Annotated in this window: 53 protein-coding genes and 2 pseudogenes (1 of these 55 cut by a window edge); 25 read left to right on the forward strand and 30 right to left on the reverse strand. The window is 71.3% G+C overall.

Going from position 1 to position 55,702, the window contains the following annotated elements; genetic code table 11:
• The coding region (locus ABZ896_RS24330; protein WP_360932769.1) for a helix-turn-helix transcriptional regulator at window positions 1-202 on the forward strand (202 nt) is incomplete at its 5' end.
• A 71-nt stretch (window positions 203-273) separates the two neighbouring features.
• Here ABZ896_RS24330 and ABZ896_RS24335 read toward each other — a convergent pair.
• The 9 genes and pseudogenes from ABZ896_RS24335 to ABZ896_RS24375 all read right to left on the reverse strand — a co-directional run.
• Window positions 274-891 (reverse strand): TetR/AcrR family transcriptional regulator, encoded by a 618-nt coding sequence (locus tag ABZ896_RS24335; protein WP_360932772.1) that lies wholly within the window; start codon window positions 889-891, stop codon window positions 274-276.
• Window positions 892-956: 65 nt separating this feature from the next.
• The gene (locus tag ABZ896_RS24340; RefSeq protein WP_360932775.1) at window positions 957-2,363 is read right to left on the reverse strand and encodes an MDR family MFS transporter; all 1,407 of its coding nucleotides are present in this window, start codon (window positions 2,361-2,363) and stop codon (window positions 957-959) included.
• Between the two features lie 83 nt (window positions 2,364-2,446).
• A complete protein-coding gene (locus ABZ896_RS24345) occupies window positions 2,447-2,995 on the reverse strand; it encodes a GNAT family N-acetyltransferase (RefSeq protein WP_360932778.1) in 549 nt (182 codons plus the stop codon).
• A gap of 40 nt (window positions 2,996-3,035) precedes the next feature.
• The gene (locus ABZ896_RS24350; RefSeq protein ID WP_360932781.1) at window positions 3,036-4,064 is read right to left on the reverse strand and encodes a hypothetical protein; all 1,029 of its coding nucleotides are present in this window, start codon (window positions 4,062-4,064) and stop codon (window positions 3,036-3,038) included.
• Window positions 4,061-5,074 (reverse strand): GTP-binding protein, encoded by a 1,014-nt coding sequence (locus ABZ896_RS24355; protein ID WP_360932784.1) that lies wholly within the window; start codon window positions 5,072-5,074, stop codon window positions 4,061-4,063. The genes ABZ896_RS24350 and ABZ896_RS24355 overlap by 4 nt, the downstream gene beginning before the upstream one ends.
• A complete protein-coding gene (locus tag ABZ896_RS24360) occupies window positions 5,071-5,352 on the reverse strand; it encodes a hypothetical protein (protein ID WP_360932787.1) in 282 nt (93 codons plus the stop codon). The genes ABZ896_RS24355 and ABZ896_RS24360 overlap by 4 nt, the downstream gene beginning before the upstream one ends.
• Window positions 5,353-5,360: 8 nt before the next feature.
• Window positions 5,361-5,768, reverse strand: coding sequence for a Fur family transcriptional regulator (locus tag ABZ896_RS24365; RefSeq protein WP_360932790.1), 408 nt, complete (start codon window positions 5,766-5,768; stop codon window positions 5,361-5,363).
• 94 nt (window positions 5,769-5,862) lie between these two features.
• On the reverse strand, window positions 5,863-6,156 hold the full coding sequence (locus tag ABZ896_RS24370; protein WP_360932793.1) for a hypothetical protein: 294 nt from the start codon (window positions 6,154-6,156) through the stop codon (window positions 5,863-5,865).
• 470 nt (window positions 6,157-6,626) lie between these two features.
• Window positions 6,627-6,764 (reverse strand): annotated as a pseudogene (locus ABZ896_RS24375) (ATP-binding cassette domain-containing protein); the annotation flags it as partial.
• A 224-nt stretch (window positions 6,765-6,988) separates the two neighbouring features.
• On the opposite strand from ABZ896_RS24375, the gene ABZ896_RS24380 reads away from it, so the two are divergent.
• The 3 genes from ABZ896_RS24380 to ABZ896_RS24390 all read left to right on the forward strand — a co-directional run bounded on the left by ABZ896_RS24380 (window position 6,989) and on the right by ABZ896_RS24390 (window position 10,057).
• Complete coding sequence (locus ABZ896_RS24380; protein WP_360932796.1) at window positions 6,989-8,281, forward strand: histidine kinase; 1,293 nt, start codon at window positions 6,989-6,991, stop codon at window positions 8,279-8,281.
• Window positions 8,278-8,973, forward strand: a complete 696-nt coding sequence (locus ABZ896_RS24385; protein WP_360932799.1) for a response regulator transcription factor — start codon at window positions 8,278-8,280, stop codon at window positions 8,971-8,973. The genes ABZ896_RS24380 and ABZ896_RS24385 overlap by 4 nt, the downstream gene beginning before the upstream one ends.
• 148 nt (window positions 8,974-9,121) lie before the next feature.
• On the forward strand, window positions 9,122-10,057 hold the full coding sequence (locus tag ABZ896_RS24390; RefSeq protein ID WP_360932802.1) for an ion transporter: 936 nt from the start codon (window positions 9,122-9,124) through the stop codon (window positions 10,055-10,057).
• 64 nt (window positions 10,058-10,121) lie between these two features.
• Here ABZ896_RS24390 and ABZ896_RS24395 read toward each other — a convergent pair whose 3' ends face one another.
• Complete coding sequence (locus ABZ896_RS24395) at window positions 10,122-11,051, reverse strand: M48 family metalloprotease (protein WP_360932805.1); 930 nt, start codon at window positions 11,049-11,051, stop codon at window positions 10,122-10,124.
• Complete coding sequence (locus ABZ896_RS24400; protein WP_360932808.1) at window positions 11,048-11,419, reverse strand: BlaI/MecI/CopY family transcriptional regulator; 372 nt, start codon at window positions 11,417-11,419, stop codon at window positions 11,048-11,050. Before ABZ896_RS24400 ends, ABZ896_RS24395 begins: the two co-directional genes overlap by 4 nt.
• 126 nt (window positions 11,420-11,545) lie before the next feature.
• On the opposite strand from ABZ896_RS24400, the gene ABZ896_RS24405 reads away from it, so the two are divergent.
• The 6 genes from ABZ896_RS24405 to ABZ896_RS24430 all read left to right on the forward strand — a co-directional run bounded on the left by ABZ896_RS24405 (window position 11,546) and on the right by ABZ896_RS24430 (window position 16,844).
• Complete coding sequence (locus tag ABZ896_RS24405) at window positions 11,546-12,214, forward strand: DedA family protein (RefSeq protein ID WP_360932811.1); 669 nt, start codon at window positions 11,546-11,548, stop codon at window positions 12,212-12,214.
• Window positions 12,211-12,816 carry a phosphatase PAP2 family protein gene (locus tag ABZ896_RS24410; RefSeq protein WP_360932813.1) on the forward strand — a complete coding sequence of 202 codons (606 nt, stop codon included), beginning with the start codon at window positions 12,211-12,213 and terminating at the stop codon, window positions 12,814-12,816. Before ABZ896_RS24405 ends, ABZ896_RS24410 begins: the two co-directional genes overlap by 4 nt.
• Window positions 12,813-13,538 carry a phosphatase PAP2 family protein gene (locus tag ABZ896_RS24415; protein ID WP_360932816.1) on the forward strand — a complete coding sequence of 242 codons (726 nt, stop codon included), beginning with the start codon at window positions 12,813-12,815 and terminating at the stop codon, window positions 13,536-13,538. Before ABZ896_RS24410 ends, ABZ896_RS24415 begins: the two co-directional genes overlap by 4 nt.
• On the forward strand, window positions 13,492-14,154 hold the full coding sequence (locus tag ABZ896_RS24420; RefSeq protein WP_360932819.1) for a response regulator transcription factor: 663 nt from the start codon (window positions 13,492-13,494) through the stop codon (window positions 14,152-14,154). Before ABZ896_RS24415 ends, ABZ896_RS24420 begins: the two co-directional genes overlap by 47 nt.
• Window positions 14,151-15,521 carry a HAMP domain-containing sensor histidine kinase gene (locus ABZ896_RS24425; protein WP_360932822.1) on the forward strand — a complete coding sequence of 457 codons (1,371 nt, stop codon included), beginning with the start codon at window positions 14,151-14,153 and terminating at the stop codon, window positions 15,519-15,521. Before ABZ896_RS24420 ends, ABZ896_RS24425 begins: the two co-directional genes overlap by 4 nt.
• 261 nt (window positions 15,522-15,782) lie before the next feature.
• Window positions 15,783-16,844 carry a sodium-dependent transporter gene (locus ABZ896_RS24430; protein WP_360932825.1) on the forward strand — a complete coding sequence of 354 codons (1,062 nt, stop codon included), beginning with the start codon at window positions 15,783-15,785 and terminating at the stop codon, window positions 16,842-16,844.
• Here the strand turns inward: ABZ896_RS24430 and ABZ896_RS24435 are convergent.
• Window positions 16,815-17,600: a hypothetical protein gene (locus tag ABZ896_RS24435; protein WP_360932828.1), complete on the reverse strand. Its 786-nt coding sequence runs from the start codon at window positions 17,598-17,600 to the stop codon at window positions 16,815-16,817. The two genes, ABZ896_RS24430 and ABZ896_RS24435, sit on opposite strands and share 30 nt — an antisense overlap.
• A 123-nt stretch (window positions 17,601-17,723) precedes the next feature.
• Between ABZ896_RS24435 and ABZ896_RS24440 the strand changes: the two genes are divergently transcribed.
• From ABZ896_RS24440 to ABZ896_RS24465, 6 genes are all read left to right on the forward strand, one after another.
• Window positions 17,724-18,107 carry a nuclear transport factor 2 family protein gene (locus tag ABZ896_RS24440; protein ID WP_360932831.1) on the forward strand — a complete coding sequence of 128 codons (384 nt, stop codon included), beginning with the start codon at window positions 17,724-17,726 and terminating at the stop codon, window positions 18,105-18,107.
• Between the two features lie 93 nt (window positions 18,108-18,200).
• Window positions 18,201-18,962, forward strand: coding sequence for a maleylpyruvate isomerase family mycothiol-dependent enzyme (locus tag ABZ896_RS24445; RefSeq protein WP_360932834.1), 762 nt, complete (start codon window positions 18,201-18,203; stop codon window positions 18,960-18,962).
• Window positions 18,963-19,176: 214 nt separating this feature from the next.
• Complete coding sequence (locus tag ABZ896_RS24450; protein ID WP_360932837.1) at window positions 19,177-20,361, forward strand: hypothetical protein; 1,185 nt, start codon at window positions 19,177-19,179, stop codon at window positions 20,359-20,361.
• Window positions 20,362-20,609: 248 nt separating this feature from the next.
• Window positions 20,610-21,011 (forward strand): peptidase, encoded by a 402-nt coding sequence (locus ABZ896_RS24455; RefSeq protein ID WP_360932840.1) that lies wholly within the window; start codon window positions 20,610-20,612, stop codon window positions 21,009-21,011.
• A gap of 177 nt (window positions 21,012-21,188) precedes the next feature.
• Window positions 21,189-21,923, forward strand: coding sequence for a response regulator transcription factor (locus tag ABZ896_RS24460; protein WP_360932843.1), 735 nt, complete (start codon window positions 21,189-21,191; stop codon window positions 21,921-21,923).
• Window positions 21,920-23,332, forward strand: a complete 1,413-nt coding sequence (locus ABZ896_RS24465) for a HAMP domain-containing sensor histidine kinase (protein ID WP_360932846.1) — start codon at window positions 21,920-21,922, stop codon at window positions 23,330-23,332. Before ABZ896_RS24460 ends, ABZ896_RS24465 begins: the two co-directional genes overlap by 4 nt.
• 52 nt (window positions 23,333-23,384) lie before the next feature.
• Here the strand turns inward: ABZ896_RS24465 and ABZ896_RS24470 are convergent, their stop codons facing one another.
• The 3 genes from ABZ896_RS24470 to ABZ896_RS24480 are packed head-to-tail and all read right to left on the reverse strand — an operon-like array spanning window position 23,385 to window position 24,826.
• On the reverse strand, window positions 23,385-23,876 hold the full coding sequence (locus tag ABZ896_RS24470; protein ID WP_360932848.1) for a DUF4188 domain-containing protein: 492 nt from the start codon (window positions 23,874-23,876) through the stop codon (window positions 23,385-23,387).
• A gap of 33 nt (window positions 23,877-23,909) precedes the next feature.
• Window positions 23,910-24,107 (reverse strand): 2TM domain-containing protein, encoded by a 198-nt coding sequence (locus ABZ896_RS24475; protein ID WP_360932851.1) that lies wholly within the window; start codon window positions 24,105-24,107, stop codon window positions 23,910-23,912.
• A complete protein-coding gene (locus ABZ896_RS24480; RefSeq protein ID WP_360932852.1) occupies window positions 24,107-24,826 on the reverse strand; it encodes an alpha/beta hydrolase in 720 nt (239 codons plus the stop codon). The genes ABZ896_RS24475 and ABZ896_RS24480 overlap by 1 nt, the downstream gene beginning before the upstream one ends.
• Before the next feature lie 194 nt (window positions 24,827-25,020).
• On the opposite strand from ABZ896_RS24480, the gene ABZ896_RS24485 reads away from it, so the two are divergent.
• From ABZ896_RS24485 to ABZ896_RS24500, 4 genes are all read left to right on the forward strand, one after another.
• Window positions 25,021-27,582, forward strand: coding sequence for an FAD-dependent oxidoreductase (locus ABZ896_RS24485; protein ID WP_360932855.1), 2,562 nt, complete (start codon window positions 25,021-25,023; stop codon window positions 27,580-27,582).
• 415 nt (window positions 27,583-27,997) lie between these two features.
• Window positions 27,998-31,171 (forward strand): BTAD domain-containing putative transcriptional regulator, encoded by a 3,174-nt coding sequence (locus ABZ896_RS24490; RefSeq protein WP_360932858.1) that lies wholly within the window; start codon window positions 27,998-28,000, stop codon window positions 31,169-31,171.
• Entirely contained in the window at window positions 31,155-32,369 is a 1,215-nt protein-coding gene (locus tag ABZ896_RS24495) for a PLP-dependent aminotransferase family protein (RefSeq protein WP_360932861.1), read from the forward strand. The genes ABZ896_RS24490 and ABZ896_RS24495 overlap by 17 nt, the downstream gene beginning before the upstream one ends.
• A 47-nt stretch (window positions 32,370-32,416) precedes the next feature.
• Window positions 32,417-33,772 carry an MFS transporter gene (locus tag ABZ896_RS24500; RefSeq protein ID WP_360932864.1) on the forward strand — a complete coding sequence of 452 codons (1,356 nt, stop codon included), beginning with the start codon at window positions 32,417-32,419 and terminating at the stop codon, window positions 33,770-33,772.
• A 113-nt stretch (window positions 33,773-33,885) separates the two neighbouring features.
• On the opposite strand, the gene ABZ896_RS24505 is transcribed toward ABZ896_RS24500, so the two are convergent.
• The 3 genes from ABZ896_RS24505 to ABZ896_RS24515 form a co-directional block, all read right to left on the reverse strand.
• Window positions 33,886-34,413, reverse strand: coding sequence for a hypothetical protein (locus tag ABZ896_RS24505; RefSeq protein ID WP_360932866.1), 528 nt, complete (start codon window positions 34,411-34,413; stop codon window positions 33,886-33,888).
• Window positions 34,414-34,516: 103 nt separating this feature from the next.
• The gene (locus ABZ896_RS24510) at window positions 34,517-35,206 is read right to left on the reverse strand and encodes a type 1 glutamine amidotransferase domain-containing protein (protein ID WP_360932870.1); all 690 of its coding nucleotides are present in this window, start codon (window positions 35,204-35,206) and stop codon (window positions 34,517-34,519) included.
• 95 nt (window positions 35,207-35,301) lie between these two features.
• A complete protein-coding gene (locus ABZ896_RS24515; RefSeq protein ID WP_360932873.1) occupies window positions 35,302-35,895 on the reverse strand; it encodes a TetR/AcrR family transcriptional regulator in 594 nt (197 codons plus the stop codon).
• A gap of 201 nt (window positions 35,896-36,096) precedes the next feature.
• Here ABZ896_RS24515 and ABZ896_RS24520 point away from each other — a divergent pair, with 201 nt between their 5' ends.
• Window positions 36,097-36,894 (forward strand): alpha/beta hydrolase, encoded by a 798-nt coding sequence (locus tag ABZ896_RS24520; RefSeq protein ID WP_360932876.1) that lies wholly within the window; start codon window positions 36,097-36,099, stop codon window positions 36,892-36,894.
• A 338-nt stretch (window positions 36,895-37,232) separates the two neighbouring features.
• Window positions 37,233-38,504: an MFS transporter gene (locus tag ABZ896_RS24525; RefSeq protein WP_360932879.1), complete on the forward strand. Its 1,272-nt coding sequence runs from the start codon at window positions 37,233-37,235 to the stop codon at window positions 38,502-38,504.
• On the opposite strand, the gene ABZ896_RS24530 is transcribed toward ABZ896_RS24525, so the two are convergent.
• The 4 genes from ABZ896_RS24530 to ABZ896_RS24545 all read right to left on the reverse strand — a co-directional run bounded on the left by ABZ896_RS24530 (window position 38,475) and on the right by ABZ896_RS24545 (window position 44,624).
• Window positions 38,475-39,023, reverse strand: coding sequence for an N-acetyltransferase (locus tag ABZ896_RS24530; RefSeq protein ID WP_360932882.1), 549 nt, complete (start codon window positions 39,021-39,023; stop codon window positions 38,475-38,477). The genes ABZ896_RS24525 and ABZ896_RS24530 overlap by 30 nt on opposite strands.
• A 132-nt stretch (window positions 39,024-39,155) precedes the next feature.
• Entirely contained in the window at window positions 39,156-39,371 is a 216-nt protein-coding gene (locus ABZ896_RS24535) for a DUF4177 domain-containing protein (protein ID WP_360932885.1), read from the reverse strand.
• Window positions 39,372-39,473: 102 nt separating this feature from the next.
• Window positions 39,474-41,054, reverse strand: a complete 1,581-nt coding sequence (locus ABZ896_RS24540; RefSeq protein WP_360932888.1) for a metallophosphoesterase family protein — start codon at window positions 41,052-41,054, stop codon at window positions 39,474-39,476.
• Window positions 41,055-41,291: 237 nt separating this feature from the next.
• On the reverse strand, window positions 41,292-44,624 hold the full coding sequence (locus ABZ896_RS24545) for a BTAD domain-containing putative transcriptional regulator (RefSeq protein WP_360932891.1): 3,333 nt from the start codon (window positions 44,622-44,624) through the stop codon (window positions 41,292-41,294).
• A gap of 157 nt (window positions 44,625-44,781) precedes the next feature.
• On the opposite strand from ABZ896_RS24545, the gene ABZ896_RS24550 reads away from it, so the two are divergent.
• From ABZ896_RS24550 to ABZ896_RS24560, 3 genes are all read left to right on the forward strand, one after another.
• Complete coding sequence (locus ABZ896_RS24550; protein WP_360932894.1) at window positions 44,782-45,480, forward strand: hemerythrin domain-containing protein; 699 nt, start codon at window positions 44,782-44,784, stop codon at window positions 45,478-45,480.
• Complete coding sequence (locus ABZ896_RS24555; protein WP_360932897.1) at window positions 45,477-46,412, forward strand: pyridoxamine 5'-phosphate oxidase family protein; 936 nt, start codon at window positions 45,477-45,479, stop codon at window positions 46,410-46,412. The genes ABZ896_RS24550 and ABZ896_RS24555 overlap by 4 nt, the downstream gene beginning before the upstream one ends.
• Before the next feature lie 82 nt (window positions 46,413-46,494).
• Window positions 46,495-46,674: a hypothetical protein gene (locus ABZ896_RS24560; protein ID WP_360932900.1), complete on the forward strand. Its 180-nt coding sequence runs from the start codon at window positions 46,495-46,497 to the stop codon at window positions 46,672-46,674.
• A 34-nt stretch (window positions 46,675-46,708) separates the two neighbouring features.
• On the opposite strand, the gene ABZ896_RS24565 is transcribed toward ABZ896_RS24560, so the two are convergent.
• The 8 genes and pseudogenes from ABZ896_RS24565 to ABZ896_RS24600 form a co-directional block, all read right to left on the reverse strand.
• Complete coding sequence (locus ABZ896_RS24565) at window positions 46,709-47,134, reverse strand: hypothetical protein (RefSeq protein ID WP_360932903.1); 426 nt, start codon at window positions 47,132-47,134, stop codon at window positions 46,709-46,711.
• 254 nt (window positions 47,135-47,388) lie between these two features.
• Window positions 47,389-49,134, reverse strand: a complete 1,746-nt coding sequence (locus ABZ896_RS24570; protein ID WP_360932906.1) for an esterase — start codon at window positions 49,132-49,134, stop codon at window positions 47,389-47,391.
• A 194-nt stretch (window positions 49,135-49,328) separates the two neighbouring features.
• Window positions 49,329-50,693 (reverse strand): hypothetical protein, encoded by a 1,365-nt coding sequence (locus ABZ896_RS24575; protein WP_360932909.1) that lies wholly within the window; start codon window positions 50,691-50,693, stop codon window positions 49,329-49,331.
• Window positions 50,694-50,731: 38 nt separating this feature from the next.
• Complete coding sequence (locus tag ABZ896_RS24580) at window positions 50,732-52,003, reverse strand: MFS transporter (RefSeq protein WP_360932912.1); 1,272 nt, start codon at window positions 52,001-52,003, stop codon at window positions 50,732-50,734.
• Window positions 52,000-52,947, reverse strand: coding sequence for a sulfotransferase (locus ABZ896_RS24585; protein ID WP_360932915.1), 948 nt, complete (start codon window positions 52,945-52,947; stop codon window positions 52,000-52,002). The genes ABZ896_RS24580 and ABZ896_RS24585 overlap by 4 nt, the downstream gene beginning before the upstream one ends.
• Before the next feature lie 29 nt (window positions 52,948-52,976).
• Window positions 52,977-54,287, reverse strand: coding sequence for an aminotransferase class III-fold pyridoxal phosphate-dependent enzyme (locus ABZ896_RS24590; RefSeq protein ID WP_360932918.1), 1,311 nt, complete (start codon window positions 54,285-54,287; stop codon window positions 52,977-52,979).
• Between the two features lie 31 nt (window positions 54,288-54,318).
• Window positions 54,319-54,990 carry a GMC family oxidoreductase gene (locus ABZ896_RS24595; RefSeq protein ID WP_360932921.1) on the reverse strand — a complete coding sequence of 224 codons (672 nt, stop codon included), beginning with the start codon at window positions 54,988-54,990 and terminating at the stop codon, window positions 54,319-54,321.
• Window positions 54,991-55,023: 33 nt separating this feature from the next.
• Window positions 55,024-55,702: pseudogene (locus ABZ896_RS24600) on the reverse strand (GMC family oxidoreductase N-terminal domain-containing protein) (its annotated part continues 128 nt past the right edge of the window); the annotation flags it as partial.

A 55,702-nucleotide genomic window follows, 5' to 3' on the forward strand; every position in this document is an offset into this window, starting at 1 on the left:
GTCAGCTCGAAGCCCTCGCGGCGCATCTGCTGCCCGGGGTCTGACGAACCGTGAGATCGGGGAAAAACTGTTCCTCTCACCGCGCACGGTCGGCTCCCACCTCTACCGGGTCTTCCCCAAGCTGGGCATCACCGCCCGCTCGCAACTCCGCGACGTACTCGAAGGCACCCTGTCAGATCCCTACACCACCCCCCAGCCCTGAGAGCATCACAGCCCGCAGAAAAGGAATGAGCGGCATCGTGATCACGTAGCAGCTCATTCCGTCGGTGCTCCTCAGCGGTGCAGGAGTGGCAGGAATACGTCGTCGACGATCTGCGCCAGCGTCTCCTCGGGTACGGCGGCCTGCGTGCGGAGGAGTTCGTGGCGGACCAGGTCGACCGGGAGCGAGGCGATGCGGGGTGTGACGCGGTCGAGCCGCACCTCGCCGCGCTCCTCGGCGCGCTCGAGGACGGACATCATGGTCTCGGCGCCGAAGAACTGGCCCCGCAGATGGTCCGCCACCTCGGGGCTGCGGAAATACTCGGCGAGCAGACCCAGGACGATCTCGCGCTCGGCGCCCTCGAACCGCCCCGACATGTGACGCAGGAGCACCAGGACGTCCTCGCGCAGCGACCCGGTGTCGGGGGCCTCGTCGGTGAAGGAGCCCTCCTCGCGGATGGCGGCGACGACGAGGGCCACCCGGTTCGGCCACCGCCGGTAGAGCACGGCCTTGCTGGTGCCCGCCCGGTCCGCGATACCCTCCATGGTCAGCCCCGCCATGCCGACGGCGTTCACCTCGTCCCAGGCCGCCTTGAGGATCGCCGCCTCCAGCGCCGCGCCGCGTCGCCGGGAGGTCTTCGGCCGGCCGGTGGGGGAGGGCGTGCTGTCGGCGTCCGCGTTCGGCGTGGCCATGGGTGCTCCTTCTGCGACCTCGCTGTCCGTTGGACCGTACGGTATCCAGATGCCGCTCGGGCGGGTCACCTCGCGTCGCCGGGGACCCGCTCGCGGGATGGCAGCAGGAGTGCCGGGAGCAGTGCCAGGACGCTGAAACCCGTCACCCACCAGAACGTCGTGGCGAACCCTGCCGCGCGGTCGGCGAGTCCGCTGCCCTTCGTCGCGTGTTCCAGGATCACCACAAGCGCGGCCGTACCGAACGAGCCGCCGAGCTGCTGCATGATGCGGATCATCGTGGTCGCGTTCGGGACGTCGGCCTGAGTGAGGTCGGCGTAGGCGCCGGTCACGATGGCCACGGTCGCCGCGCCGAGCCCGGCGCCCCGTACGACCAGGGCCGCACCCAGGTACCACTGGCCGGTGCCGGTCCCGACCCGGGTGCAGGCGACGGTGCCCGCCAGGGCGAGCAGCAGGCCGGACAGGATGATCGGCTTGGCTCCGATCCGGTCGGTGAGGCTGCCCGCCCAACGGGTCAGCAGCGCGCCGAGCCCTTGGGGAGCGAGCAGCAGACCGGCCGTCAACGCCGAGTCTCCGCGCACCTGTTGGTAGTAGAGCGGGAGCAGCAGGATCGCGCCGTAGAGGGAGAAGCCGGCGAGGAACAGCAGGATCGCGCTCATCGAGAACGAGCGGACTCGGAACAGGCGCAGGTCCAGGACGGCGTTCTGCCTGCGTGCGCCGTAGAGCAGGAAGACGGTCAGGAGGACCAGTCCGGCGACGAGCGGCGCGGTGGCTCGGGTCGTGCCGAAGCCGCCGTAGCGGCCCACTTCGGTGAGGCCGTAGACGATGCCGGCAAGTGCGGGGGAGAGCAGGACGATCCCCGTGACGTCCAGCCGCTTGGTGGTGCGTGGTTCCTGGGCGGGCAGGTGGCGCCAGGCGAGGAGCAGCGCGATCAGGCAGAGGGGGACGTTGACGTAGAAGATCCAGCGCCAGCTGGTGTTGCTGAGGATGAGGCCGCCGATCACCGGGCCGAGGATCGGCGCGATCACGGCGGCGAGGGTGACCAGGGTCAGGACGCGGCCGAGACGGCGAGGCCCGGCGGCGCGGACGAGCATGGTCTGGAGCACGGGTTGCATGAACCCGCCCGCGATGCCCTGGATCACGCGGAGGGCGATGAGGCTCTGGATGTTCCAGGCCGCCCCGGCCGCGGCCGAGGTGAGCAGGAACAGGGTCAGCGACCACGTCCAGACCCGCTTGGCGCCGAACCGGTCCGCCGCCCATCCGGTCGCCGGGACCGACATGGCGAAGGCGAGCAGGTAGCCGGTGCTGACCCATTGCACGGTGGTGACCGTGGTGTGGAGCTGCCGGCTCAGGCCGTCGAGGGCGACGTTGACGATTGTGGTGTCGAGCAGGGGTGCCAGGCCGCCGATCACGAGCACGCCGGCCAGTTTGAGGAGTGCGGGATCGAGACGGTCCCCGGGGCGGGTACGGAGCATGGGCCGATTCCCCCTGAGATAGGAAACGCTGAGTCTCTAAATTAGAGACTCAGCGTATCTATCGTCGGGGGTCGTGTCTCCGGTTACGGCACCGGGTTGTCCGAAGGGCGCGGAGAGCGCAGGCCGAGCCACTGTTCGCTGTCCCAGGCCTCGAACCGTTCCACCTCGGTGAACCCCAGCTTCGCCGCGAGCCGCATCGAGCCGGCGTTGGCGGTCTGGGTGGTGAGGACCACCGGCTCGCCGGGAAGCGCGTCGGCGAGCCAGCCGAGTGCCGCGGTACACGCCTCGAAGGCGTACCCGCATCCCCATGCCTGCGGAAGGAACAGGTACCCGAGATCGGCCTTCCCCGCGGCGGCCGGGCGGCTGTGGCCCGTCGCCCTCCTGAGCAGGATGTGACCGATCATCGCCCCGTCGAGGTCGACGACGAAGCTTCCGGGCCACTGCTCGGGCACGGTGGGCGTCTCGCGCTCGAGCTCGTCGCGTGCACGGGGGCCGCCGAGATAGGTGTGTACCTCCGGCGACGCGAGCAACTCGATGAACGCCTCACGGTCACGGGCCTCGGAGCCACGGAGCACGAGCCGCTCGGTGCGTATCGGCGGCGGAGGCCAGGTCACGGATCCCAGATCTTCCATCCGCGCACGCTAACAGTGCTGCTCTGGCCGAACGTTCCGTTCACAACGCTGTCCGTGACGGCAGGCCGTAGGCGCGGACGCGTCCGTCGCGGTGCGCGGTGATCAGGAGGTGCGGTCCGGCCCAGGCCAACGCGGCGACGGGCGAGGTCACTTCGTCCAGTACACGGACCGGCCGCAGCCGGTTGCCGGGCTGTCCGGCGGTGGCGTACCAGAGTGCGACCGTGCCGTCGTGGCCGCCACTGGCCAGGTGCCCGGCGGGCCCGGGCCGCCAGGCGAGCGCGGTGATCCTTTCGTGGCACCGCAGTTGGCGTGGCGCCGTCCCTGCCGGGCCCTGGCCGGAGAAGTCCCACACCGTCACGTCGGCCGCGCCGTCGGCGGCGAGCCAGCGGCCGGTGTCGTCGAAGGCGAGGCGGGAGACCTTCTCCGGGTAGCCGGACATGGTCAGTTCACTGCCGTCCCGGGTACGCCAGATGTGGATGGAGGCGTCCTGGTTGCCGCTGCAGATCCACTTGCCGGTCGAGGCGACGGCGAGAGCGAGGTGCGATCCGACGTAGGGGTACGTCACCACGGGCTGGGCGGTGTGTTTCTCGTGGCCGTGCACGGCTCCGTACGCGGCCACCGTCAGTCGGCGCCCCTGGCGCAGCCAGGCCAGGTCGGTGACGGTGGACGCGGCCGCCGCCGTACGCCACAACTCGCCGCCGTCCGCGTCGAATACGACCGCGCACCGCCCGGAGGCGACGGCGACCCGTTCCCCCTCGGTCCAGGTCGCGGAGGAGGCCCAGGCGCCGGACTCGCGGACGAGGGTGCGTTCGTCCGTGCGGCGCCACAGCGCGTACGCCGTCGGGCCGGTGACGGCCAAGTTCGCCGCGGTGGAAGAGAGTTCGGCCCTCAGGGCACCCCCAGGAAGCTCAAGTGCCCCTATCTCGGCGCCCATGGCCGCGTCCAGCATCCGCACCGATCCTCCAGCTCCGGCGACGGCCACGAGGTCGCCGCGGGCGCTCAGGGAAACCGGCGCGTCATCGACGTACACCTCCCAACCGGCCGCGACCTCAGGGGAGATGACGCTCACGCGGCGACTCCCGCCGTGACCAGGCAGTCGGCGAAGCCGCGCTCCAGCTCGGCGCGGTCGAGGTTGCGGCCGATGAAGACCAGCCGGTTGCGGCGCGGTTCGTCGGTCCGCCACTGGGCGCCCTGCTCGCCCATGAGCAGCATGTGGACGCCCTGGAAGACGTACTGCCTGCTGGAGCCGGCGATCGCGAGGATGCCCTTGGAGCGGAAGATGTCCGCGCCCTTCGTGCGCAGCAGAGTGCCCAGCCAGGCGTTGAGACGTCGGTCGTCGACCTCGCCGTCGATCTCGATGCCGACGGAGGTGACGGTCGTGTCGTGCTGGTGCTCGGTCTCGGTGAGGAAGGCCGGGTCGTCCTTGAGGACGCGGTCGAGGTCGAAGGCGCCGACGTCGAGGATCTGCTGCAGGTCGATCGCGGCGTTGCGGGCTCGGAGGATCTGTACGGGCGCGTTGATGGCGCGGATCCGGGACTCGACCTCGGCGAGGGTGGCCTCGTCCGCGAGGTCGGTCTTGTTGAGGACGACCCGGTCGGCGAAGGCGATCTGCTCGACGGCCTCGTTCTCCACGCCCTCGGGCTTGACCTCGTCGAGGTGCTGGAGGACGTGCGCGGCGTCGACGAGGGTGACGATGGCGTCCAGGCGCAGATGCGCGGCGATCTCGTCGTCCATGAAGAAGGTCTGGGCGACCGGGGCGGGGTCCGCGAGGCCGGTGGTCTCGATGAGGATGCGGTCGAACCTCTCGCGGCGGCGCATCAGGGCGCCCAGGATGCGGATGAGGTCTCCTCGGACGGTGCAGCAGATGCAGCCGTTGTTCATCTCGAAGATCTCTTCTTCGGCGTCGAGGACGAGCGCGTCGTCGATGCCGATCTCGCCGAACTCGTTCTCGATGACCGCGATCTTGAGACCGTGGTTCTCGGTGAGGACGCGGTTGAGGAGAGTGGTCTTGCCGGAGCCGAGGAAGCCGGTCAGGACGGTGACGGGGACGCGGCCGTCCACCGGGGCGGGGGCGCTCATGCGGAGGGGGCTCCTTCGGGTGCGGTGGTGAGCAGGGCGGCCCTGAGGTCGTCCTCGGTGATCTCGTCGGCCGGCTGGTGCAGGGTCCAGCGGCGGGCCGGGCCGTTCATGGGGAGGACGGCGACGACCGTTTCCAGGGGCGGGCAGCCCGGTTCGGTGCAGGCGAGTCGGCGGATCACGACGGCGGTGTCGTCGTCGAGGCCGAGCAGCGTGCGCACGGTCTCCTTCAGCTCCCGCAGGTGGGGGGTGGGTGTGCTCGGCCCGAATCCCGGGGGCATGGTTCTCCTCAGTCGGTGGGTTGGCAGTCGGCGCAGACGCCGGTGAGTTCGACGACGTGTTCCACCCCGGCGAATCCGGAGTCGACGGCGATCCGGCCCGCCCACTCCTCGACGACCTCGGCGTCCACCGGCCGACTGAGGCCGCAGGCGCGGCAGATCAGGTAGTGGCGGTGCCTGCCGTCGGGCCGCCACCGGTAGAGCCGCTCGTCGGCGCCGGCCTGGGCGACGTCGACCTCGCCCGCGGCTTCCAGGTCGCACAGGGCGCGGTAGACAGTGGTCAGGCCGATCGGGGTCCCGCTCTCGACCATGCGGGCATGCAGGTCCTGTGCGGAGACGAAGTCGTGGCAGCGGGCGAGTGCCGTCAGGAGGGCCACTCGCTGCCGGGTGGGGCGTTGCCGGATGGAGGAGGCGCTCACACCGGATTCACCTCCAGCCCAGGTGTCGGAGCGCTGACTCCGGAAACGCTAGATGAAAATGACATCCATGTCCATATGAATGTTGGCTCATGTGTCACGTCGAGGGGGAGTCCCCTCGATCGGTCGGCGGTTGAACCCTGAGCTCGTAGCCGCCGTCGGCGGTTGGACTGGCCGTCAGACACCCCCCGAGGGGGTCCGCACGCTGGCGCAGGTCGACGAGACCGTGGTGGGGGCCGGGCGGGGGGAGCGCGGGGCGGCCCGCGGCGGTGTTGGTGGCGGTGGCGTGGGCGGTCCCGTCCTGCTCGCGGATGCGGATGGTGGCTGTGGTGCCCGGCGCGTGCTTGCGTAGGTCAGGACGATGCAGGCGGCCGACGTCCTGGTGCAACACGTGGCTGTGCTTGGCGAGTTGGGCTGTGAGCCGTTGTCGGCGGACACCTTCGTCAGGCGACCCGGCGACGGCACCACCAGATGCAGAAGACGCCCACGGCGGCGGCGAGGACGGCGTAGACGCCGGTCTCGGCCCACTGGAGGGTCCAGAAGTTCTCGGCGGGTTGGTAGGTGACCTTCTGGTGGTAGCCGGCCTTCGCGAGAGCGGTGAGACAGGCGGGGGGTGCGTCACAGTCGGCGTACGACGCCGGGAGATGCGCGGCCGGAGGCGTCGAGGGTCTGTTCGGCGACGAATCAGATGTCAGGCCGGCCGATGTCGACCTGGGGCACGGAGACGAGCCGCATATCGGCCATCGTGCCCGGCCCGAAGGGGGCGGTGACGGTGGAAGGGCACGCCGGATGCGGTCGGTTCCACAGGGGCACGGCGACCTGGAACATGGCGCTCGCGGCCTAGGTGGCTGCCCTTGCCGGGACGGTGGATTTCCCCGCCCCGTCGGGGCCGATCAGACCCACCACCCGTCCCGCGGGGATATCGAGGGTGCAGTCCGACAGGGCCCAGCGTTCGCGGTATTTCCTGCCCAGCGATCGGGCTGTGAGTACGGCTGTCACGCGCTGGCCTCTCTTTGAGGGACCGACCCGTGCGGTCGGCCCGCCGGACGCTACGAACTGGACGGTACCGTGCGCGTCCGGCGCCCGAGCTGTCTGCGCTCCTGCGGACGAAGGACCGCGGTCCCGCGTCCTTCGCACGATGTAGACGAGCGATGTACAGGCGGCTTGCGAGGACGGTTCCTCGGGAGGATGGGGCAGGCGAGGCGGCCGGTGACAATGACCGAGTGAGCAATTCGTCGGCGATACCGGCAGGAGAGCGGCTGCGAGCCGGTTGGGCGGCGCTGACGCGTCCGAGCGGTGCGTTGCCCCGCCTGTCCGGACGCGACCTGGTCCTCGACGCGCTGCTCGCCGCGGTCGCTGTCGTCGTCGGCGTCGATGACGCACTCAGCGTCGGGACGGGCACCACCTATGTGCTCGTCGACGGGGTGCGGCAGGCCAGACCGGAGGGAGCGGCCACATGGGTCGGCGCGGTCGGGCCGATGCTCATGGCGACCGTGCCGCTCGCCCTGCGCCGCCGGTTCCCGCTGACCGTCCTGTGGATCGTCGCGGCAGCCTCCCTCCTGGCCCCGGACAGCCTGGCGCGGACCATGTTCTACGTCTGCGTGATCGCCACGTACGGCGCCGTCGTGCACAGCCCGTACCCGGTGCCGGCCCTGGCGAGCGTCCCCGCGGTCCTGCTGGTGATCAGCCTCCCGGCCCGCAACCCGGAACTGCCCGACATCCCGGCCGAGTACGTGCCGTACCTCATCCTGGTCCCCCTGGCCGTGGTGGCGTACGGCATGCGCACCTGGCGCCTGCGTGCGGGTGAACGTCAGGCGCGGATGGCCGAGTTGGAGCGGCGCAGGGACGAGGAGCTGCGCCGCGCCGCCGAGCAGGAACGGGCCCGGATCGCCCGCGAGCTGCACGACGTGGTCACCCACAACGTCAGCATGATGGTCATCCAGGCCGGAGCCGCCCGCAGGGTCCTGGACGCGGCCCCGGCGCAGGCTCGCGAGGCTATGCTCGCGGTGGAGGCCGGCGGCCGGGCGGCCATGACGGAGCTGCGGCACGCGATGGGCCTGCTCACGATGAACGCCGAGGACGCCGACGGGGACGCCGTCGGCAGACTCGTACCGCAGCCGGGTCTCGCTCAGGTGGAGGCGCTGGTGCGCGGGGTGCGGGACTCCGGAGCGGCCGTCGACCTGACGGTGAAGGGCACGCCCCGCGACGTTCCGCCGGGGACCGGTCTGGCCGTGTACCGCGTGGTGCAGGAGGCCCTCACCAACACCGTGAAGCACGCGGCCGGAGCCGCCGTCTCGGTGACCATCGCCCACGGCCCCACGGACCTGCACGTCGAGATCACGGATACCGGCGGCGCCCCGACCGCCTCCGCCGCCGGCGACGGACACGGCCTGCTCGGTCTGCGGGAACGCCTCGCCGTCTACGGCGGCACCCTGCGCACCGGCCCCACCCCGGACGGCGGTTACCGTGTCCTGGCCCGGATCCCCCTGCCTGCCCCGGAGACGGAGACGACGTGACCGACGCCCCGCTCCGTGTGGTGGTCGCCGACGACCAGACCCTCGTCCGCACCGGCTTCCGTATGATCCTCGCCTCCGACGGCATCGACGTCGTCGCCGAGGCGGCCGACGGCGCCCAGGCCGTCGAAGCGGTACGGCGCACCGCACCCGACGTCGTCCTGATGGACATCCGGATGCCCGAACTCGACGGCCTCGAAGCCACCCGCCGCATCCTCACCGGCGCCCCCGGCGAACCCCGCGTGATCATCCTGACCACGTTCGACCTCGACGAACTCGTCTACGACGCCCTGGCCGCGGGAGCCAGCGGCTTCCTCCTCAAAGACGTCACGCCCGAACACCTCGTGGCCGCGGTCCGTCTCGTCCGCACCGGCGACGCCCTCCTCGCCCCGGCCATCACCCGCCGCCTCGTCGAACGCCACGCCGCCCCGGCCCGCGCAGCGGAGAGCGACGGTCCCACCGACCCGCACCCCGGCCTGGCCCTTCTGACCCCACGCGAACTCGAAGTCCTGCGCCTGCTCGCCCAGGGACTGAGCAACACCGAACTCGCCGACCGCCTCCACCTGTCCGAGACGACCGTCAAGACCCACGTCTCCCGCATCCTCGCCAAACTCCAACTCCGCGACCGCGTCCAGGCGGTGGTCCTCGCCTACGAGAGCGGACTGGTCAGGGCGGCGGACCGACGCCGCTCCTGAGGCGGCCTCGGCCGGTACGGCAAACTGGCGGCGCGCAGCAACTACAGTGCTGTAGAAGTATCGTCGAGGAAGTCATCACTCAACGAGCCTGCTTTCGCGCCGAGTTGGTCGAAGGCGTCTACGCGTGACAAGGAGTCAAGGCGTCACCATGCCGGAGCAGCACGACCAGACGAGCGACATCGAGCCCCGGTCCGTACGTCTTGAACTGGCCCGCCGGTGCCGCGGTGTCACGGAGGCACGGTGGTTCGCCCTCGGCGTCTTCGCCGTGATCCTCCTCAACGCGGCGCTGCTGGGCCTGGAGACCTACTCCGGACTCGCCGCAGAGTGGCACGCCTGGTTACGCCTGGCCGAGCACACCTGCCTGGCCGTGTTCACCGCCGAGATCCTCCTCCGCCTGGGCGCGCACGCCGACCGTCCGCCGGGCTTCTTCAAGGACCCCTGGAACCTCTTCGACCTCGCCGTGGTCCTGTGCGCGTTCCTGCCCGTCGTACGTGAGAACACCACGGTGCTACGGCTGCTGCGGCTCGCCCGGGTCCTGCGCACGGCCCGTTTCCTGCCCCAGCTGAGGATCGTGCTGGCGGCCGTCGCGCGCAGCCTGCCCGGCACGCTGAGCTTCCTGCTCGTCGGCGCGCTCCTGCTGTACGTGTACGCGATGGTCGGCTGGGTCTTCTTCGCCCGCCACGACCCGGCGCACTACGGCTCTCTCGGCCGCGCCGTCCTCACCCTCTTCCTCCTGATGACCCTCGACGGCATCGGAGACGCGGTCCACGCCGGCCTGGAGGTCTCCCGCTGGAGCCTCGTCTACTACGCCTCCTACGTCCTGCTCGCGTCCTTCGTCCTGGTCAACGTCCTCATCGGAGTGGTCATCACCTCCCTCGACGAGGCCCGGGAGAGCGAGAAAGCGGACGAAACAACACCGCCGCCGCACACGGCGGTCTCCCGGGAAGACCAGGACCGACTGCGGGAGCGGATAACAGCGGCGCGCCTGGCCCTGGACGCCCTCGAACGCGACCTCGCGCACGCCACACCGCCCCACACGAGGCAAGCCGTGTCCGCCGCCTCGACAAGCAGAGGAAGCGGATAAGGGCGGGCGCACTGTCCGGGGCGGCACGCCGAAGACGACCGGAAAAAGCTGAAGGGCGTCCGGCTCAGCCGCCCGTCTCTCCCTGGGCGATCTCGATGTCCTCGTGGACGCGGAACGCCCCGGTCGCCGCCGTGGCGCAGGAGAGTACGGCGCAGGCGGTCAGGAGCGCGGCGAGCCCCGGGACCGCGCGCGGGGCGGGCCTGGCGGGAGCCACGAGGGCGGCCACGCGTTGGGGTACCGGTCCGGTGGTCGCGCCCGGGGTGACTACGGGCCGGGCGGTGTCCCGCGCGGTCGTCGCCAGCGCGGCCCGGGCGATGGCGCGGGCGGTGAGGCGTCGGTCGCCGACCGCCCCGGCCGCCGCCTCGTCCGCGGCGCGTTCGGCGGCGAGCCGGATGGCCTCGCGGACCGGGCGCAGGGCCGGATGACAGTGGGCGCTCAGCTCGGCCGCGGCCAGGAAGTAGTGGTGGCCCCCGGCGTTGTGGGCGCGTTCGTGGGCGAAGAGCGCCTCGCGTTCGGAGGCGTCCAGGCTGCGCAGCATGGCCGTGGTGACGACGATGCGGTGCGGGCGGCCGGGGAGGGCGTAGGCGTCGGGGCGGGGGGAGTCGATGACGCACAGGTCGCCCGCGGCGGGCCGGCGGCCGGCCTGGGCGCGGGCGGTGCGCAGACCGGCGGCCTGGCGCACGAGGGACAGGCCCAGCGTGAGGGCGGCCAGCGCCAGGAACCCCGAGGCGAGCGCGGCGAGGGGGAGCATGAGCCGCTCGGAAGGCGTGCGCAAGGGGTGGACCAGCTCGCCCAGCGTGGCGAAGACCGGGATCTTGAGCAGGCCGGTCAGGGTGAGGGTGCCCAGCGCCGCCACACTGCCGCCGGCGAGGAGGACGGCGGAGACGGTGAGCGTCCACAGCGCGACGACCGGGGAACAGCGGGCGGGGAGGCGGCGGGCCAACGCGGGGGCGGCCCAGGGCAGGAGGAGCGGGACCAGCAGCAGGGCGATCATCGCGGTCCTTCCTCCAGCAGCTGGCGCAGCACCTGCTCGTCGTCCGGGCTGAGCCGGTCGACGAAACGGGCCAGCACGGTCGCCCGGTCGCTGTCGCGGTCGAGTTCGCCGTGCATGCGCAGGGCGGTCAGGCCGTGCGGGTCCTCTATGGGGCGGTAGGCGAAGCCGCGGCCCTGGCGCTCCCGCTCGAGCGTTCCCTTCTCGTGCAGCCGGGACAGGATCGTGGTCACGGTGGTGCGGGCCAGGTCAGAGGCGAGTTCCGCCTGGACCTGGGCCGGGGTGAGCGGTGTGCCCGCGGCCCACAGGGCGGCCATCACGGCCGCTTCCAGCTCGCCGGCCGACCGCCGTTCGTCCCGCGCCTCGGTCATGGGAACCTTCCTCACTCCGCGATCGTCTACAGTGTCGTAGACCGTCTACAGAATTGTAGTCGGTCGGGCCCGCCGTGCCAGGCGGTGCCCGTCCGCCTGTTCGGCCACAGCGAAGGGAATCGCCGGATGACTGCCACCGTAGCCCTGTCGGCGCAGCTCGCGGTGAACCCTCTGGATGCCCGCTCCCTGCTGGCCGCCTTCGGTGTGCTGGGCGTGGGCGCGGTGATGTTCGCGGAGACGGGCCTGCTGATCGGCTTCTTCCTGCCCGGCGACTCCCTGCTCTTCACGGCCGGCCTGCTCAGCACAGGCTCGGGGGAGCACGGAATCAAGCTTTCCCTGGGCCCGTTGCTGATGGCGGCCGCCCTCGGCGCGCTCGGCGGTGCCCAGTGCGGCTATCTCATCGGACGCCGGGCAGGCGGAGCCCTGCTGGCCCGCTCCCCATCCACCCGGCTGCGCGACGGTGCCGCGCGGGCCGAAGCCCTGCTCGCCCGGTACGGACATGCCAAGGCGGTGGTCCTGGCGAGATTCGTGCCGGTGGTTCGCACCGTTCTCAATCCACTGGCCGGTGCGCTCGGCGTGCCCGCGGGGGTGTACACCCTGTGGCAGGTGGTCGGCGGCCTGGTCTGGAGCGTCGGTCTCACCCTCGCGGGGTACGCCCTGGGTTCGTCGATCCCGAACGTGGACCGCTATCTGCTGCCGCTGGTCGCGGTGATCGTGCTGGTGTCGCTGCTCCCGCTCGCCGCCGAGCTGTACCGGGGACGCCGACAGAGCGGAACGAAGGAGGCACGGGGATGATCCTTGCGCTGAGCGGGGCTTCGATCGACGGCGCGGCCTACCGGGACGTGGTGGAGCTGACCCGCCGTGCCCCCGGCTGGCTGGACACCGCGGTGTCCGTGTGGTCGGCGTACGGACTGCTGGTGTTCGCCGTGCTGATGGTCGCCGGGTGGTGGCGGGCCAGACGCGCGGACGCCTCGGCCGCGCTGTTCGCGTTGGCCGCGCCGGTGACCGTGGTGGCGGCGTACGGCGTGGACGCCGTACTGAAGCTGCTCGTGCGCGAGGACCGGCCCTGCCGGGGGCTCGCCGTGAAGACACTGGAGGCGTGTCCGGCGCCCGGTGACTGGTCGTTCCCCAGCAATCACGCGACCGTTGCCGCGGCCTCGGCCGTCGCGCTGTGGTTCGTCTCGCGTCGGCTGGGCGCGTGGGCGGCGGCGGCCGCGCTCGCGATGGCGGCTTCCCGGGTGTGGGTCGGCGTCCACTATCCGCACGACGTGCTGGCGGGGCTGCTCGTGGGCGCGGCGGTCGCCTACGGCCTGATGGCCCTCATACGACGGCAGGCGCGAACCGTCGTACGCCTCCTCACCGGCACGCGGCTCGGTCCGCTGCTCGCGGTGTCATGAAGCGCAGGGATGTCACCGAGCTGACCGGCAGCGTCGGTGTCGGCGCGTGGACGGCGTTCGCGGTTCTCGCGATGAACGCCGTGGGCGGCGCGGGTGGTCCGCTCTGGTGCGACAGCGGCCTGCTCACCTGGTCCGTCGGCCACCGCCAGGAGATGACGCTGGCCCTGGCGCGGGGTGTGACCGCCACCGGCACCGGTGCCCTTCCCTATCTGCTCGTCGTGCTCGCCGGTGTCCTGGCCGGGCGGACCGCGCGGCAGCGACTGCTGATGGCCGCGCTCGCTCTCGTCTGCCTCGCCGGCGGACAGGCCCTGCGCCAGGGCGTGATGGAGGCCCTGCACCGAGCCCGTCCACCGCGCACGGACTGGGCGTCACACGCGAGCGGCTGGTCGTTCCCCTCGGGGCACACCACCACGGCGGCGCTGACCGCGGGGCTCCTCGTCGTCGCGCTCACCCTGCGCGCCCCACGCGGCGGCACCGCCCTGCGGGTCGCCGTGGGCTGTTGGGGAGCGCTGGTCGGACTGACCCGTGTCTACCTCGGCGTCCACTGGTTCAGCGATGTGGTCGGCGGCTGGCTGTTCGCCGCCGGCTGGCTCGGACTGTGCCTGTGCGCGGCCGCCCACTGGCTGCCCGCCGCCCTCCTCACCCCGCCCGCCGACCCGCACTCCCCGGAGCAGCATGCGCCCCAAGATCCTGGTCGTGGAGGACGATCACGCCCTGCGTGACGTCCTGCGCCGCGCCCTGTACGACGAGGAGTTCGCTCCCGTCCTCGCCGCCGACGGCGCCACCGCCCTGCGGCTGGCCGCCGCGGACGTCGCGGGAGTGATCCTCGACGTCGGGCTGCCCGACGCCGACGGGCGCGACGTGTGCCAGGCCCTCCGCGCGGGCGGATTCCACGCGCCGGTCATCTTCCTGACCGCCCGCCACCACGTCACCGACCGACTGTCCGGCTTCTCCGCCGGAGGCGACGACTACCTGGCGAAGCCCTTCCACCTCGCCGAACTCACCGCCCGCCTGCGCGCCGCGCTCAAACGGGCCGGACCCCCGCCTCCGGCCACGGCCGGTGACCTGGTCCTGGACCCGGTGGCCCACCGCGCGACCGTGCACGGCGTCCCCGTCGTCCTCTCGCCGACGGAGTTCCGGCTGCTCGCCGCGCTCGGTGCGGCGGGCGGGGACCTCGTACGCCGACGGGACCTGGTCCGGGCCGGCTGGCCCGAGGGCGCGCATGTCAGCGACAACACCCTGGACCAGTACCTCAGCCGACTGCGGCGCAAGCTGCGCGAGGCGGACAGCGAGCTGACGATCGGCACCGCACGGGGGATCGGACATCGTCTCTCATGAAACCCGTCCTGCAACGGCTGACCCCGCGGACCCTGCGCGGACGGCTCTCCCTGGTGGCCGTGGCCACCGCCGCGCTGCTCATGACGATCCTGACGGCGGTCTTCAACACCATGGTGGAACGCAACCTCGGGCAGCAGGCGGACGACGAACTCCACACCAGGGCGGCCGCGGTGGCCACGACCGTCGACACCACCGGCTCGCGCGCACGCGTCCTGGAGACCGGCAACGACGTACTTCTCGACACCAACGTGTGGATCTACGCGGGGAACCGCCTGCTGGAGAAACCACCCTCCGCCGTCCCCGGCAGCCCCCTGACCACGGCCGCCGAGCGGCTCGCTGGGAAAGGAGAGCGGATCTGTACGACGGTACGAGGGGAGCGGCACCGATCCCTGCGCCTGTGCTCCGATGTCGTCGCCGGCGCCCGCGTCTCCGCCACCGTCGTCACCGCCCTGGACCTCGCCCCCTACCGGAGTTCGGCCGACGCCCTCCTGCTGGGCTCCCTCGTCCTGGACGCCGTGATGCTCGCCTGCACCTACGCGCTGACCCACCTCGCGGTCGGTCGCGCGCTGCGCCCCGTCCGTACGATGACCGACCAGGCCACCCAGTGGAGCGCCGTCGGCTCCGCCGAGCGCTTCGGTACGGCCCGTCACCCGGCCGAAATCGCCCGCCTCGGTGCCTCCCTCGACGCCCTCCTGGACCGCATCCGCGCGGTGCTGCGCCATGAACGCCAGCTGACCGGTGAGCTCTCGCACGAACTGCGCACCCCGCTCGCCCGGATCGTCGCCGAACTCGACTGGTGGCACGCCCGCCCCCGTACGGCGGCCGAGACCCGCGCCACCCACGAGGTGATCGCCGAGGCGGCGCACTCCATGCGCAGCATCTGCGACACACTCCTCGACGATGCCCGCGACAGCACGCACGACCCGGCGACCGCCCCCGGCACCGCCGACGTCGGGCCGGTACTGCGGCGACTGACCCAGACGCGGGAGACGCCGCACGGAAGACAGATCCGCGTCGAGGCCGAGGACCTGACCGTGGGCGTCACCGTCAACATCCTCGAACGGATCGTCAGCCCTCTGCTGGCCAACGCCGTCCGCTACGCCGACGCGACGGTGACCGTACGCGCACGCCCGGCCCCCGGCGCCGTCCGCATCGACGTCGAGGACGACGGCCCCGGCGTACCGGAGGAGTTCGCCGCCGACCTGTTCCAACCCGGCCGCCGCGCGGATCACCGCGACGGCCACGACGGCGCGGGCCTCGGGCTGCCCCTGGCCCGCCGCCTCGCTCGAGCGGCGGGCGGGGAGGTCACCCACGACCCCCGCCACAGACCCGGAGCCAGATTCACGGTCACTCTGCCAGCGGGATGAGCCACCCGCTGCACACCGGCCCGGCAGGCGCCCGCGATCCCCACGTTTCGTTGAGTACGTCGCCCCGTAGTTGGGCCGTGCCAGGTCAGCGGCCCTGCCCGGCGACCTGAACGCATCCTGACCGCCGAGGGAGTCTTTCCGTCGGCCGCCGCGTGGCGAAGCAGCATGAGCCCATGACCACCGACACCCGCCCCGCCGCAGTCCCGCACGCCATAGCCGTCTTCCGCCCCGCCCCCGCCGTCGTCATGGAGGAAGACCGCCATGCAGCACACCCCGCCCGCAGACCACGGCCCCACCTCCTGGCTGCGCCGCCGCCTCGGCCGTGCCGTCGTCCTGTCCTACGGGGCCGCCGTACTCCTGCCCGGTCCGGGGCTGTGGCTGCGCCGGACCCACACGCTGCCGTTGGGGGACACGGCCCGTCTCCCCGTGCACTGCGCGCCCCTCCTGCTCGCCCTGGTCCTCTTCTCCGCCGGACTCCAGGTCCCCGTCCGTGGCTTGAGCGGCCTTCTACGACACCCGCGGACTTTGCTCGCCGGGCTCGCCCTGCACCTGACGATCCCCCTAGTCGTCGTCCCCGCCGTCGCGTTCGTGCTCCGCCGGACGCCCGACACCGACGGCGGCAGCGGACTGGTCACCGCGATGATCCTGATCGTGGCGATGCCGGTCGCCGCGGGCGCCACCGTCTGGACCGGCAAGGGCGACGGCGACCAGCCGACCATGGTCGGGCTCGTCCTTGCCTCCACCCTCCTGAGCCCCCTCGCCGTCCCCCTGACCCTGAGCGCGCTGTCACCGCTCGTCGGCCGGGAGTACGCCGATCACCTGGACCGAGCGGCGCACACCGCCGGTGCTGGCGCCACCCTCGGAGGAGTGGTCCTGCCCTGCGCGGCCGGTGTCCTGTGCCGTCTCGTCCTGCCTCGGACCTGGCTGGCACGGACGTTGGCCGCCGTCGTGCCCGCCGCTCTCGTGGGTTCCCTGCTGTTGACCTACGTCAACGCCAGTGGAGCACTCAGCTCCTTCCTGGCCCACCCCCGCCCGCTCCTGCTGATCGCGGCGCTCGCCGTGTCGACCCTGGTCTGCCTGGCGTCCTTCACCCTCGGCCGGTGCGCCGCCCGCCTTCTTCGCCTGGACAGCGCGGAGGCCTCCTCGCTCACCCTCGCCTGCGGCATGAACAACAGCAGCGCGAGCGCGGTCCTGATCACCAGCACGCTGCCCGACAAGCCGCACCTGCTGCTGCCGGTCCTCGCCTACGGGCTTCTGCAGAAGACGGCGGCGAACCACGTCGTCCGCGGACGCTCAGGCGTCGCCGCGCGTGTCCCGCCGTGACACGGCGAGGTAGGCGACGAACGCCACGATCGCGGCCGTCCAGGCGAGAGTGACCGGCGCGAGCCCGAGGCCCAGGCCGCCACGGGTGTGGCCCACGGCCATCCAGTCGGCGAGGGACGCACCCAGCGGGCGGGTGAGGACGTACGCCGTCCAGAAGGCGGGAACCGCCTTCAGGGCGCCGAAGCGGTGGGCCAGGGCGGGCAGGCAGATGGCGACCGCGAAGAGCACGATCGACCCGAGGTAGCCGAAGCCGACGGTGGCGGTGAGGTCGCCCGCGGCGGTGCCGAGGGCGAAGGTGGCGAGGACGGCGGCCCAGTAGAACGTCTCGCGGCGGCGGGTGCGGATGCCGTGGATCGACAGGGTGCGCTCGGAGGCGTACCAGAAGGCGAAGACCGCGGTCAGTACGGCGAGGAAGGCGGGCGTGGAGACGGCGTACGGCACGCCCAGGCCGACGTGCAGGACGTCGGCGGCCATGGTGCCGAACACGCTGACCATCACGACGGCGGTCCAGTAGGCCCAGGCCACATACCGGCGCAGCGCGAACTGGACGGCGAGCGAGGCGATCAGGGCGAGTCCACCGAGAGCGACCGCGAGGACCGGGCCGAGCACCTTCGCGAGGAGATCCGACGCCGTCTCGCCCATGCCGGTGGTCAGTACCTTGATGATCCAGAAGTAGACGGTCACTTCCGACACCTTGTTCGCCATCCGACGAACGGTCAGTACGGGCCGGTCATCGAGGACGTGCTCTGCGGTCATGATCCGCACCTTGGCACCGGGCACCTGAACACAACCTGAACACCGGCCACGCGCCAGCCCTTCAGAAGTTGCTCTCGAAGAACGGCCGGAACGGAGCAGGCGGCGATCGGCATGATGGCCGTCGTGACGCATCAGGTTTCCCTGGAGTCCGAACTCGCGTTGTTCATGGGCGAGTACGAGCGGGCCAACAACAGCCATGACATCGAGCGGGTCGTGCCGTTCATCGCCGAGGACGCCACGTATTGGTTCACCGACGGCTCCTATCAGGGCATCGACGAGATCCGGTCCGCGATCGAGAGGACGTTCGCGAAGATCCTCGACGAAACGTATGAGTTCCGGGAGCTGGAGTGGCCCGTGCTCACGGCGGACATCGCGGTGTGCCGTTATCGGTTTGCCTGGACCGGTGTCGTGGACGGTGAAGCGCGCTCGGGCCAGGGGAGGGGCACCAATGTCCTCGTGCGGCGGGACGGCGGCTGGAGGCTGCTGCATGAACATCTGAGCTCCTGACCCCAGGCCGGAGCGGTGTGGACGTTGTGCTTCGCAATCGGCGGCCTGGAAAATCGGGTGCGGGCCGCTGAACTGGGGTGGTAGGCAAGCGATGTGACAGAGAGTCTCGAGTATTCCGCCCTGCTGCGACTGATCGACGAGCGGTCGGCCGCGTTCCGGAGTGCGGTTGCCGCCGCACCCAGCCTTGACGCGCCGGTGCCGTCCTGCCCCGAGTGGACGGTGTTCGATCTGGTGCAGCACCTGGGTACGGGCCAGCGCTGGTGGGCCGCGAACGTCGCCGCAGGCCCGGCCGAGGCCCCGCCGGCCAAGGACGTCGCGGAGGCGCCGCGCGAGCGCGAGGCGCTGCTGGCCTGGTACGCCGAGTCGAACGAACTGCTGCTGACTGCGCTGCGCGAGGCCGGCCCGGAGCGCGAGTGCTGGGCGTGGTGGAGCGCCGGCCTGTCGCCCGCGAACGCCCGGGGCGTCGCCCGGCGCCGGGTGCACGAGGTGCTGGTGCACACCTACGACGCCCAACTCGCCGCAGGCACCGTGCAGCCGATGCCGGTGGACGTCGCGATCGACGGCGTGGCCGAGTTCCTCGACACCTGCAACTCCACCCCGGCGGCCTGGCCGCACGAGGCCGCCACCATCCACTACCACGCCACCGAGGGCCGTTCCTGGCTCCTCACGCTGGACGGCACCGGCGCCTGGCCCGCTTCCCTCCCGGACGGCGCCGCGCCCCCCTCCGCTTCGGCCACGGGCACGGCCGAGCAACTGCTCCTCTTCGTCTGGGGCCGCCTCACGATGAGCGACCTGAAGATCGAGGGCGACCGGCAGGTGTTCGAGCGGCTGATCGCCTGGGAGCCCGAGGAGTAGCCCGTCGATACCGTCGGCGGACGGGCGGCCGATCGCGACGTATGCCGGTACAACTGTGCGACGTCGGCGTGTGTCTGACGTAGGGGACCACCTTCTCGGCTCACCGCCCGACTTCGTCACTTCACCCAGAGGTAATGACATGCTCCGATCCGGTCATGGCTTCCGTACAGTTCGCAGGGCCGTCGGAACCATCGGCGCCGGCGCACTGATCACGTTGAGCAGCGCTCCCTCCGCCACGGCCGATGTTTCCGGGGCCGGGCTGCTGCTGGGGACCATCGCGCCGATCAACGGAGTGCGGCCGGGGAGCACCTTCGAGCCGCCGGTCACCTTCGAGAACCAGGGTTCCCAGGCGCTGGAGAAGGTCTGGCTGCGGTACACCGTCACCCAGGGGTTGGATTACGCCGACGTGCCGTCCAACTGCGTACGGTGGGACATCGGTTCGTACGACGAGTTGCCGGCCAGATCCCAGATGACCTGCGAGTTCGACCAGGCCGTAAAACCGGGTGTCGTCTACGCGCCCGAGAAGCTGACCCTCAAGGCTCTCGACCGGGCGCTGTACGACGATCTCGACGTCGCCGTCGGGTCCTACGACTTCGGCCCCGACGAAGGCGCCAGCAGGCCCGTGCGCGGAACCGCGCCCGTGGGGAAGCTGGTCGAGCGGCCCGGCTCCGTGCCGAGCGGCAGCAGTAGCGCTGGGGACCACGACTATGTCGAGGCCCGGGTGCGGGTGAACGCGGTGAACACCGCCGACTTCCAGGTGTCGGGAGCGCGGCTGGAGGGCCGGGTCGGAGACACGGTCGACCTGCAGGTGAAGTTCACCAACGCCGGCCCCGCCTGGGTGCTGGTGGAACCGGGCCCTCCGGTGCCGACCCGCGTCCTGATCAAGCTTCCCTTGGGTACGACCGCGGTCAAGGCACCGCACTGCGAGAAGCCGGCCGCCGGAACCTACTCGTGCTTTGTCGCACAGGGCTGGGTGGAGGAGGACGACGTGAACACCTACTCCTTCAAGCTGAAGATCGACAAGGTGGTGGCGGGGGCCAAGGGCTCGGCGGCCCTCACTGCCGATTCGCGCCCGTACGACGTGAACAAAGCCAACGACACGGCGGACATCCTGCTCGACGTCGAGGGCAGCGGTTCGGCGGGTGGGAGCGGTTCGACGGGCGGGAGTGGGTCGGCGGGCGGTTCGGGTTCCACCGGCGGGAGCGGGACGGCGGGGGGATCCGGGACCACCGGAGGCTCCTCGGCCGCCGGATCTTCGGGGAGCGCCTCCACTACCGGCGGTGACCTCGCCGCCACCGGCTCCGGTCCCGCGCTGCCCCTCGCGGGCGCCGCGGCCGCGGCCGTAGCCGCCGGCGCGGGCACGGTCCTGCTCGTACGTCGTCGTGCGGCCCGGCGGTAATCCGCTCGGCGCGCCCGGTCCAGATCCGACCGCGCCACGCCTCGAACTGAGCCTGGCGCGTGGCGAACTCGCGTCCAGCGTGTAGGACAGGGCGGTCGGCGGAAGATTGGCGGACTGCTGGTCTCTCGCTCTCCATTTGCTGGGCTGTCTCTCGACCGCGGGTTCCTAGGGTCGTGTCCATCCCCCGGAGGTCCGATTCCCCGGACCGCCGAACTCGCCGTGATTCCCCAGTGTTTGGAGAGACCCTGATGCGTGCTCTGCCCGGTCGTGTCGTGCTTGCGGCTCCCGCCGCCGTGTTGATGTTCGCGCTGGTCGCCTGTGGTGGTTCCGACTCCGACTCCGGTTCCGGTGCCGCGGACACCCAGGCGCAGAGCGCGGGCGCCGCGGCGGCCGGTGAGGCCGACGGTGACACCGACGACAAGAAGGAGCCGCCGCTGACCGGTGACATCAAGCAGAAGGCGGAGGCCGCCGCGCTGGCCGCGTACCCGGGCACGGTCGTGAAGTCCGAGGAGGACGCGGAGAAGCCCGGCATGTACGCGGTGGAGGTCAAGCAGGCGGACGGCACCTCGATCGAGGTGTACATGGACACGTCGTTCAAGGTCACCGACACCAAGAAGGAAGGCACCGAGGAGACGGAGGACGCCGGCTGACGGACCCCGCCGGTCGGAGGACGGCTTTGACGTCCACCGACCGGCCGTGGTTGCTCTCAGCGAGCCCCGCTCCCTCCAGCCATGGATGTCCTTTCTCGTCCCGTACGTCTCCTTCGCCTCAGGCGGCTTCCCGTGAACTCCCCAACTGCCGTTGTACAGCTGTGCGAGCCTGGCGCCATGCGGCTGCTGCTCATCGAAGACGACGACCGGATCGCCGGGCCCCTCACCGAGGGTCTGGGGCGCTACGGGTTCACCGTGGATCATGTCCGCACGGGTGCCGCGGGCCTCGCCGACGCCGATGTCGCGCCGGACCTGGTGCTGCTGGATCTCGGTCTCCCGGACATGGATGGCCTGGACGTCTGCCGCAGCCTGCGCGCCCGGAGCGCCGTCCCCATCATCATGATCACCGCGCGGGGAGAGGAGGCCGACCGGATCGTGGGCCTCGAACTCGGCGCCGACGACTACCTCGCCAAGCCGTTCGGCGTACGGGAGTTGATCGCCCGTATCCGGGCGGTCACCCGCCGCGCCGGTGCGCCCGCCTACGCGCCGACCGGATCCGCGACACCGCACGAGTCGCACCGGTCGGCCGCCGGAACGCAGGCGCTGGGCCCGCTGGTTGTCAACCGCCGCACCCGCGAGGTCCACCTCGACGGCCGCCAAGTCGCGCTGACACCACGGGAGTTCGACCTGCTCGCCCACCTCGCCGAGGATCCCGGCACGGTGTACTCGCGCCAGCAGATCATGGACGCCGTATGGGATCCGCACTTCTTCGGCCCGACCAAGACCCTCGACGCGCACGTCGCCGCGCTGCGCCGCAAGCTCGGTGACCCGGGCTGGATCACCACCTCCCGCGGGGTCGGCTTCCGCCTGACCGTCCCCGGCGACCACATCCCTGTCACGGGGGCCGGATGACCCGGCGCCTGCTGCTCAGCTACCTCGCACTGGCCCTGCTCGTGCTGGCCGGGCTGGAGATCCCGCTCGGCTATGTGTACGCCCGCGGCGAGACCTCCCGCGCCGCCCAGAACGTGGAGCGCGACGCCGCCATGCTCGCCGAGGTCGCCGAGGAGGACATCGAGAAGGGCCAGCTGGACGAACTGCCCGACGTGGCGGGCGACTACGCCGAGCGCACCGGCGGCCGCGTCGTCGTCACCGACAAGCAGGGCGTCGTCCTGGCCGACTCCGACCCGGCCGGCCGTACGGGCATCAGCATCGCCGCCGAGCCGGACATCGCCCGCGCCCTGACCAACCAGTCCACCGTCGCCACCACGACCGACGGCAACGGCGATGACGTCGTGTCGGCCACCATGCCCGGCACCTCGGGCACCACCATCCGCGGCACACTCCGCCTGACTTACCCGATGGACCAGGTCACCGCCCGCGTGCACCGCATCTGGGGCGCTCTGGCGCTCGTCGGCGCCTGCGTCCTGGCGGCCGTGGCGCTGGTCGCGTTCAGCATGGCCCGCTGGATCACCCGCCCGCTGCGCACCCTTGAAGCCGCCACCGCCCAACTGGCCGACGGACAGCTCGCCCATCCGCCCGACGCCACGACCGGCCCGCCCGAACTGCGCCGCCTGGCCGCCTCGTTCACCCAGACCGCCACCCGCCTGCACCAACTCCTCAAAGCGCAGCAGGCGTTCGCCTCCGAAGCCTCCCACCAGCTGAGAACCCCGCTCACCGCACTGCGGCTGCGCCTGGAGAACTTCGAACCCCACCTCGACCCGCGCGCGCATCCCAGCCTGGACGAGGCCGTCGGCGAGGTCGAACGCCTCGGCCGTATGGTGCAGGGACTACTTGCCCTGGCCCGCCTGGAGAACGCCGCCACCACCCCCGAACCCGTCGACCTCGACGCCGTCCTCTCCGACCGGGTGGCCATGTGGGAGTCGTTGGCCGCCGAGCAGTACGTCGGTCTCGACATCACCGGCCCGCCCGCAGGGTGGGTGTGGGCGATTCCCGGCGCGCTGGAGCAGGTCGTCGACAACCTCGTCGCCAACGCCCTGCGCGTCTCCCCGGCCGGCACCGCGATCACCCTCCACCGCGTCCCGGGCGGCGAACTGCACGTCCTCGACCAGGGCCCGGGGATGAACGCGGCCGACCGTGAACGGGCCTTCGACCGCTTCTGGCGGGCCTCCGACTCCCACCACGACGGCACCGGCCTCGGCCTGCCCATCGTCCGCCACCTGATCGACGCCTCCGGCGGCACCATCACCCTCCACCCCGCCCCGGGCACCGGCCTCGACGCCGCCATCCGGCTGCGTCCGGTAACCCGCCGTCGACCGCACGGCAATCGAATGTCCCGATCCGCAGCGGCACCGGCGCGATGACAGGGCGGACCAGCACCGGTACGTGACGTCGGGCCGGCTGCGGGGCCGACGCCTACCCCTCTGCCACCCGCAGCCGCTGGGCCGCCGTGTCACCGCGCCGGCCGACCGGTACGACACCTGTCGCGGCGCCGAGTCCGTACGCGGGCATGTCGACGTACACGGATTCGTAGGAGCCCGCCGGGACGATGAACGTCTCGTGCCAGATGCCCACGCTCCCCTTCCCGGCACGTGCCCGTCGGTTGAACGCCGACCAGGCGGGCCGGTGCTCCTTGTCCTGCTGGTGGGCGTAGGCGAGAAGCCGTTCCTTGTCGGACCAGTACTCGACGACGTAGAAATCCCGGAGGCCGCCGTAGAGCACCTTGTAACCGAGAAGTCCGCTGGACTTTTCCTGCGACAGTTCGCGCAGCATGCGCGGCATCGACATGAATGCCGGAAACCAACTGGAGAACGCCCGCAGTCGATTGATCCGCAGCCCGATGTGGAAGACGACGACATCGCCTTCGGCGGCGGCGGTGTTGCGACCCGGGACCACTTTCTCGGACATGATTCTCCTCCGTCTTGAGACGGTTCGTTGAGGTTATGGCCGGAGCTTCGCGCGAATCGCCCAGAAATGGATCGCCAGACCGACTCCCCAGCCCAGAATCGACCACAACGGCCAGAAGAACTGGTCGGAGGTGAGGATTCCCCACAGGATCACCTGGGTCACGTTGGCGATGACGTACCAGAAAAGGTGGATCCGCAGGCCCCACCTCATGGCCTTTTCGCTTTTGTGCATCACGCCTCCTGCGCTTCCTGCAGGGCCGTCTCGATGAGGGCGACCGTCGCACCCGGCCGGGAGACGAACACCATGTGCGAAGCGCCTTCGACCACCTGGGTCTTTGCACCGGAGCGCTGGGCCATGAACTCCTGTGTCGCCGGCGGGATGATCCTGTCGGCGCCGCTGATCAAGTTGTAGTTCGGGATCGTGTGCCAGGCCTGTGGACCGGTGGCGGGCTCGCCCAAGGCGGCGCCGGTGGCCGGGCGTTGGGTGATCGAGTAGAGGGCGGCTTCCTCCGCCGACACGTCGGCCGCGAAATGAGGATGAAAGACCTTCGGGTCGATGTAGAGGTCGACCTGTCCGTCGGGGAGCGGTACGGGCTTGAGGGATTCACCCACGGTGCTGCCCGGGAACTTCTCGACCAGCGACTGCGCGCTCTCGCCTGTCTCCGGCACGAACGCCGCCAGATAGACCAGTGCCTTCACGCTCGCGTTTCCCGCGGCTGCGGTGGAGATGACCGCGCCGCCGTAGGAGTGCCCGACCAGCACGATCGGTCCCTCGATGGTGTCCAGCAGTGCCTTGACCTGAGCCGCGTCAAAGGCGAGCCCTCGCAGGGGATTTGCCGCGGCGACCACGGAATGGCCGTCGGTGACAAGCCGTTTGACGACGGCGTTGAAGCCGCTGCTGTCGGCAAAGGCTCCGTGCACGAGCACGATCGTCGGTTTCCCGCTCACCATGGACCAACCTCTCCTTCGGAGTACGACCACTTCACGCTCGACGCAAAGCTAGGGCGGCGCACTGGACAGGAATTGAATGAGACCGGGCCCCCGTTCCCGGTGCGCTTCACTGATCATTCAGTCGACGTCAAGCCGGTTCGGCCAATCTGAGCGCCTCGAAGGACCGATGCAGGACAGATGACTGGGGGGTGCCGATGGTGTCGGACGAGGAAGCCGATGTGGTGGTGATCGGATCGGGCATGGGCGGCCTCGCGGCGGCGCGCACGGTCGCACAGTTCGGCGGGAAACGTGTTCTCGTCCTCGAACAGCACTACACGCTCGGCGGGATGACGCACGAGTTCTCCCGCGCCGGGCGATACCGGTTCGGTACCGGGCTGCATTACATGAGTGCGAGCGCCGGCCCGTTCCTCGGGTTCATGACGGACGGGAGGGCGCAGCTCTCACCGCTGCCGGACGATTACGACGCCCTGCACTTCCCGGGGTTCGATTTCGCCGTCCCCGCCACGAGGGAACGGTTCCGTGAGCGTCTGAAGGAACGGTTCCCTGCAGAGTCCGACGCGATCGACCGCTTCTTCCGGACCACCAGCTGGGCGATGGCCGGGCTGACCGCGCGCAATGTCTCCGCCTCGTTGCCCGCCGGCATACGGAGAGCGGGCGCGCCCCTCGTCGAGCGGCTCTTCCCGTCGGAGTTCCGGTCGTTGCGGGACCAGGTTTCCCGTAGCTTCCGGGATCCGCGGCTGCGCGCCGTCCTCGCCGCGCGATGGGGGCTCTACGGCACTCCGCCGGCGTCGAGCGCGTTCGGCTATCACGCGGCGGTCCCGCTGACCTTCTTCATGGAAGGCACCGCACATCCCGTGGGCGGCCCGCAGGAGCTCAACCGCGTCGTCCTGGAGATCCTTGAGCGGTACGGCGTGGAGCTGCGCTCCCGGCAGAGAGTCCATGAGGTCGTCGTCGAGGGCGGGAAGGTGGCCGGTGTCGACGTCGAGGACACCGCCACCGGCCGCCGCTACCGGGTGCGGACGGACACCGTCGTCTCGGCGGCGGGAGTGCGCAACACGTACGCCCTGATCGGGAAGAGCGATGAACTGGCCGATCTGCCCGAGGAGCGGTCGGCGGTCATGCTGTTCCTCGGACTGGACCGTTCTCCGGCGGAGTTCGGGCTGCGCGGCGAGAACCACTGGTTCATGCCGGACCTCGATGACCAGGAGAGCGCCCAACGCCCGGTGGGGGAGGGCACGTTGTACGTGTCGTTCGCCTCGCTCAACAACCCGGCCGCACGTTTCCACACGGTGGAGTTGCTGGAACTCGTCGATCCCAAGGTGGTCGATCAATGGCGCGGGACGCACGAACGGCCGGACAGCTACCGCAAGTTCAAGGACGAGCTGACCGGACGCATGCTCGCCCGCCTGGAGGAGCGCTGGCCCGGTTTCCGGGAGACGGTCGCCTTCGCCGAACTGGCGACGCCGTTGTCCTTCGAGACCTATCAGCACAGCGTGCGAGGCTCTTTCTACGGGCTCGCGGCGACTCCTCAGCGGTTGCGCTCGGCGCGGGCGGGATGCCGTACTCCGGTCAAGGGCCTGTTCGTGGCCGGGCAGGACGCCTGGGGGTCCGGTGTGGTGGGGGCGTTGGCGGGCGGGTTGATGGCGGCGAACGCCGTCCTGAAACCACGGCAGTTGGGGACGATGTGGCGGGCCATCGGTTCCGGCGGGGTGGCCCGGCAGCCGGCCACGCCCTGGGAGGGGTATCTGCGCGTGGCCGGCATCGAGGTGCTGACCCCGACGGTCCGCAGGATCCGCCTCGCACCCCTGGACGGGTCCGCGCTGCCGTTCTCGTTCACCGCCGGGCAGTACGTGAAGGTCGAGTTGCCCGTCGCCGTCGAGCCGATCGAACGGTCGTACTCGATCTGCAGCAGTCCCGGCGAGAGCGGCTTCGTCGAGATCGCCGTGAAGCACGAGCCGGACGGGCTGGGGTCGGGGTTCCTGCACGAGGAGTTGGAGGCCGGGTTGGCGTTGCGGGTAAGCGGCCCGCACGGCGAGTTCACGTGGGAGCCGGGCGCTGAAGAGGGCACGCTCCTGCTCATCTCCGGGGGCGTCGGGATCACCCCGCTGATGAGCGTCCTGCTCGCCGCCGCCGACGCCGGTCACACGGGTCGGATCGTCCTGCTGGCGAGCTACCGGACCGAGGCCGAGGTGGTGTTCGGGCCGGAGATCGAAGCGCTGCGGGCCCGGTTGCCGGGGCTGGAGGTGTCGGTCTTCGCCACCGACCGCACAGGACGGATCGGCCTCGACGAGTTGCTGCCCCACGCGGGCCCGACGACCCGCGTGCACCTGTGCGGGCCGGCGCCCATGATGCAGGACCTGATCGGTCGCCTGGCGGAACTGGGGGTGCCGCGCGAGGCCGTCCACACCGAGGCGTTCGTGTCGGGCCGGAGCAAGGAGTCCCGCCGGGAGAAGGCGCACGCCATCGCCGTAGCCGCCGCGGCGGCCGGTGTCACCGAGTTCATGATCGGTACGGTGGGCGGGACCCCGGCGTTCCCGTGCCGCCCCGGGCAGTCGGTCCTCGACGCCGCCAACGCCGTCGGTGTCGCCCTGCCCCAGTCCTGCGGCGAAGGCGCCTGCGGCACCTGTCGGGTGCGGGTGCTCTCGGGCGCCTACGAGACCGACGACCGCGGGATGTTCTCCGCCGACGAGTTGGCGGCGGGCTGGCGGCTGGCCTGCCAGACACTGCCCACCGAGGACCTGGTGATCGGTCAGTAGGACGGGCCGACCGCGGTCACTGTCCGCGCCGCCACGGTGGTGCAGGACCTGATCGTCGCGCCCCTCTGCGACCCGCCACGCTCGGGCCTGGCCACCTGGTACGGGCTGCTCGGCGAAATGTGGCTGGCGGCCGGAACACTGGACGAGGCCGACGCGGCGCTCGACCGGGCGGACCGGGCCGTGGCAACGTACGGCCAGCGCTACTGTTCGCCCGTCGTGCCGAGGAACTGCTGGCCGAGTTCGCGGACGACACATCCCGTTGACCCGCCATACATGACGGCGACACAACTCCCCCTGGAACTGGGCCGGTTCCGCCCGGCGGTCGCCTCCGCCGATGGACCCGGGCCGCAAAGCAACCGTAAAGTGGCTACGCCGCAGCCGATGGGGGTCGGCCGTGAGCAGGGGTGGGGTGGGCATGGCTTCCTCCGGCGGGCATCTGCGGCTGCAGATCCTCGGTCCGTTGCGGATCTGGCGGGACGGCGTCGAACGGGACCCCGGGCCTCGGCAGCAGTCGTACATGCTCGCGATCCTCCTCGCCCGCGCGGGCAGGCCGGTCAGCACGAGCGAGTTGATCGACCTGATCTGGGAAGAGGACGTCCCGGCGTCGGCGGTGAACATCCTCCAGAAGTACGTCGGCGCGTTGCGACGGCTGCTCGAACCTGCGTTGCCCGCCCGCGAAGCCGGCTCGTTCCTCCACCGGCGCGGCCATTCCTACCTCTTCACCGTCGGCTCCGCCACGCTCGACCTCGTCGCCTTCCGAGAACGAGTCGACGCGGCGAGGGCCGCGCCCCACGATCACAAGGCGGCCCTCGACCACTACGTCGAGGCGCTCGGGCTCTGGCACGGCTCGGCGGGCGACGGCATCGCCGAGGGGACGAGCGCCACGACGGTCTTCGCCGCACTCGACAACGAGTTCTACGACGTCTGTACGGCGGCGGCGGAGCTCGCCGTGTCGACGGGCCGACCGGAGCGGGTGCTCACGGCTCTCCAACTGGCCGCGTCGATGGCCCCGTTCAACGAACCCGTGCTGGCCGCTCTCATCGGCGTTCTGGGCGCCATGGGCCGCCAGGCGGAGGCGCTGTCGGTGTTCCGTCAGGTCCGCGACCGGCTCGCCGAGGAGCTCGGCATCGACCCGGGGCCGGCACTGGAGGACGTACAGCGGCGGATTCTCACGCAGCCCCCGGTGCCGCCGCCGGTGCGGGTGGCGGGCGAGGAGGCCGGGCGGTCCACGGCGGCCGCCTTGTTCGGCCGGACCGAGGAACTCGCGGCGCTGCGGCGCATCGTGGAGGGCGCACTCGCCGGCGACACCGCGATCGGTGTCGTCGAAGGCGAACCGGGCGCGGGCAAGACCCGGCTGCTGGAGGAGGCCGCCTCCGTGGCGGGCCGGCTGGGCGCACTCACCGTCTGGGGTGCCTGCCTGGAGGGCGACGGGACACCGGCGATGTGGCCGTGGGAGCAGGCACTGAACCAGGTCGTCCACAGCCTGCCCGCTCCGGCGGGCGACCAGTGGCTCACCGGCGGACTGGGAAGCCTGCTTGCGGCGCGGGACGACGCGCCCCGTGAACTACCCGACGGCAACGCCCAGTTCCGGCTGTTCGAACAGGTCGTCGCCCTCGTCGGACAGGCCTCGGCGCAGCGGCCGATACTCCTGATCCTCGATGACCTCCAATGGGCCGACGTCACCTCCCTGCAGCTGTTGCAGCACCTGGCGGGACGGCTGCCCCGGGGGACCGCGATCATCGGTGCCTTGCGCGACCGCGCACCGACGCTCAGCTCGGATCTCTCCCGGGTACTGGCCGCCGTCGGCAGGCTGCCCGGCCACCGGAGGTTCCGGCTCGGCCCGCTCGGACCGGCCGACGTGGCCGAACTCGTCCGGCACGAGGCCGGCCAGGATCCCGGCGACGCCGTCGCCCGCGCCATCCACGCCCGTACCTCCGGCAATCCGTTCTTCGTCCGCGAACTGTCCCGGCTCCTCAGCGGGAGCGGTGCGATCGGCGACGGCGGGACATCCGCCCCGGCCGGGGTCCCGGCCACCGTCCACGACGTCGTCCGGGACCGGATGGCCGGACTCGACGACCACGCCCGCGACCTGCTGCGGGTGGCCGCGCTCATCGGCCGCGACGTCGACCTCAGACTGCTGTCCCGCGCCACCGGCGTGGGCGTCGCGGACTGCCTCCACCACCTGGAACCGCTGCACACGCTCGGGCTGCTCGAATCGGACCCGCAGGACCCGTCCTCGCTTCGCTTCGCCCACGACCTGGTGCGCGAGTCGGTCTCCGAGACCGTGACCAAAGGGCAGGTCACCCAGCTGCATCTGCGCGTCGCGGACGCGCTCGAACAGATCCACGCCGACGACGAGGACGTCGCCGAACGCCTCGCCTACCACCTGTGGTCCGCCGGGCCCCTCGCCGAGCCCGTGCGCGTCGCGGAGGCGCTGATCCGCGCCGGCCGCCGCGCGGCCGCCAAACTCGCCTTCGAGTCCGCCAACCGGCAACTGCGCTCCGCCGTACAGGTCACCCGGGCCTCCGGACTCATGGAACTGGAGTTCTCCGCCCTCACGTTGCTCGCCATCGTCGTCCGACGACAGGCGGGCTACGACGCCTCGACCTTCGACCTTCTGGAGCGGGCCGAATACCTGGCCGGCACCCTCGGCCGGGAGCCGGAGGCCGCCGACTTCCTCTTCATCCGCATGATGGGCGCCTACACCTCCATCGAGAAGGGCCGCGGGGAGATGGCCCGCCGACTGCACGAACTCGGCCAGGTGTCCTCCGATCCGGCCGTCCGCCGCTACGCCCGGCACGCCTGGGGCCTGCACCAGTGGGACATCGGCAACATCGGCGAGGCGTACCGGTGCTTCGTCAAGGAGGATGTCGCCGCCGGCGGCACCGTCGCCCCGGACGAGGAGACACCGCTCCGGCGGGACGGCAGCATCCCCGGGGAAGGGCCCGGCTGGCGGGCCGTCATGACCGCGCTGCACGGCGATGTCGAGGCGGCGCTGGCTTTCGTCGACACCTGGGACACCCCGGAGGACCCGTACGCGGCCTCGGTCTGGGTCTACTACACGACCATGATCACTTCCATGGCCGGAGACGCCGAGGCGGCACGGCGCGCCGGCGAGCGGTGGGCCGCCTCCGGCTTCGTGCGGCTGCGCGCCGCCAACATCGACCTCTACATCCGGCAGTTCTGGTGCTGGGCACGCGCCCTCACCGGCGAGGATCCGGCCGGCGCCGCGACAGAGGCCGAAGACCTCCTGGCCGCCCACCTGCTCGATCCGCCGCAATGGGGCGTCGCCTACCACTACGCCCTGATCGCCGAGATGTGGCTGGCAGCCGGATCGCCCGACCGGGCCGAGTCCGCTCTCGACCGAGCCGACCAGGCGATATGGGACTACGGCCAGCGCTACGCCGAAGGGCTCCTACTCCTGCTGAGGGCACGCCTGTTGCAGGCCCGCGGCGCACCCCTCACCACGGTCCGGGCCGCCGCCGAACGCGCCCACACGCAATCCACCGCACGCGAGGCCCACTTGTTCGCACGACGCGCCGAACAACTCTCGCAGGACCTGGAGGCCATCCATGACCGCAGGTCCTGACGAGGCACAGAGCGGGCTGACAGCCCTGGCCCGTGGGCTCTCGGCGCCGAAGGGCTTCGTCGATGCCAGCTTTGCCGCGCCTCCCCCCGGAACGATTCGCCTGCTGGGCGGCATCCCCGCACCCGAGGCCCTGCCCGTCGAGGCGATCGGCCAGGCCGCGGCGCGGCTGTGGCAGACCCCCGACGCCGCGGTCGCGAGCCTGCAGTACGCGCCGGCCCGCGGATCCGACGCGCTGTGCGACTGGATCGCGAAACGGGAGGGCGTCGACCCGAGCCGGATCGTGGTGACGAACGGCGGCATGCACGGCCTCGGACTGGCAGTACTGACCGTCGTCGAACGCGGCGCCACCGTCGCGGTGGACGATCCGGTGTTCCCGGGGTTCCTGTGGGCCCTGGAGGTGTCGACGACACGGATCCTGCCGGTACCGGTCCTGGCCGACGGCTTCGACGTCGAACACCTCGCCCGGCGGCTCGCCGGCGGCGTCCGGATCGCCGCGGCCTACACCGTGCCCGACTTCCACAACCCCGCCCAGGTCAGCCTCTCGGCGCCGAAGCGACAGGCACTGACCGAACTCGCCGAGCGGTACGGCTTCTACGTGATCGTCGACAACCCGTACCGCGAACTGCGCTTCGACGGCCGGGACCAGGGCGTCGACGCCTTCAACCAGTCGGACCGGGCGATCCACGTCAACTCCTTCACCAAGACGCTCGGCCCCGGCTGGCGCGTGGGCTGGCTCGTGCTGCCGGATCACCTCGTGGACCCGGTGACCCGGCTGCGCAACCGCCTCGACGTCCACACCTCCTCGGTGACCCAGGCGATCGTCGAACGGCTGCTCACCGACGACGCCTCATGGTTCGACCGGGTCGTGGAGAGCGCCGCCGCGCTGTACCGAGAACGCGCCCGCGTGCTGGTCGACGCCCTGCGGGAACAACTCCCGGGCGCCTTCCACGTCGTAGCACCCGAAGGCGGGCTGTTCCTGTGGCCGCGGCTCACCGACGACGCCGTGAACCCCGCGGCGCTGTTCCGGCGGGCGGCCGCCCACGGCGTGCTCTACCAGCCGGGCGAGTTCTTCGCGGCGGACCCCCGGCGGCCCTCGTCGACCCGGCACCTGCGGTTGTCCTACAGCGACCGCACGCCGGACGAACTGCGGGAGGCCGTACGACGACTGGCGCTCGCCTTCCGTAGCTCTTCCGGCTGAGCACGCACGCGAGCAACGACCTGTGGTGGACTCCCTGGAGGCGGCTCATGACCGACGTTCGGCTCCCCCTGCGCGCACTCGTCCCGTTCGCCGCCGGTTCGGTCGGCATGGGCATCTGGGTCACCGTGCCGGGCATCTTCCTGCTGTACTTCCTCACCGATGTGCTGGGCGTGCCGCCGTCCACGGCCGGGCTCGCGCTGCTGCTGCCGAACGTCGCCGACATCGTGACGCACCCGTGGGTGGGGCGAATCTCCGACGTCGGCCTGGCGGGCAGCGGCCACCGCCGGCGACTGATGCTGGCCGGCTGCGTCGTGATCCTCGCCTTCGTGGCCCTGTTCGCCGTGCCGTCGGACCTGCACGGGACGAGCGCCGCGATCTGGGTCGCGGTGGCGCTGGTCGTCGGCAACCTGCTCTACTCGCTCTACCAGGTCTCCTACCTCGCCACACCGGCCGACCTGGACATCGGGTACCACGAGCGGACCCGTCTCATGGGCTACCGCAGTGTGGTGATCATCGTGAGTGTGCTGCTCGCCGGTGTGGCCGCGCCGGTGGTCGCGGGCGACGATCCGGGCGTCGGCGACTACACGAGAATGGCCCTGCTGCTCGGTGCGGTCATGCTCGTGGCGATGCTGGTCGGCATCCACGGCGTCGCCCGCCTCCACCGGGCCGCGCCGGGCGTCCCGGCCGAGCCGGGGCACCGGGGCGGGCTGCTGGTGGCGCTGCGCGACCGGCAGTTCCGTGCGCTGACCGCGTCCTATCTGACCGTGGCGATCACGATGAACCTGGTACTGGCCGCGATGCCGTACTTCGCCGAGTACGAGCTGGGCCGTTCCTCACTCACGTCCGTGCTCATCGCGGCGTTCATGGCGCCGGCGGTCCTGACCACGCCCCTGTGGGTGCTGGTGGCCCGGCGTCTGGGCAAGCAGCGCAGCCTGCTCGTCGCGCAGGCCGCGTTCGTGGGCGGCTCGCTGGTGCTGGCCCTGGGCGCCGGTGTGGGCCTGCCCCTGCTGATCGCGGCCGTGACCGTGCTGGGCGTCGCGTTCGCCGCGATGCAGCTGATGCCGCTGTCGATGGTGCCCGACGTCATCGCCGCCGCCGGGTCGAACGGCAGTGCCAGTGCCGGCAGTTACACCGGCGTGTGGACCGCCGCGGAGGCCACCGGCGGCGCGCTGGGGCCGTACGTGTACTCGGCCTGCCTGGCAGCGGGCGGGTTCGTGGCCAGTACGGCGGGGGAGCACACCACGCAGTCCTCCGGCGCGCTGGCGGCCGTACGCTACGGCTTCACGTTGCTGCCGGCCGCACTGATGACGATCGCCATCGTCCTGCAACGCCGGTACACCCTGGACGAGTTTGCCCACATGGAGGCACCGCGTGCGGCCGTCCAGGAGAAGGCGGCGGGGTGACGGGGCGCCTGGGGGGGCGGTCGGGTCGGTCACCGGATGGGGGCGCCGGCACCCTGGTTCCTTAGCCGGTACGCTCAGCCCTTCCCAGCGTCGGCGGGTTCGAGGTCCGACGGTCATCTGCTCAGAAGCGGTGCGCCTCGTTGAGGAAGGCGCCTCCGTGATGGCGGCGATTTCGGCCCGCGCGGGTGGCCTACGAAACGGACGGGCGTGAGGGGTTCGCCGGTGTCGGGTGTGGAGGCCGCGAACATCCTCAGGTCCTGGAGGCACAGCACCGCCTCCGCCATCGTGCCCATCAGCCCCCTGATCATCCGCACGCGGGTGGACAGCAGCCAGAGCCCGGTGAGCGCGGCCATCGCGGTCGGGAGGTCGAGATGGCCGCCGGCGCGGGCGTGCGTCGCGACGAAGTCCTGGCTCGGCAGGGCGTTCCGCCGCAGGCTGCCGGCGAGCGTGGAGCGCGGCAGCTGGTCCCCGACGCCTCTGCTGCGCGTCCCCAGTTCGCGATAGGTGAATCCGGTCCACTCCTTGAGCTGCCGGAGCCGGACCATGAACTCCTCCGGCGTCCCGGCGCCGTCGGGCGAGGGACAGTCGCCCTCCGGCAGACCGTCCCCGGCATCCGCTTTCGAGACCCTGGCCCCGAACAAACAACTCCCGAAAAACGCGACGCATCCGGGCACCGGCTGCCCCACGCCGGCGGTGACGCTCACGTACGTGGGGGCCTGTGACGGTGAAGGGAGTCCTAGGCGCTCACACGTCGCCCTTGTCGACCAGTTCGATCAGGGCGTCGGCCGCCGGAGCCGAGGATGCCGGGTTCTGGCCGGTGATCAGGAGGCCGTCCCGCAGGACGTAGGGCTGCCAGTCGCCGGTCTTGGAGTAGATGCCGCCGAGCTTGGTGAGTTCGTCCTCGACCAGGAAGGGGACCACGTCGGTGAGCTGGACGGCGTCCTCCTCGGAGTTGGCGAATCCGGTGACCTTCTTGCCCGAGACCAGCGGAGTGCCGTCCTCGTTCACGGTGTGCCGCAGGACGCCGGGGGCGTGGCACACCAGTCCCACCGGCTTGCCGGAGCGGAGGGTGGTCTCGATCAGCCGCGCGGAGACGACGTCCTCGGCCAGGTCCCACAGCGGTCCGTGCCCGCCGGGGTAGAAGACCGTGTCGAAGTCGCCGGCCGCCACCGCGTCGAGGCGCACGGTGTTCGCCAGTGCGTCGGTCGCCTCCGGGTCGGCCTCGAAACGGCGGGTGTCGTCGGTCTGGAAGCCGGGTTCGTTGCTCTTGGGGTCCAGCGGCGGCTGTCCGCCCTTCGGTGAGGCGAGGGTGATTTCCCAGCCGGCCTCCTTGAAGCGGTAGTACGGCGCCGCCAGTTCCTCCAGCCAGAACCCCGTCTTGTGGCCGGTGCTTCCCAACTCGTCGTGCGAGGTGAGAACGATCAGAACCTTCATGACACACTCCTTGTGTGATTAGACCAGTCTACTAGTGCGAAAATCAGAGTCAGTCGGATCGGGGGCGCCGGGGCGGCCTCCGCGCGTGGAGCCTTTTACAGGTGCAACAGCCTGCGCGTCACCGCTGTGGCCGTGTCGAGCGGGGCCAGGCTGCGATGGATCTTGGCCATGACGCTCGCCCCGAGCCACATGTCGTACAGGGCCTGCGCGATTTCGCGAGGTTCGCCGTCGACCGAGAGGGAGCCGTCCTCCAGGCCGCCGTTGATCGTGCGCTCGATGCGGTCGACGACTGCGCCCGTGCCGTCCTTCAGGGCCAGCCGCATCGACTCGGACAGGTCCGCGACCTCGGCGCCGAGCTTCACGGCCAGGCACTTGCCCTGGCACTCGTCGATGCTCTGCGTCTCCCGCCATCGCTGCCAGTAGGCCATCAGTCGGTCGGCTGCCGACCGCTCGGAGGGGGCGAGAACGCCGTCCATCTCCTGGAGGTAGTCCGCGAAGTAGCCCTTCAGCATCGCTTCACCGAAAGCGTCCTTCGAGGCGAAGTAGTGATAGAAGGACCCCTTCGGCACGCCGGCCTCCGCGAGCACCTCATTGATGCCGACAGCGGAGTACCCCTTGTGGGCCATGATCCGCTGGGCGGTGTCGAGGATGACCCGACGCGTGTCCGTGGTGCGCGTGGCGGCTGGCATGCGGAGACCGTAACACCCGAGTAGACCAGTCGTCTAGAACCGCCCGCGAGCGGCACCGCCGACAGGTTGACAACGACGGAACTGGTGGTGAAGCGACCCCCGGCAGCCGCCCGGAGTTCCGTTCAGTGCTCGTCAAGTCGGCGTCCCTACGCTGACCGGCGATCACCACCGAGAGCACCGGATACCGAAGGGCGTACATCGATGACGACAACTCGCCGGGGTCTGTTGGCCGGATCCGCCGCGGTCGTACTGGGCGCCGCACTCGACGCGCCCGCCGCACAGGCACACACCGGAAGCGGCGGCGGCCGGAAACCCACCGTGGTACTCGTGCACGGCGCGTTCGCCGACGCCTCCGGCTGGAACGGGGTGGCCTCCCGGCTCATCAGCGACGGCTATCCGGTCATCGCTCCGCCCAACCCACTGCGCGGCGTGGCCTCCGACTCCGCCTATCTCGCCGGCATCCTCGCGCCCCTCAGCGGCCCGCTCGTCCTCGTCGCGCACTCCTACGGCGGGATCGTCGTCACGAACGCCGCGACCGGCAACCCGAACGTGAAGGCGCTGGTCTATGTCGCCGCGTTCATGCCCGACCAGGGGGAGACGCTGCTGGGCCTGCAGACCAAGTACCCGGGAAGCAGGCTCAGCGAGGCGGCGCTGGACTTCCGTCCCTACGGCGAGGGTCTCGTCGACGGCTACATCAAGAAGGAGTTCTTCCACGACGTCTTCGCCGGGGACCTGCCGAGGCCGGCCACCGCGCTGATGTGGGCCGGCCAGCGCCCGGCGGACGTACGCACCCTCGGGGAGCCGTCCGGCGCCCCGGCCTGGAAGAGCATTCCGTCCTGGTATCTCGTGGGCCGCGACGACCAGGTGCTGCCCCCGGCGGCGCAGCGGTTCATGGCACGCCGGGCCGGCGCACACACCTTCGAGGCGGACGCCTCGCACGTCGCGATGATCGCGCAGCCCGCGGCGACGACCGCCGTGATCAAGCGCGCCGCGCGCTGACACCAGGACGGGGCGGCCATGCCGATGGTCGAGCACCTGGGGCGGACGATGGTCCGCCGACGGTGTTGGGTGATCGGCCCGGCCGCGGCCTTCGTGGTGTTCGGCGGCGTCACCACGGTCGACCGTGACATTCGCGAGCGGGTCGCGGCGGACATCGCCTTCGCGGAGACGATCGTGCCCGCCACGATGCGCCTGCTCGGAGACGCGAACTGGTGGGCGGGGGCGCCTCTTCGGTGCTTCTACCCCCACCACGGCCTCCGGGAAGCCGCGCGCCCCGATGTGCGTTCGGCGCCGATCCGTATGCCGTCCAACCAACCCTCCAGCCAAGGATGTAGACGATGCATCAGCGCGCATACGACAGCCAGTGCGTGGCCGAGGAGAAGCGGCACACCTTCGCGACGTCGCCCATCAGGAATCCCCGACTGACCTTGTTCGCGCTGGCGTTGGGCACCTTCGCGATCGGCGCCGGCGAGTTCGGCAGCAACGGCGTCATCCAACTGTTCGCGGCCGATCTGGACGTGTCCGTCCCGGTCGCGACCTACGCGATCACCGCGTACGCCCTCGGGGTGATGGTCGGTTCCCCGGCGATCACCCTGCTCGCCGCCCGGGTCAATCGGCGCACTCTCCTGCTCGGCCTGATCGGGCTGTTCGTGGTCGGCAACGGGCTCTCCGCCCTCGCGCCGGACATCACCCTGTTCGTCGTCTTCCGGTTCGTCGCGGGGAGCGTGCAGGGCGCGTTCTTCGGCGCCGGGGCCGTCGTCGCCGCGTACGTGTACGGGCCCGGCAAGGGCGGCAAGGCGTTCGCCACCGTGATGGGAGGACTCACCGTCGCCACCATCGCCGGGTCGCCGCTCGGCACCTTCATCGGCCAACATGCCGGCTGGCGTGCCCTGTACGGCACCGTGGTCGCCGTAGGACTGCTCGCCGGAGCCGCCCTCCTGGCCTGGCTGCCGCGCACCGACGACCTGCGCGGCAGCTCCCTCACCGGCGAGCTGGGCGTCCTGAGGCGGCGGGGCGTCTGGCTGATGGTCACCGTCGCGGCGCTCGGGATCTCCAGCATCTTCGCCGTCTACACGTTCATCGGCCCGTTCGTCACCGACGCGGCGCTGCGCGACGCCTCGCTCATCCCGGTCGCGCTCACCGTCTTCGGCCTCGGTATGGCGGTCGGCAACCACGTCGGCGGTCGGATCGCCGACCGGTACGAGAACCGGGGGCTCCTCCTGGGCTACGGCGGTGTCCTGGGGTTCCTGGCGCTGATCGGTGTGGCGGGCGACAGCCTGGTGGTTCTGCTGCCCTGTCTGTTCGGCGTCGGCGCGACCATGATGTTCGCCATCCCCACAATCCAGGTCCGGCTGACCGCCTTCGCACCGGACGCTCCGACCCTGATGGGCACGCTCAACCTGGCCGCCCTCAACCTGGCCAACTGCCTCGGCGCGATCGGCGGCGCGATCGCCCTCGACGCGGAGTGGGGGACTCTGTCCACCGTCTGGGCCGGCTTCGCCCTCACCACCGCGGGCCTGCTCCTGTACGTCACGACCGTCGCCCGGGTGAAGCGGGGGCCGGTTCCGGTGCGTGGGGCACTACGCGTCGGGGTCTCGGAGGCCGACTGAGTCGTGCCGCCAGAACGGCTCCGAGTAGACCAGTGTCCCCGTCATCCAGGACTCGTACCGCGGGAGCCTGAGGGCCTGGAAGGCGGCATCCGGAACGCGCAGGGACGGCTTTCGGAAGCCCTGGCTGTCACCGGGCGCGAAGCCGAAGCGGGAGTAGTAGCCCGGATCGCCCTCCAGGAAGACCAGGGGGACGGCCCGCTCGGCGAGGGCCTTGAGCCCGTGTCGGACCAGGGCCGAGCCGATACCTCGCTTGTGATGCTCGGGCATGACCGCCAACGGGCTGAGCACCTGCACCTTGACCAGTCGCCGAGGGGCATCGAGCAGACTGCGCGTGAACATGACGTGCCCGACGATCTGCCCGTCGAGCTCGGCGACCAGTGAGAGACCGGACTCCGGTGTGATCGTGTCCCGCAGGGTGTCGACCAGGTCGGCCACGACAAGGCCGTGGTCACCGAACGCCCGCACGTGGATGTCCCGCACGGCCGCTCTGTCGCTCGGAAGTTCTTCGCGAAGATCCATGACCGGAGGGTAAGGACCAGCCCCACTCGCCCGCACACGGTTTTGCAGCCCTCGGGGGTGCCGGCCCCCGACCTGGCTAGGCGCCCGCCGCCGATGACGGACACGGGCGCCTCGATCTCCCGCCGATCGACCCTAGGCGCGGGGCCGTTCGAAGGTGAGGAGCAGGCCCTCCACGGCGCCCGGACCGATGCGGCCCTTGACGTCGGCGGAGGTGATCGCCTTGAGGCCCCAGCCGTCCTCGGCGTGCTTGTTGAGGACCTTCTCCAGCTTGTCGCTGTCGAGCGCGTCCCCGATGAGGGACTCGCGGAAGGTGACGACCTTGTACTCGTAGGCGTAACCGTGGCTCATGGCTGCAACATCCTTGGTGAGGTGGGGATCTGCCCGGGCCGGCCCATCATGGCGCACGTTCTTTCCCGGCCGGCCAGGGGGAGGGCCTAACCGCCTACCGGCCTACCCGCCGTCCGCGTCGGACCGCCGCCGGTGCAGCGTGAACGTCTCGAAGACCGACAGCTCCCCGTGCGGCTTGTTCACGTTGTAGTAGGTGACGTGCAGCCGGGTGGTGTCCCCGGGATGCCGCCCGGGATCGACGGTGAACGCGGCGAAGCCGTAGGGGTGTTCGGTGTCCCGGACGCCCATCCAGACCGCCTCCTCCTTCGTGTACGTGGGCGTCCGCTTGCCGTTGGCCCCGGGGGACGCGGACACCGCGGTGATCACCTTGGCGCTCCCGTCCTTGAAGAAGTTCTGGTTCGTCGTCCCCGACACGCCCCCGCCGCCGAGGATCATGTGCACGGTGCCGAGCTGGGTGTCGATCGCGTCGGTGGCCTGCGAGACCGGGTGTGGAGTCAGTGTCTCGCTGCCGGTGACGACACCGCGCACGGCGAGGGAGCGCTCGTAGTTGTGCTCGTGGCCGCAGAGCACCAGGTCCACCCCGTACCGGTCGAAGAGGGGACCGTACTTCTGGCGCAGGCCGAGGTCGGCGCCGTTCGCGTCGGAGGAGCTGATCATGACCTGGTGCATGGCGACGACGACCCAGTCGATCTCGCGGGAGGCGCGCGCCTTCTTCAGCTCCCGCTCCAGGAAGGCGAGTTGGCGCCCGCCGGAGTAACCGCTGATGTAGACGTCACCGCCGTCCTGGAGGCAGTTGTCGTCGTTCTGGAGCACGATCACCCGGACCGATCCGACGGTGAACGCGTACCACAGGCCCGCGAGTTCGGCGTCGGTCTCGGTGGAGGGGAGGGCGAAGTAGGCCTGGTAGGCGCCGAGTCCGAGCGGGCCGTTCGCCTTCTCGATCTCGTGGTTGCCTGCGGCCGGCATCCAGGGCCTAAAGCGCGCCGAACGGGTGTTGTTGGTGAAGAAGTTGTTCCAGGTGCGCACCCGGTCGACGTCGAGATTGGCGTAGCACAGGTCGCCGTTGAGGAGGTGGAACAGGGGAGCGACCTGCTCGATGCCGGTGACGATGTCCTTGGTGGCGGGGGTGGAGTTCGCGTCGAGCGCGACCGTGCCGTTCGCGGCCCAGGTCACCTGCGGGGCGGACTGGTCGCCGAAACTGGTGAAGGTGAACGGCCGGCGTCCCCGAGGTGCGGTGCGGAACGTCCCGCTGTCGGCCGTGGCCCCCTCGTGGGTGGCGAGGTAGAGGTAGTCGGTGCCGGGGGAGAGCCGGTCCAGCGCGGCATGGTGGACGTACACGGTCCGCTGGGAGGTGCCGTCGACGTAGGTGACGGTCCGTGCGTCGGCGGTGGAGCCGAGACCGTGCTCGGGGACGCCGTAGCGCACCATGGGTCTGTTCACCGGCCGGTCGGTGATCCACGAGACGGTCATCTGGGTCCGCGGATCCGCCCCGAAGGTCAGATGCAGCCCCTGGACGGGCGGCGCGCCGGAGGCGTCCGCGGTCAGGTGCAGGGCGGGCGCGGCCTGCGCCGTGCCCGCGCCCAGCAGGGGAGTGACCGCCGCACCGGCGCCCAGGAGGCCCAGCGCATGACGGCGACTGACGCCCTCGGAGGTGGTGTCCGGTGTATCTGTCTGTGTGGCCATGGTGCCCTCCCCGACGAGCCGTTCGGCTGTCCACGTCGGCACCCTGGCCCCTTCTCGCGGACTCGGGGTGAACACCGCATGGCCAATTGGCCATCCGGACACGGGTCTACGGCGTCGGCGGGGATCCTTGTCCGTGCCTTTGCCCCCGTCTGCCCTGCCGTTGACGCGGCGGCAAACGCACCGGCAGACGCACCGCGACGGCGAGGCACCCCACCACCCTCACGAGCCCGGCGGCCGTCACCTCGCGCATGTCCGCCGGCGCGCCGAGTGCGCCGACTCCTGCCCGGCCGCCCGCCTGGCGGCCGCCGCATGGTGAGCGGAACCCCAGGTCAGTGCGACGTGTTCGGCCAGTGCGTAGGCGTCGGCCGCCGCCTGTTCCTCGCCGACGAGCCGGTACAGGTCCGCCAGGGCGTGGGCGAGGGGGCGGGTCGCGTAGGCCGCGCCCGCGGCACCGGCGAACTGTTCGCGGAGCGGGAGGACGTCCGTGATCAGGGCGGCGGCGCTGTCGGTGTCGCCGAGGAGGACCGCCAGCTGCGAGCGGTAGTCGAGTTCCACGCCGTGGAGATGGTCGGCCAACGGCCGCGAGGTGAGGGGTACGGCCCGTGCGTCGTCCGGTCGGCCCAGGCGGGCCAGGACCAGGGCGTGCGCCACGGCGACCGGGGTGCCGACGGCCGCGTACAGGTCACGCGTCTCCGGCTCGATCTCCGCCGCACGGCCCTGCGTGAGCCGGATCGTCCACAGGCCCAGTGTTCGGGGTCCCGTGGCGTGGTGCGTCCCCACGCGCTGGAACAGATCGTCCGCCTGCGCGTAGCCGGTCTCCGCCTCGGCGAACTCTCCCGTGATCGCGGCGAGCATGGCCGAGGTGGTGAGGTTGATGCCCTGCGCCCACAACATCCGGTAACGATGGGCCAGTTGCAGCCCCTCCGCGGTGTGCTGGCGTACCGCTGCGGGATCGTTGCGGCCGGCGGCGGTCATGGTGTCGAGGTGCTCGCACACCCAGCGGTAGGCGGGGAGGTCGTGGCGCAGGGCCAGTTCCCGCAGCTCCTCGACGAACGGCGTGCGGGCCTCACCGTGCGTCTCGTGCGGCAGCAGCTTGGCGGACGTCATCAACGCGGAGGCCAGCAGTCGTGGATCGCCGTCGGCGCGTGCGAGTTCGAGTTGGGTGCGGGCCGCCTCCCGGGCGCGCGGCGCGTCCTCGGCGGCCACCGCGTCGACCAGGGCCTGGAGCACCCGGGCGCGGGTCGGACCGTCGAGTGTGCGGTCATGGGCGAGGCGTTCCAGGCGGGTCAGGGCCGTCCGGTCGTAGAAGCCCTCCAGGCGGCTGCGCCAGGGCGAGGGTTCGGTCCATGCCCCGTGCACCGAGGCGGCCAGGTCGTCCCGGCCCGCGCGGACGGCGAGGTCGATCGCGCGTTGCCGGGTGTGCCGGGCGGCGTCCGTGGCGCCCGAGCGCATCTGGGCCCCCAGCAGCCGCACCAGCAGTCCGACGGTGCGGTCCGGGTCGAGGGCGTCGTCGGGCGTCGCCGCGGTGTGGGTGTCCAGCGCCTGCCGGATGAGGTCGACGGCGACGTCGTGGGCGTAGCGCCGCTCGGCGGTCTCGGCGGCGCGCAGGGCGTAGTCCACGGCCGGTTCGGCGTTCGCGGTCCGGCCCGAGTGGGCGAAGTGATGGGCCAGAGCGGCGAAGTCGTCGGGGCGGTGGCTCCGCAGCTGGCGGGCAATGCGGTCGTGCAGGCGGGCCCGGCGGATACCCGACAGGTCGGTGTACACGGTGTCGCGGACCAGCGCGTGCACGAACCGGACGCGTCCGGGGCCGGGTTCGCCGAGCAGATCGGCGGCGACGGCGGCGTCGAGACCCGCGAGCACGGCGTCCTCGTCCAGGTCGGCGGCGCCCACCAGGAGCGCGAGGTCGGCCTCCAGCCCTGCCACGGCCACGAGTTGGACGGCCGCGAGGGCTTCCGGCGGCAGCAGCGCGAGTCGCCTGCGCAGCACGTCCCGTACTCCTTGCGGCACGTCCGACACGGCGACCAGGGCGCCCTCGCCGGCCAGCAGACGGGCGCTCTCCCAGACGTAGAAGGGGTTGCCTCCGGTGCGCTCGGCGAGAGCGGCGACGGTCGCGTCGTCCACGGGGGTCCCGCAGACGGCGCCGACCACCGTGGCGACATCCCCGGCCGACAGGCCCGCCAGGGCTGTCCGGTGCGGTACCAGGGGAGCGAGGTGGGCGAGTGCCTTGACCAGGTTCTCTCCCACCTCCGCCGGACGGTAGGAGGCGCCTATGAGCAGCGGTACGCCGGTGACCTCGGCCGCCGCTTCGAGCAGGGCGAGGGTCTGGCCGTCGGCACGGTGCAGGTCTTCGAGGAGGACGGCTGTCGGCTGCCGGCCGGCGGCCTCGCGCAGCCAGTCGGCCAGGGCCCGGTGCAGGCGGAAACGCCCGGCGGTCGCCTCGTCGCGGGTCGCGGCCGCCGCGCTGTCGGAGTCGTGGAGAAGAGCCGCCAACTGCCGGGGACGCGCCGGTGGGACGTCACGGGCGAGTGCGCCGAGTGCCTCCGTCCACGCCCAGGCCGGTGGCGCTCCCTCGTGTTCCGGGCACCGCCCGAGCACCACGGTCCAGCCCTCGCGCCGCAGCCGGTCGGCGAGTTGGGCGAGGAGGGCGGACTTGCCCGCACCGGCCTCCCCGGTGACCAGCGCCAGGCCCCCGCCGCGGCGGGCCGCCCGGGCGGCTTCGGACAGGGAGCGCAGTTCGTCCTTCCGGCCGACGAACAGGCCCTGCCCGCCGCCGAGTCGGGCGGTCGACTCCTGGCGCGGCGGCGGTGCGAAGGTGTGCAGCACCTCCAACCGCTGGGTGAGGACCGCGTGTTGCAGTTCCGTCAGCCCCGGTGAGGGATCGCAGCCGAGTTCGTCGCGCAGGACGGACGTGGCCCGCCGCAGCTTGGCCAGGGCGTCACTCTGCCGCCCGGCGGCCCAGTGCGCGAGCGCGAGGAGACGCCAGCCCTCCTCGCGCAACGGGCCCTCCCGTACCAGGACTTCGGCCGTCGCGGCCGCTTCGGCGAGGTGCCCGGTGCGCAGATCGGCGGCGACCGCGAGTTCCCGCGCCTCGGTGAACAAGGTGTTCAGGCGGGCGACTTCGGGCTCCGCCCAGGTCTCGTCCGCGTACTCCTGGAAAGCGGGTCCGCGCCACCACCGCAACGCCTCACCGAGCAACTCCCTCGCCTGCCCGGCCGGAGCGGTCCGCGCGCGGGTCACCCGGTCCTCGAAACGCCAGGCGTCCACCGCGTCCGGGGACAGGCGCAGGGTGTAGCCCGGAGGAGTGGTGACCAGGACGGAGGCGGGGGTGCGGGGAGGCCGCCGCGGTTCGAGCAGACGGCGCAGATTCGAGACGTAGGCGTGCAGGGAGGCGGTCGCCTTGGCGGGCGGGGAACCGCGCCACAGCTCGTGTGTGAGGCGGTCCACGGACACCGTCTGGTTGCGGGCAGCGGTCAGCAGCGCGAGGAGGGCCCGCTGCCGCGGGGTTCCCAGCGCGACCGTTCCGCCCCTGACGTCGGCCTCCAGGGGGCCCAGGACTCGAATGCGCAGCACGCGGTGGGAATCTACCCCAGCGGCTCGCGGATCTTCTCAACGGACGATAAACGGCCCGGCCGGAGCGCCGAGCGGGGCGCCAAGTGAGCGCCAAGTCGCGTACGCCACGGTGGCGTCCATTGCCCGATGTCCGATCCGAGTACGGGAGCAACCCCGCGTGACCCCCAGCAGTACACCGCCCGAGTCGTCCGCCGACGGGCGGCCGCACACCCACGAGATGTTCGTGGTCCACCGCGTCTTCCGCCGCGAGTCGGCGCTGCTCCCACGCCTGGTGCGTGCCGTGCCCGACGGTGCGACGGCGCGCGCGGCACAGGTGTCGGCGTACCTGGACGACTACGTGATGGGCCTGCACCATCACCACACCCTCGAGGACGAGCTGATCTGGCCGCTGCTGCGGGCCCGGGCGGACGCCGAGGACCTGGTCGTCCGGATGGAGAAGCAGCACGAGCACATCGACCGGAGCCTGGCGGCGGTCGCCGAATGGGCGCCGACCTGGGGCCGGTCCGCCGACAGCGTGGCGGCACAGGAACTCGCGTCGGCCCTGGACGAGCACCGGGCCGCGCTGGAGGAGCACCTCGACGACGAGGAACGGCTGGTCCTGCCGCTGGTCGCCGAGCACCTGAGCGTCGCCGAGTGGGATCTCGTGGGACGCCGTGGGCTGGAGACCCTGCCGAAGAACAAGGTCATGCTCGCGCTCGGCGCCATCCTCGAAGACGCGACCGAGGACGAACGGGCCTACTTCCTCGGCAAGGTCCCCCTGCTCGGGCGGCTGGTGTGGAAGGCGGTGGGGCGACGGCAGTACGCCGCTTCCTGCCGCGCCCTGCGAGGCCCGCTGGACGGGGAGGCCGGCCGATGACCGTCCTCGACACCGCTCCGCACGAGATCCTCGACGCCTACCGCACCTGCGAGTTCGTCACCCTCGGCCCCGACGGCACCCCGCTCGCCTGGCCGACGGCGGTGTCGCGCCGGGCCGACGGGACGCTGCTGGTCACCACGTCCCTCGCGTTCGCGCAGAAGGCCCTGAACGTGCGCCGGGACGGACGGGTGGCCCTGCTCTTCTCCGACCCCACTGGAAGCGGTCTCGTCGACGCCCCGCACATCTTCGTCGGCGGACGGGCCGTGTGCCCCGACGACATCCTGACGGGTCCTCAAGAAGCCGAGGACTACTGGCGGATGCTCTTCGAACGCCAGCCGCACAGCCGGGGCTACCTCGCGCGGCCCATGCGGCGCCTGATGGACTGGTACTACCTGCGGCTGCACATCACGGTCACGGCGGAACAGGTGATCGTGCGCTCCGCGGCCGCGCTTCCCGTCCCGGGGGCGACCTCGGCTCCTCAAGGCGCTGGCGCGCTGCCGGGAGCCGTCGAACTGGCCCGCTATCCCACCGCCGTACTCGCGGCCCTCGACGCGTCCGGAGCCCCCGTGCTGGCACGAGTCCGGCCCGTGCCCGGCGACGGCGGCTTCGCGGTGCGGGTGCCGGCCGACTGCGCCGCGACACCGGGCCCGGCGTCCCTGCTCGTGCACGAGCACGACGAACGCCTCAACCACATGAAGAACACGCTCGTGCGGGGCACGCTGACACAGTCCCCGACGGGCCTGGTGCTGGTGCCCGACAGAGTGGTTGAGCCGATGGGCTCCGGACGGCTGACCGACGCGGTACGACTGCTGCGCCGCACCCAGCGCGCCACCGACCGGTATCTGGAACGCCGCGGGCTCCGGCGGCCCGAGGTGCAGTGGGACGAGTTCCGCGCGCTCGCCGCGCCGACCCGTGGACGAGGCCGGGCCTGACCGGGCAGTACATGGTGCGGGGGTTCGGGGGCATTCGGACAGCACGCGGGCGACGAGCCCCCCGGCCGAAAGGACGGTCACCTTGCTGGCCATCATCTCCGCAGTGCTGTTCTTCATCGCCTTTCTGATCAACGCGGCCGAGATCTCCACGAACGACGCGTTCAGCTCGGTCAACGTGATGCTGCTCGGCCTGACCGCCCTGGCCCTGCACCTCGCGGGCATCGGCTCGGGATGGTCGGTACGAGGGCGCGGCAGGCGCTGAATCCGCCCGCCGCCCCCTCGCCTGCCGTACCGGGTCAGTCCTCGATCTCGATGCTCTGGCCGACACCGGCGCTCGAGGTCACGGCCTCGACGGTGCCGGCCAGCACGTCCGAGCACAGGACGATCGAGCCGCCGGAGTACTTGACGTACCCGGCGGTGCACGCGCCCCAACTCCCGTTGCTGTAGCGCAGCCAGCCCTCGTAAGTGGCGCCGATCTTGCCCGACCACAGGTTGAAGTCGTGGCAGGTGGTCGTGGACGTGGACGGCTTGGTGAAGGTCGAGCCGCCGGTGATGTCGGGAAGGCCGTGCGTGTTGGTGCTCACCTCACTCGTCGTGCCGGTCCGGAACTGGCACCCGGTCGCGGCCGACCGCACCGCCGCCTCGGCCGGGGCCGCGGCGACGACCGTCACGCCTCCGACGAGTACCAGGGCCGCGACTCCGGTCACGAGTCGCTGGGGCATCCTCATGTGCTCCTCCTCCGTTTGACCTCGGAGGTGAGCCTCGCAGGCCCCGGAGCCGGTGACATTGGCACAGCGTCACCGGTCCCTTGTCACTCAGTCGCCTCGCACGTCACCGGTGGGCGATGAAGCGCGCTCACGGTTCGCCGAGGTCCGCAAGGCCCAACTGCCGTACGGTGTCCACCTGTTTGGCATGGCACTGGCAGGCACCGAGGGGAGTTGTGGCTCCTCGGGCGGCAGGGCCGGACGGGCGGTGGTTACTTCTTGGTGATGGACTCCACCCAGCTGATGAAGTTCGTCGTCGAGTCGCCGGTGCGCTCGGCCTGGGTGTGGCCCTGGGCCCACACGGTGGCGAAATCGACATCGCGGATGCCGTAGTTCTGCAGCGCCAGCAGGAGGTTGATCTCGGTCGTGTTGCCGGTGTCGCCCTGCATGATGCCGGTGCGGATGCGCCAATGGCGTGCCACCTGGGACCGGCGGTAGCCGCCGAAGGCGGGCGAGAGGAAGTACAGGGGGTTGTACGCGTCGGTCCGCCAGGCCATGTCCTTGCCGACGCTGTCCTTCTTGGCGAAGTCGCTGTCGTACGCCGCGGACCCGTAGTCGGAGTTCCAGTCGGAGTACGTGGCGTACCTCGCTTCGTTCGCCTTGACGACGTCACGGGTGAGCGGCGCGAAGTGTGCCGGGGCGTCGAGGCCCATGGCGAAGACGCCGTTCTCGGTCTGTCCGCGGGAGTAGCCGTCGAAGGCGCCGACCGGCTTGCTCGCGGTCTTCTGGCTGGTGACGAAGCCCCCGAGGCCGGACACCGTGGCGGTGTTGGTGGTGGCGTCGTAGGTGACCCAGGTGCTGTCGGTGTTGAGGTAGGCGATGTAGTCGTCGACCGTGTCGTATGTGGTGGAGGTTCCCGTCTGGCCCGATCCGGGCGGGCCGCCCTGCGTGGTGACGGTGTACGGGAAGGTGGTGTCGGAAAGGAAGTTGTTCAGCGAGGTGGTGATCACCTCGATCAGGTAGTCGTAGTAACTGCCGGCCAGGTAGGTGCCGCTGTCGGACTCGGTCAGCTTCAGGCGCCTGCCGTGCTCGTCGCGCAGCCCCAGCCGGTTGACGTACGTGGGCCAGGCCTTCGCGAGGTCCTTCGAGTAGGCGCTGGTCCAGGTGCCGGACGCGCGTGTGCCGGTCGAGGCGAACTGGCCCATGTTCCACTCGTAGGACAGGTTGGCCTCGTGCAGGCTGGTGATCGGGCACCAGGCCATGACACCGGCGACCGCGTCGCTGAGGGGCCGGCCCTTGGCGTCCTCCATCGCCGCGCCGATCGTGCGCAGGTAGGGCTCGTACAGGGGGCTGTCACCGGAGGCGCCCACCACGGTGTCCTGGGCGCCGCCGCCGCTCATGCCGAACAGCACGATGTCGTCCGTACTGCCGGGCAGCACACTGCGGTTGTAGCGCAGGAAGCGGACCGCGGCCTTGAGGTCGGTCACGCCCCAGGGCGCCGCGTCGGACCGGGTGCTGGTCGAGGTGTTGCGGCCGCGCAGACCCGGCCACACGTAGATGTGTCCGGCCTCCAGGTACTTCGACACGCTGCTGTAGCTGTAGGACGTGGCCGGTGACTGCGCGGAGTAGCCGGGGGTGTTGACCGGGATCACGATCGGCGCCGTGCGGCCCGAGTACTCGCCGACGGTGCCCTTCGGGTTCACGGTCGCGGTGTGCGTGGTCCCGTCGCTGTTCGCGGTGGCCGTCAGATAAGCGCCCGGCACGTAGATCGACAAGTTCTCGTAGTCGGTCGCGGCCGGGTTCGCCACGTACACCTTCCCGAGCTGGTAGTACACGTCGTTGGTCGCGTCGTACGACCAGGCGGTGGGATCGAACTCCAGCGAGTACGCCGAGGAAGTGCTCATCGAGGTGTTCGGCGACGAGGTGCCGGCGAAGGCCGCGCTCGCCGTGCCCTCGGCGATTCCGAACGTGGCGATGGCAGCGGCACCCCGGACAACCGTCCTGCGGTTGATGTCCACCTTGAGTCCTCCTTGTGCAGCGGGTGACGTGGTCGGCTCATTCGAGACCCAGCCTGTCGGAAGGGGGACAAGATTGTTGACAATATGGATGATAATTGTGTTAGAAGACTCCGCGGATCGCGCCGGCACACCAGGGTCGACGGCGTCTCCTCGGCGGGCCGTCCGGGACTTCATCGGTGAAGCGCCTGGATCGGTCAGGCGGCGACTGGCGCTGTCTGCCAGTGTCCCGCGTCCGCGACCTCCTCCAGCAGTTGCCGGGCTCGCTCCACGTATCGGCCCACCGCCGTGTGGCCGGCCTCAGTCGCAGGGTGGCGCCAGCTCACGGTCAGTCCTTCGTGGGTGCGCAGGAACCAGAAGTAGACCTCGTCGGGGTCGTTGCTGCGGCCGCGCAGGCTGACCGTGCGGTTGGCGACCCACTCGTCCGCGCCGGGCGTACGCCGCAGGTCCATGTAGGAGACCATGAACGGATCCCGCAGCGGCACGCCGAGCAGCTCCGTGACCCGGCCTACGGGCACCCGTGCCATCTCCCTGACGCCGTCCAGGCCCGAGACCGCCGAGCGGAGGGTGCACGCGAAGGAGCGGGGGTCGTGCAGGGGGAAGCTGATCGGAGCCATGCCCACGTACCAGCCGAGCGAGGACCGGTAGGGGGCAGTGCGGGTGTGGAAGGGGGCCATGGTGTCGAACTGCGGCTCTCCTGTGGCCTCGTACCCCGTCCTGGCGAGACAGGCCAGCAGCCCGGCGAAGGCATCGCCACCGGCACTGCGGCAGGCCCGGTCGAACGCGCCGGTGGCGGCGGCGTCCAGCAGGTGTCGATGACCGCTCGGCTGGGCCGGAGGGGAGGCGCCGAGGTGCTTGACCGGCGTGGGGAATTCCGGCAGTTCCCCGCCTGTGGCGGCAACGAACTTGCGCCAGGTGCTGAGTGACGGATCGTCAGCCGTGAGCAGGTCGACGGTGCACCGTTCCGCCGCCGCGAAGTCGAGATGGCTTGCGGCCGTGGGGAGTTCGGGTCCGCCGAGATAGAGGGTGCGGATCTCGTGGGGGACGAGGAAGACGGAGTAGCCGTCCATGAGGGAGTGGTCGGCGCCCAGATACACGGTGGTGGCTGCTGCCCGGTCCACTGTGACGCACACGAATCCCGGCCAGCCGAGCGGTTGTGCTTCCCGGTCGAACAACTCCTCAATGCCGGCCGCGAGTTGCGGACCGTTGAGGTCCGTCACGCGTTCCTCGCCGTGGACGGTCACCGTGTCCGGGGGCAGGGTCTCACGCCGCATGCCGGGCGGTACGAGGCGGCTGCGCAGGTTCTCATGGCGGTTCGTCCAGGCCGCGAGGGCGGTGGCGAAGGCGCGCGGATCCAGGCCGGGCGGCAGATCGAACGCGATGCCCAGCCACGACGGCACGAGGGGCGCCGCGCCGGCCGAGGCGCGCGTGTACTCCAGGTGGGTCTCCTGCGCGTAGGAGGCGGGTCGGGGGTCGGGTGCCCAGGCGTCGGCGGCGGTGGCCCGCCAGATGGTCGGACGGCCGGAGGGCATGCCGAGGGAGGGGATGTCGATGAACTTCACGGTGGGACCAGCCAGGGGTGAGGGGGCGACGAGCCCGGTCAGGAAGTGTGCGGCTCCAACTGCGGTGTGTGTACGGCCCGGAGTGGCGAGCGCATGATCCACACCGTGGCGAGCGCGATGGCGGACCCGCTGAGCAGCAGGGCCGTACGCGTGCCGAGCCAGGCTCCGCAGGCCCCGCCGAGCAGCGCGCCGAGCGGAGCCAGGCCCCAGACGACCGTACGGATACTGGCGTTGACCCGGCCGTGCAGGGCAGGCGGAGCGAGGGCGTAGCGGATCGGGACCTGATGGACGTTGTAGATCTGCTGTCCGGCCCACAGCAGGAACTGCGACAGTGCGACGCAGATCGACGCGGTCCACCCGGCCTCCGTCACCCACGGGGTGATGACGGCGCCGACGCTGCTCAGCAGCAGGGCGGCCACCAGCACGCGTCCCAGCCCGAGCAGCCGGGCCAGCGGCCGGGCGGCCAGTGCCCCGGCCATCCCGCCGACAGCGCCGATGCCTACGACCGCGCCGGTCGCCCCGGCGGACAGGCCGAGCCGTGCGGTCAGGTAGAGGAGGAGGACCGCCGAGTAGGCGTTGTAGCAGAACACGAGCGTGGCGGTGGCCAGCGTGACGGCGCGCAACCGCGCCGTACGCAGCAGGAACCGGGCACCCTCGACGGACTGGGAAATGAGCCCCGGCGGTGTGTCCGGGGCGGGTTCGCGGTGCGCGGGCCGCATCGCGACGTACGGCAGCAGGGCGGTCACCACCACGAAGGACAGGGAGTCCGCGAGGATCGCCGTCGGCGCGGAGAACGCGCCGATCAGCCATCCGGCGAGGGGCGGTCCCAGCGCGACCGCCAGGGACTGGCCCAGCTCCAGTCTGCTCTGTGCCCGGACCAGGAGACCTGAGGGGACGACGGTCGGGACGCACGAGAGGTAGGCCACGTCGGCGACCACCGTCGCCGTACCCACCACGGTCGCCGTGATGTAGAGGTGGAACAGGCTGGTGTGCCCGAATGCGGCCGCCACCGGCACGGTCGCCAAGGCCGCGGCCATCACCGTGTTCGCGGACATCAGCAGCGCGCGGTGTGGCAGCCGGTCGACGAGGACGCCGGCCGGCAGGCCGCACACCAGGTAGGGGGCCCGCCCGCAGGCGAGCAGCACGCCGGTCTCGAACGGGCCCGCACCGAGGAGGTCGATCGCCGTGAGCGGCAGAGCCAGGAAGGTGACGGCCGAGCCGATGAGGGAGACGGTCTGACCGGTGAGCAGGAGATGGAAGCCACGAGGGAGGCGGAGGGGTGCCGTCCGCTCGATGCCCGCGTCCGTCATACGGCACTTCCGGAGCCCGAGAGCGGGTAACCGAGACGCTGGAGTTCCCCGCCGGCGATCTGCTCGAACTCCCTGATCTCCCCGGGCGTGAGGTCCTCCAGGTAGCGGCCGTTCCGGCCCGTGTACACGGGCTTGCCGGCGGCCTCGGCGGCCGGGTGGCCCCAGGGCTTGTTGAACAGGGCGTGCTCGTGCTCCGCGTGCCGCAGCAGCGCCTCGTCCCAGGGCAGTCCGAGATGGTCCAGCATCCGCTCGGCCGTCTCGCGCGGCCGGGTGACCAGGTCCTCGTAGCGGATCTCCAGGTAGCGGTTGCCGGGTGCGTCCTGCCGGGCGCGGGTGACGACGTCCAGCCAGCCGTGCGCGGCCTCGGTGACGGAGCGGTAACCCCAGTCGGGCACCGTCTTCAGGTGCGAGGCGGCCAGGTCCCGGCCGTCGCGGACGATGTGGATGAAGTGGGCGCGCGGCCAGATCTCGGCGTAGGCCGCGACGTCCTGGATCTTCCGCTGGAGCTTGAGGCCCCACCGCCGGGCACCGGTGTGGACCCGGCGCAATTCGCCGATGGCCTCGATGAGACGGCAGCGGTCGTCCTGAGCGGAGAGGTCGGTGCCGCGTGCGGTCATCAGGCCGGTGACCAGGGTGCGCAGTTCGTCGCGGGTGAGGCCGGAGCGCTCGCACTGCACGGTGAAGTGCATGCCGTCGTACCAGTCGGGGTCGATCGTCTCCTTGGTGGTGCCGGCGACGCGGGGGTCGCCGCGGTCCATCAGGTCGCAGACCTCCAGGATGTGCGGTCCGAGGTCGGGTGGTTCGGGGAAGTCGATCTCCGGGCCGACCGTGAGGTCGGGGTGGGAGTCGAGCATGATGCTCAGCAGGGTGGTGCCGGAGCGGTTCTCCCCGCCGAGCAGGACGGGCTCGGAGCCGAGGGGCCAGGCATGCGGAACGGGAATCATGGTTCTCCCTGGGGAAGTGGACGGGGGAGTCACTGTCGGTCGGCGCCGTCGAACCACCGCTCGACCGTGGCCGGCGTGGTCACGAACCGTTCTCCGGCGAACCGGACCGCCGCCGTGAGGAGGTCGCCGTCGCAGTGCGAGGTGTCGGTTTCCTCGAGTGCGGCGGCCAGGGCGCTGTCCGCCGTGGCCACCGCCGCCTCCACGTCCTCGTCCCGAGTGGCGGCGGAGGGCATGAACCGGCCGCCGTACTGCATCAGGAAGCCGCGGCTCCACATCTGCTGGAAGAAGGCGTGACCGAGGCCGGAGTCGGCGAAGACGACGTCGAACATGGTCGGGTGGGCGAAGGCCCAGGCGGGTACGGAGTGCCGGGCGAAGACCTCGTTGAGCCCGTGGATCAGCCGGTCGCCGACGGCGCTGGCGCGCGCGAGAGCGGTGCCGTCGGCCAGCGCGTCCAGCGTGGCGAGCGCGGCGGCGAAGGGCGTGATCTCACGCTGGTAGGTGTTGCCCAGGTAGGTGTCTTCCACGGCGGCCATCACCTGGGCCCGTCCGGAGACGGCGGACAGCGCGGTGCCGTTGGCGAGGCCCTTGCTGAGGGTGATGAGGTCCGGGGAGAGTCCGGCGGCGGTGTGGTAACCGCCGGTGGCGTACCGGAAGCCGGTCATGACCTCGTCGATGATCAGCAAGGCTCCGTGACGGCGGGTCGCCTCTTCCAGCGCTCGCGCGTACGCGTGCGGGAAGAAGTTGACCTCAGGTGTGACGATCACCCCGGCCACGGGCCCGTGGGCCGCGGCGAGTTCGTCCAGCAGGCCGAGGTCGTAGTGGAAGTCGTGGGTCTGCGGATCGCGGTCGGGTGGGCCCATGGGCGTACGGTCCTGCAGATGCCAGTCGTGCCATCCGTGGTACCCGCTGGTCAGGACTGTCGAGGCGCCGGTGTGCACCCGGGCCAGCCGGACGGCGGCGGTGGTCGCGCAGGAGCCCGTCCGGAAGAAGACGGAGCGTTCGGCGACTGGGAAGAGTGCGGCGAGCCGCTCGGCGAGTTCGACGCGGAGCGTGGACAGGGGGCCGGGCAGGATGCCGCCGCTGCGGGCGAGTTCGGCGCCGATCCGGTCGAGGACGGGCCGGTGGCCCGCGCCGAGCGGGGCGGCCCCGCTGCACGAGGTGAAGTCCACGTACCGGCGTCCGGCGGCGTCCCAGACCTCGGCGCCCGAGGCGCGGTCCAGCACCAGAGGGAAGCGGTGGTCGAGGTCCCAGGTCTGGGAGGCGGTGAACCGGCGCGCCCGCCCGAGGAGTTCGGCGTGGGCGGCGTCGGTTGCCTGGGAGAACGGCGTGGTGGTGGACATGGAGGTCCCTTCGGGTCCGGGAGAGGGGGGTTCAGCCGGTGAACGGGGCCGGCCCGCCGAGAGTCGCGGCGATGCCGACGGCGATGCGCAGGGCGTTGGCCTGGATGGTGAAGGTGGGGTTGACCCCGCCTGCGTAGGGGAAGTAACCGCCGTCCACGACGTACACGTTGTCGAGGTCATGGACCCGCCCCGCGGGATCGACCACCGACTGGGAAGGATCCGTACCGGCCCGGCAGCCACCGTGCAGATGCCTGCTGCCCCACTGGTACTGGGAGTCCTCGTAGCGGATGTCGTCGGCTCCCGCCTTGGCCAGCAACTCCGAGGCGCGGCGCGACAGATATCCCAGGCGGCGCTTGTCCAGTGGATGCGTGGTGTAGTCGATGATGATCCGCGGGAGGTTCAGCGGTCCGCGGGAGCGGGCCAGACGTACGGCGTTGGAGCGCATCGGCTGGTCGGCGGCGAGGAAGTGGACCCGCAGCCGGATCCGTCCGTCGCGCGGGGCACGGTCCTGCTCACTCGCCTCGTAGAGCAGTCCGCCGAGGCCGGAGGGGGCGTCCGGGTCCAGGTAGTGGTCGCTGAAGGACACCGTGGAAAAGGGGCCGTCGTCGACGGTCCCGGCCGCGTCGGAGGCCGCGAGGCTGTCGGCGGACACGGTTCCGCCGGCATAGCCGCTGATCTTGAAGGAGAGGCCGTGCCCCACCATGCCGGTGCTGTTGCCGAGCCCGCGCGGGGCACCGGGCTGGGTCGAGCGCAGCAGAAGGGCCGACGACTGTACGGCGTTGGCGGCCAGGACGACGCACCGGACGCGGGCCGTGCGGCGGGTACGGGTGTGTAGGTCGAGCCACTCGACGCCGGCCGCGCGATGCCGGTGCCGGTCGTGCAGGACGATCCGCAGCGCCTTCGCGCCGTGGGCCACGGTGAGCGCGTCGGGCGGGATCGGCGCGTCGAGCAGCGGGGTAGCTGCGGTGGCGCGGGCGCCGGTGGGACAGACGTGCTCGTTGCACGGTCCGCAGCGGATACAGGCCGGACGGCCCGCGTACGGTATCGAGTTGATCGCCAGCGGGGTCGGGAACGGTCGCAGACCGATCCGGTGGCCGCCCTCGGCGAGCAGCCGGCCCCGGCCGCTGAGGGGATGCGCGGGCAACACGGGTGTCGGGCCAGGTGGTTCCAGGGGGTCCGCGCCGGGGGCCCTGGCCACCCCGATACATCGCTCGACGCGGTCGTAGTACGGACGCAGATCCTCGTAACCGATCGGCCACGCGGGATCGAGCGCGTCCGGGGCCACATGCGCGCGGGCGTCCAGATCGACCTGCCGCAGGCGGAAGGAGATGCCGGCGTACAACGCCATCCCTCCGCCGACCGCCGAGGCACTCCAGGGGCGGCCGAACGGCCGTAACGCCCCGCCGGCCGTCGGT

It is taken from the genome of Streptomyces sp. NPDC047072 (genome assembly GCF_040643855.1).
Classification (GTDB): domain Bacteria; phylum Actinomycetota; class Actinomycetes; order Streptomycetales; family Streptomycetaceae; genus Streptomyces.

What these genes read in the sequence shown, in the direction of transcription:
- ABZ896_RS24410 (WP_360932813.1), top strand. Translation starts at nt 12,211, where the DNA reads ATGATCCTTGCGCTGAGCGGGGCTTCGATCGACGGCGCGGCCTACCGG.
- ABZ896_RS24525 (WP_360932879.1), top strand. Translation starts at nt 37,233, where the DNA reads ATGCATCAGCGCGCATACGACAGCCAGTGCGTGGCCGAGGAGAAGCGG.
- ABZ896_RS24400 (WP_360932808.1), bottom strand. Translation starts at nt 11,419, where the DNA reads ATGACCGAGGCGCGGGACGAACGGCGGTCGGCCGGCGAGCTGGAAGCG.
- ABZ896_RS24430 (WP_360932825.1), top strand. Translation starts at nt 15,783, where the DNA reads ATGCAGCACACCCCGCCCGCAGACCACGGCCCCACCTCCTGGCTGCGC.
- ABZ896_RS24340 (WP_360932775.1), bottom strand. Translation starts at nt 2,363, where the DNA reads ATGCTCCGTACCCGCCCCGGGGACCGTCTCGATCCCGCACTCCTCAAA.
- ABZ896_RS24420 (WP_360932819.1), top strand. Translation starts at nt 13,492, where the DNA reads ATGCGCCCCAAGATCCTGGTCGTGGAGGACGATCACGCCCTGCGTGAC.
- ABZ896_RS24510 (WP_360932870.1), bottom strand. Translation starts at nt 35,206, where the DNA reads ATGAAGGTTCTGATCGTTCTCACCTCGCACGACGAGTTGGGAAGCACC.
- ABZ896_RS24395 (WP_360932805.1), bottom strand. Translation starts at nt 11,051, where the DNA reads ATGATCGCCCTGCTGCTGGTCCCGCTCCTCCTGCCCTGGGCCGCCCCC.
- ABZ896_RS24580 (WP_360932912.1), bottom strand. Translation starts at nt 52,003, where the DNA reads ATGACGGACGCGGGCATCGAGCGGACGGCACCCCTCCGCCTCCCTCGT.
- ABZ896_RS24480 (WP_360932852.1), bottom strand. Translation starts at nt 24,826, where the DNA reads ATGGTGAGCGGGAAACCGACGATCGTGCTCGTGCACGGAGCCTTTGCC.
- ABZ896_RS24530 (WP_360932882.1), bottom strand. Translation starts at nt 39,023, where the DNA reads ATGGATCTTCGCGAAGAACTTCCGAGCGACAGAGCGGCCGTGCGGGAC.
- ABZ896_RS24405 (WP_360932811.1), top strand. Translation starts at nt 11,546, where the DNA reads ATGACTGCCACCGTAGCCCTGTCGGCGCAGCTCGCGGTGAACCCTCTG.
- ABZ896_RS24500 (WP_360932864.1), top strand. Translation starts at nt 32,417, where the DNA reads ATGACCGACGTTCGGCTCCCCCTGCGCGCACTCGTCCCGTTCGCCGCC.
- ABZ896_RS24435 (WP_360932828.1), bottom strand. Translation starts at nt 17,600, where the DNA reads ATGACCGCAGAGCACGTCCTCGATGACCGGCCCGTACTGACCGTTCGT.
- ABZ896_RS24475 (WP_360932851.1), bottom strand. Translation starts at nt 24,107, where the DNA reads ATGCACAAAAGCGAAAAGGCCATGAGGTGGGGCCTGCGGATCCACCTT.
- ABZ896_RS24390 (WP_360932802.1), top strand. Translation starts at nt 9,122, where the DNA reads ATGCCGGAGCAGCACGACCAGACGAGCGACATCGAGCCCCGGTCCGTA.
- ABZ896_RS24490 (WP_360932858.1), top strand. Translation starts at nt 27,998, where the DNA reads ATGGCTTCCTCCGGCGGGCATCTGCGGCTGCAGATCCTCGGTCCGTTG.
- ABZ896_RS24360 (WP_360932787.1), bottom strand. Translation starts at nt 5,352, where the DNA reads ATGCCCCCGGGATTCGGGCCGAGCACACCCACCCCCCACCTGCGGGAG.
- ABZ896_RS24470 (WP_360932848.1), bottom strand. Translation starts at nt 23,876, where the DNA reads ATGTCCGAGAAAGTGGTCCCGGGTCGCAACACCGCCGCCGCCGAAGGC.
- ABZ896_RS24460 (WP_360932843.1), top strand. Translation starts at nt 21,189, where the DNA reads ATGCGGCTGCTGCTCATCGAAGACGACGACCGGATCGCCGGGCCCCTC.
- ABZ896_RS24540 (WP_360932888.1), bottom strand. Translation starts at nt 41,054, where the DNA reads ATGGCCACACAGACAGATACACCGGACACCACCTCCGAGGGCGTCAGT.
- ABZ896_RS24515 (WP_360932873.1), bottom strand. Translation starts at nt 35,895, where the DNA reads ATGCCAGCCGCCACGCGCACCACGGACACGCGTCGGGTCATCCTCGAC.
- ABZ896_RS24355 (WP_360932784.1), bottom strand. Translation starts at nt 5,074, where the DNA reads ATGAGCGCCCCCGCCCCGGTGGACGGCCGCGTCCCCGTCACCGTCCTG.
- ABZ896_RS24585 (WP_360932915.1), bottom strand. Translation starts at nt 52,947, where the DNA reads ATGATTCCCGTTCCGCATGCCTGGCCCCTCGGCTCCGAGCCCGTCCTG.
- ABZ896_RS24520 (WP_360932876.1), top strand. Translation starts at nt 36,097, where the DNA reads ATGACGACAACTCGCCGGGGTCTGTTGGCCGGATCCGCCGCGGTCGTA.
- ABZ896_RS24565 (WP_360932903.1), bottom strand. Translation starts at nt 47,134, where the DNA reads ATGCCCCAGCGACTCGTGACCGGAGTCGCGGCCCTGGTACTCGTCGGA.
- ABZ896_RS24455 (WP_360932840.1), top strand. Translation starts at nt 20,610, where the DNA reads ATGCGTGCTCTGCCCGGTCGTGTCGTGCTTGCGGCTCCCGCCGCCGTG.
- ABZ896_RS24335 (WP_360932772.1), bottom strand. Translation starts at nt 891, where the DNA reads ATGGCCACGCCGAACGCGGACGCCGACAGCACGCCCTCCCCCACCGGC.
- ABZ896_RS24425 (WP_360932822.1), top strand. Translation starts at nt 14,151, where the DNA reads ATGAAACCCGTCCTGCAACGGCTGACCCCGCGGACCCTGCGCGGACGG.
- ABZ896_RS24535 (WP_360932885.1), bottom strand. Translation starts at nt 39,371, where the DNA reads ATGAGCCACGGTTACGCCTACGAGTACAAGGTCGTCACCTTCCGCGAG.
- ABZ896_RS24495 (WP_360932861.1), top strand. Translation starts at nt 31,155, where the DNA reads ATGACCGCAGGTCCTGACGAGGCACAGAGCGGGCTGACAGCCCTGGCC.
- ABZ896_RS24345 (WP_360932778.1), bottom strand. Translation starts at nt 2,995, where the DNA reads ATGGAAGATCTGGGATCCGTGACCTGGCCTCCGCCGCCGATACGCACC.
- ABZ896_RS24465 (WP_360932846.1), top strand. Translation starts at nt 21,920, where the DNA reads ATGACCCGGCGCCTGCTGCTCAGCTACCTCGCACTGGCCCTGCTCGTG.
- ABZ896_RS24485 (WP_360932855.1), top strand. Translation starts at nt 25,021, where the DNA reads ATGGTGTCGGACGAGGAAGCCGATGTGGTGGTGATCGGATCGGGCATG.
- ABZ896_RS24415 (WP_360932816.1), top strand. Translation starts at nt 12,813, where the DNA reads ATGAAGCGCAGGGATGTCACCGAGCTGACCGGCAGCGTCGGTGTCGGC.
- ABZ896_RS24555 (WP_360932897.1), top strand. Translation starts at nt 45,477, where the DNA reads ATGACCGTCCTCGACACCGCTCCGCACGAGATCCTCGACGCCTACCGC.
- ABZ896_RS24595 (WP_360932921.1), bottom strand. Translation starts at nt 54,990, where the DNA reads ATGGTGGGGCACGGCCTCTCCTTCAAGATCAGCGGCTATGCCGGCGGA.
- ABZ896_RS24590 (WP_360932918.1), bottom strand. Translation starts at nt 54,287, where the DNA reads ATGTCCACCACCACGCCGTTCTCCCAGGCAACCGACGCCGCCCACGCC.